At 38.6% G+C, this 57671-nt stretch carries 55 protein-coding genes and 2 rRNA genes (1 of these 57 running past the window's edge); 26 read left to right on the top strand and 31 right to left on the bottom strand.

The window, feature by feature from the left end:
• Positions 1-890, bottom strand: the 5' portion of a protein-coding gene (gene lldP, locus ACINWC141_RS02100) for an L-lactate permease (protein WP_171061949.1). It extends 778 nt beyond the left edge of the window; only the first 890 of its 1668 coding nucleotides appear in the window; the start codon lies at positions 888-890; its stop codon lies off the left edge, out of view.
• Positions 891-1263: 373 nt separating this feature from the next.
• Between lldP and ACINWC141_RS02095 the strand changes: the two genes are divergently transcribed.
• Positions 1264-2634, top strand: a complete 1371-nt coding sequence (locus ACINWC141_RS02095) for a phosphohexomutase domain-containing protein (protein WP_009387637.1) — start codon at positions 1264-1266, stop codon at positions 2632-2634.
• A 42-nt stretch (positions 2635-2676) separates the two neighbouring features.
• On the opposite strand, the gene galE is transcribed toward ACINWC141_RS02095, so the two are convergent.
• From galE to tviB, 16 genes are all read right to left on the bottom strand, one after another.
• Positions 2677-3693 carry a UDP-glucose 4-epimerase GalE gene (gene galE / locus ACINWC141_RS02090; protein WP_009387706.1) on the bottom strand — a complete coding sequence of 339 codons (1017 nt, stop codon included), beginning with the start codon at positions 3691-3693 and terminating at the stop codon, positions 2677-2679.
• Entirely contained in the window at positions 3686-5356 is a 1671-nt protein-coding gene (gene pgi, locus ACINWC141_RS02085) for a glucose-6-phosphate isomerase (RefSeq protein WP_009387457.1), read from the bottom strand. Before pgi ends, galE begins: the two co-directional genes overlap by 8 nt.
• Positions 5353-6615 (bottom strand): nucleotide sugar dehydrogenase, encoded by a 1263-nt coding sequence (locus ACINWC141_RS02080; RefSeq protein WP_009387680.1) that lies wholly within the window; start codon positions 6613-6615, stop codon positions 5353-5355. The genes pgi and ACINWC141_RS02080 overlap by 4 nt, the downstream gene beginning before the upstream one ends.
• 117 nt (positions 6616-6732) lie before the next feature.
• Positions 6733-7608 (bottom strand): UTP--glucose-1-phosphate uridylyltransferase GalU, encoded by an 876-nt coding sequence (galU, locus tag ACINWC141_RS02075; RefSeq protein ID WP_009387436.1) that lies wholly within the window; start codon positions 7606-7608, stop codon positions 6733-6735.
• A gap of 24 nt (positions 7609-7632) precedes the next feature.
• On the bottom strand, positions 7633-8253 hold the full coding sequence (locus tag ACINWC141_RS02070; RefSeq protein ID WP_025470407.1) for a sugar transferase: 621 nt from the start codon (positions 8251-8253) through the stop codon (positions 7633-7635).
• Between the two features lie 12 nt (positions 8254-8265).
• Complete coding sequence (locus ACINWC141_RS02065) at positions 8266-9108, bottom strand: glycosyltransferase family 2 protein (protein ID WP_009387462.1); 843 nt, start codon at positions 9106-9108, stop codon at positions 8266-8268.
• Between the two features lie 3 nt (positions 9109-9111).
• Complete coding sequence (locus tag ACINWC141_RS02060; protein ID WP_009387370.1) at positions 9112-10449, bottom strand: DUF6418 domain-containing protein; 1338 nt, start codon at positions 10447-10449, stop codon at positions 9112-9114.
• Positions 10446-11876 carry a capsular polysaccharide export protein, LipB/KpsS family gene (locus tag ACINWC141_RS02055; RefSeq protein ID WP_009387707.1) on the bottom strand — a complete coding sequence of 477 codons (1431 nt, stop codon included), beginning with the start codon at positions 11874-11876 and terminating at the stop codon, positions 10446-10448. The genes ACINWC141_RS02060 and ACINWC141_RS02055 overlap by 4 nt, the downstream gene beginning before the upstream one ends.
• On the bottom strand, positions 11854-13107 hold the full coding sequence (locus ACINWC141_RS02050) for a lipopolysaccharide biosynthesis protein (protein ID WP_005133450.1): 1254 nt from the start codon (positions 13105-13107) through the stop codon (positions 11854-11856). Before ACINWC141_RS02050 ends, ACINWC141_RS02055 begins: the two co-directional genes overlap by 23 nt.
• Positions 13104-14156: a pseudaminic acid synthase gene (pseI, locus tag ACINWC141_RS02045; RefSeq protein ID WP_009387694.1), complete on the bottom strand. Its 1053-nt coding sequence runs from the start codon at positions 14154-14156 to the stop codon at positions 13104-13106. Before pseI ends, ACINWC141_RS02050 begins: the two co-directional genes overlap by 4 nt.
• A 1-nt stretch (position 14157) precedes the next feature.
• Complete coding sequence (gene pseH / locus ACINWC141_RS02040) at positions 14158-14673, bottom strand: UDP-4-amino-4,6-dideoxy-N-acetyl-beta-L-altrosamine N-acetyltransferase (RefSeq protein ID WP_009387665.1); 516 nt, start codon at positions 14671-14673, stop codon at positions 14158-14160.
• On the bottom strand, positions 14667-15764 hold the full coding sequence (pseG, locus tag ACINWC141_RS02035) for a UDP-2,4-diacetamido-2,4,6-trideoxy-beta-L-altropyranose hydrolase (RefSeq protein ID WP_009387341.1): 1098 nt from the start codon (positions 15762-15764) through the stop codon (positions 14667-14669). The genes pseH and pseG overlap by 7 nt, the downstream gene beginning before the upstream one ends.
• Before the next feature lie 2 nt (positions 15765-15766).
• Complete coding sequence (pseF, locus tag ACINWC141_RS02030; RefSeq protein ID WP_009387674.1) at positions 15767-16459, bottom strand: pseudaminic acid cytidylyltransferase; 693 nt, start codon at positions 16457-16459, stop codon at positions 15767-15769.
• 2 nt (positions 16460-16461) lie between these two features.
• Positions 16462-17622 carry a UDP-4-amino-4,6-dideoxy-N-acetyl-beta-L-altrosamine transaminase gene (gene pseC / locus ACINWC141_RS02025; RefSeq protein WP_009387448.1) on the bottom strand — a complete coding sequence of 387 codons (1161 nt, stop codon included), beginning with the start codon at positions 17620-17622 and terminating at the stop codon, positions 16462-16464.
• Between the two features lies 1 nt (position 17623).
• Positions 17624-18622: a UDP-N-acetylglucosamine 4,6-dehydratase (inverting) gene (gene pseB / locus ACINWC141_RS02020; RefSeq protein ID WP_009387362.1), complete on the bottom strand. Its 999-nt coding sequence runs from the start codon at positions 18620-18622 to the stop codon at positions 17624-17626.
• A 45-nt stretch (positions 18623-18667) separates the two neighbouring features.
• Positions 18668-19942 (bottom strand): Vi polysaccharide biosynthesis UDP-N-acetylglucosamine C-6 dehydrogenase TviB, encoded by a 1275-nt coding sequence (gene tviB, locus ACINWC141_RS02015; protein WP_009387501.1) that lies wholly within the window; start codon positions 19940-19942, stop codon positions 18668-18670.
• Between the two features lie 355 nt (positions 19943-20297).
• On the opposite strand from tviB, the gene ACINWC141_RS02010 reads away from it, so the two are divergent.
• The 5 genes from ACINWC141_RS02010 to bamJ (ACINWC141_RS01990) all read left to right on the top strand — a co-directional run bounded on the left by ACINWC141_RS02010 (position 20298) and on the right by bamJ (ACINWC141_RS01990) (position 25695).
• Entirely contained in the window at positions 20298-21398 is a 1101-nt protein-coding gene (locus ACINWC141_RS02010; RefSeq protein WP_009387464.1) for a polysaccharide biosynthesis/export family protein, read from the top strand.
• Between the two features lie 4 nt (positions 21399-21402).
• Complete coding sequence (locus ACINWC141_RS02005) at positions 21403-21831, top strand: low molecular weight protein-tyrosine-phosphatase (RefSeq protein ID WP_009387645.1); 429 nt, start codon at positions 21403-21405, stop codon at positions 21829-21831.
• Between the two features lie 18 nt (positions 21832-21849).
• Positions 21850-24033 carry a polysaccharide biosynthesis tyrosine autokinase gene (locus ACINWC141_RS02000; RefSeq protein WP_009387667.1) on the top strand — a complete coding sequence of 728 codons (2184 nt, stop codon included), beginning with the start codon at positions 21850-21852 and terminating at the stop codon, positions 24031-24033.
• Positions 24034-24224: 191 nt separating this feature from the next.
• Positions 24225-24950 (top strand): BamJ family beta-barrel-assembly machinery protein, encoded by a 726-nt coding sequence (gene bamJ, locus ACINWC141_RS01995; protein WP_009387700.1) that lies wholly within the window; start codon positions 24225-24227, stop codon positions 24948-24950.
• Positions 24951-24999: 49 nt separating this feature from the next.
• Entirely contained in the window at positions 25000-25695 is a 696-nt protein-coding gene (gene bamJ, locus ACINWC141_RS01990; RefSeq protein ID WP_009387474.1) for a BamJ family beta-barrel-assembly machinery protein, read from the top strand.
• Positions 25696-25742: 47 nt separating this feature from the next.
• Here the strand turns inward: bamJ (ACINWC141_RS01990) and murJ are convergent, their stop codons facing one another.
• Entirely contained in the window at positions 25743-27293 is a 1551-nt protein-coding gene (gene murJ, locus ACINWC141_RS01985) for a murein biosynthesis integral membrane protein MurJ (RefSeq protein ID WP_171061948.1), read from the bottom strand.
• A gap of 72 nt (positions 27294-27365) precedes the next feature.
• On the bottom strand, positions 27366-27935 hold the full coding sequence (gene ampD, locus ACINWC141_RS01980) for a 1,6-anhydro-N-acetylmuramyl-L-alanine amidase AmpD (protein WP_009387697.1): 570 nt from the start codon (positions 27933-27935) through the stop codon (positions 27366-27368).
• A 171-nt stretch (positions 27936-28106) separates the two neighbouring features.
• On the opposite strand from ampD, the gene nadC reads away from it, so the two are divergent.
• Positions 28107-28952, top strand: a complete 846-nt coding sequence (gene nadC, locus ACINWC141_RS01975; RefSeq protein ID WP_009387688.1) for a carboxylating nicotinate-nucleotide diphosphorylase — start codon at positions 28107-28109, stop codon at positions 28950-28952.
• Here the strand turns inward: nadC and ACINWC141_RS19230 are convergent.
• The 6 genes from ACINWC141_RS19230 to ACINWC141_RS01955 all read right to left on the bottom strand — a co-directional run bounded on the left by ACINWC141_RS19230 (position 28949) and on the right by ACINWC141_RS01955 (position 35027).
• Positions 28949-29116 carry an ABZJ_00068 family colistin stress protein gene (locus ACINWC141_RS19230; protein ID WP_009387451.1) on the bottom strand — a complete coding sequence of 56 codons (168 nt, stop codon included), beginning with the start codon at positions 29114-29116 and terminating at the stop codon, positions 28949-28951. The genes nadC and ACINWC141_RS19230 overlap by 4 nt on opposite strands.
• 378 nt (positions 29117-29494) lie before the next feature.
• Entirely contained in the window at positions 29495-31663 is a 2169-nt protein-coding gene (locus tag ACINWC141_RS01970; RefSeq protein ID WP_009387441.1) for a phosphocholine-specific phospholipase C, read from the bottom strand.
• Positions 31664-31684: 21 nt separating this feature from the next.
• On the bottom strand, positions 31685-31819 hold the full coding sequence (locus ACINWC141_RS20610) for a hypothetical protein (RefSeq protein ID WP_254974790.1): 135 nt from the start codon (positions 31817-31819) through the stop codon (positions 31685-31687).
• Between the two features lie 133 nt (positions 31820-31952).
• Positions 31953-32669: a ribonuclease PH gene (gene rph, locus ACINWC141_RS01965; RefSeq protein ID WP_002120794.1), complete on the bottom strand. Its 717-nt coding sequence runs from the start codon at positions 32667-32669 to the stop codon at positions 31953-31955.
• 159 nt (positions 32670-32828) lie between these two features.
• Positions 32829-33971, bottom strand: a complete 1143-nt coding sequence (locus tag ACINWC141_RS01960) for a fatty acid desaturase family protein (RefSeq protein ID WP_081399990.1) — start codon at positions 33969-33971, stop codon at positions 32829-32831.
• A 30-nt stretch (positions 33972-34001) separates the two neighbouring features.
• Entirely contained in the window at positions 34002-35027 is a 1026-nt protein-coding gene (locus ACINWC141_RS01955; RefSeq protein ID WP_009387428.1) for a ferredoxin reductase, read from the bottom strand.
• A gap of 173 nt (positions 35028-35200) precedes the next feature.
• Here ACINWC141_RS01955 and ACINWC141_RS01950 point away from each other — a divergent pair, with 173 nt between their 5' ends.
• Both ACINWC141_RS01950 and ACINWC141_RS01945 read left to right on the top strand, forming a co-directional pair.
• Positions 35201-35839 carry a TetR family transcriptional regulator gene (locus ACINWC141_RS01950; protein WP_009387652.1) on the top strand — a complete coding sequence of 213 codons (639 nt, stop codon included), beginning with the start codon at positions 35201-35203 and terminating at the stop codon, positions 35837-35839.
• 137 nt (positions 35840-35976) lie between these two features.
• Complete coding sequence (locus ACINWC141_RS01945; RefSeq protein ID WP_009387430.1) at positions 35977-36624, top strand: TetR/AcrR family transcriptional regulator; 648 nt, start codon at positions 35977-35979, stop codon at positions 36622-36624.
• A gap of 87 nt (positions 36625-36711) precedes the next feature.
• Here ACINWC141_RS01945 and ACINWC141_RS01940 read toward each other — a convergent pair whose 3' ends face one another.
• Positions 36712-37329: a thiol:disulfide interchange protein DsbA/DsbL gene (locus tag ACINWC141_RS01940; protein ID WP_002120747.1), complete on the bottom strand. Its 618-nt coding sequence runs from the start codon at positions 37327-37329 to the stop codon at positions 36712-36714.
• A 180-nt stretch (positions 37330-37509) separates the two neighbouring features.
• Here ACINWC141_RS01940 and ubiG point away from each other — a divergent pair, with 180 nt between their 5' ends.
• The 12 genes from ubiG (at position 37510) to ACINWC141_RS01880 (ending at position 48460) form a co-directional block, all read left to right on the top strand.
• Positions 37510-38223, top strand: coding sequence for a bifunctional 2-polyprenyl-6-hydroxyphenol methylase/3-demethylubiquinol 3-O-methyltransferase UbiG (gene ubiG / locus ACINWC141_RS01935; protein WP_005804826.1), 714 nt, complete (start codon positions 37510-37512; stop codon positions 38221-38223).
• On the top strand, positions 38220-38921 hold the full coding sequence (locus ACINWC141_RS01930; RefSeq protein WP_081399983.1) for an HAD family hydrolase: 702 nt from the start codon (positions 38220-38222) through the stop codon (positions 38919-38921). Before ubiG ends, ACINWC141_RS01930 begins: the two co-directional genes overlap by 4 nt.
• Positions 38922-38989: 68 nt before the next feature.
• Positions 38990-39736 carry a YciK family oxidoreductase gene (locus ACINWC141_RS01925; protein ID WP_009387635.1) on the top strand — a complete coding sequence of 249 codons (747 nt, stop codon included), beginning with the start codon at positions 38990-38992 and terminating at the stop codon, positions 39734-39736.
• A gap of 217 nt (positions 39737-39953) precedes the next feature.
• A complete protein-coding gene (locus tag ACINWC141_RS01920; RefSeq protein WP_009387402.1) occupies positions 39954-40367 on the top strand; it encodes an RcnB family protein in 414 nt (137 codons plus the stop codon).
• Positions 40368-40607: 240 nt separating this feature from the next.
• The gene (locus ACINWC141_RS01915) at positions 40608-40937 is read left to right on the top strand and encodes an RcnB family protein (protein WP_009387622.1); all 330 of its coding nucleotides are present in this window, start codon (positions 40608-40610) and stop codon (positions 40935-40937) included.
• A 120-nt stretch (positions 40938-41057) separates the two neighbouring features.
• On the top strand, positions 41058-42413 hold the full coding sequence (gene argA / locus ACINWC141_RS01910; RefSeq protein WP_034677326.1) for an amino-acid N-acetyltransferase: 1356 nt from the start codon (positions 41058-41060) through the stop codon (positions 42411-42413).
• A gap of 335 nt (positions 42414-42748) precedes the next feature.
• Complete coding sequence (locus ACINWC141_RS01905; protein ID WP_009387692.1) at positions 42749-43717, top strand: sulfonate ABC transporter substrate-binding protein; 969 nt, start codon at positions 42749-42751, stop codon at positions 43715-43717.
• Between the two features lie 70 nt (positions 43718-43787).
• Positions 43788-44771, top strand: coding sequence for a sulfonate ABC transporter substrate-binding protein (locus ACINWC141_RS01900; protein WP_009387471.1), 984 nt, complete (start codon positions 43788-43790; stop codon positions 44769-44771).
• A gap of 26 nt (positions 44772-44797) precedes the next feature.
• Complete coding sequence (gene ssuD, locus ACINWC141_RS01895; protein ID WP_009387373.1) at positions 44798-45973, top strand: FMNH2-dependent alkanesulfonate monooxygenase; 1176 nt, start codon at positions 44798-44800, stop codon at positions 45971-45973.
• Positions 45970-46767, top strand: a complete 798-nt coding sequence (gene ssuC, locus ACINWC141_RS01890; RefSeq protein ID WP_009387421.1) for an aliphatic sulfonate ABC transporter permease SsuC — start codon at positions 45970-45972, stop codon at positions 46765-46767. The genes ssuD and ssuC overlap by 4 nt, the downstream gene beginning before the upstream one ends.
• A gap of 13 nt (positions 46768-46780) precedes the next feature.
• Positions 46781-47581, top strand: coding sequence for an ABC transporter ATP-binding protein (locus tag ACINWC141_RS01885; protein ID WP_009387488.1), 801 nt, complete (start codon positions 46781-46783; stop codon positions 47579-47581).
• A gap of 258 nt (positions 47582-47839) precedes the next feature.
• Positions 47840-48460: a TetR/AcrR family transcriptional regulator gene (locus ACINWC141_RS01880; protein WP_009387703.1), complete on the top strand. Its 621-nt coding sequence runs from the start codon at positions 47840-47842 to the stop codon at positions 48458-48460.
• A 37-nt stretch (positions 48461-48497) separates the two neighbouring features.
• Here the strand turns inward: ACINWC141_RS01880 and ACINWC141_RS01875 are convergent, their stop codons facing one another.
• Positions 48498-49064 (bottom strand): 5'-methylthioadenosine/S-adenosylhomocysteine nucleosidase family protein, encoded by a 567-nt coding sequence (locus tag ACINWC141_RS01875; RefSeq protein WP_009387658.1) that lies wholly within the window; start codon positions 49062-49064, stop codon positions 48498-48500.
• Positions 49065-49145: 81 nt separating this feature from the next.
• Positions 49146-50279 (bottom strand): TDT family transporter, encoded by a 1134-nt coding sequence (locus ACINWC141_RS01870; RefSeq protein WP_034677321.1) that lies wholly within the window; start codon positions 50277-50279, stop codon positions 49146-49148.
• 207 nt (positions 50280-50486) lie between these two features.
• Between ACINWC141_RS01870 and ribF the strand changes: the two genes are divergently transcribed.
• From ribF to ACINWC141_RS01845, 5 genes are all read left to right on the top strand, one after another.
• Positions 50487-51488, top strand: coding sequence for a bifunctional riboflavin kinase/FAD synthetase (gene ribF, locus ACINWC141_RS01865; RefSeq protein ID WP_009387482.1), 1002 nt, complete (start codon positions 50487-50489; stop codon positions 51486-51488).
• A 62-nt stretch (positions 51489-51550) separates the two neighbouring features.
• The gene (gene ileS, locus ACINWC141_RS01860; protein ID WP_009387691.1) at positions 51551-54388 is read left to right on the top strand and encodes an isoleucine--tRNA ligase; all 2838 of its coding nucleotides are present in this window, start codon (positions 51551-51553) and stop codon (positions 54386-54388) included.
• Entirely contained in the window at positions 54381-54911 is a 531-nt protein-coding gene (lspA, locus tag ACINWC141_RS01855; protein ID WP_009387467.1) for a signal peptidase II, read from the top strand. Before ileS ends, lspA begins: the two co-directional genes overlap by 8 nt.
• Position 54912: 1 nt before the next feature.
• Positions 54913-55395, top strand: coding sequence for an FKBP-type peptidyl-prolyl cis-trans isomerase (locus ACINWC141_RS01850; RefSeq protein ID WP_009387701.1), 483 nt, complete (start codon positions 54913-54915; stop codon positions 55393-55395).
• Positions 55396-55533: 138 nt separating this feature from the next.
• Positions 55534-56076, top strand: coding sequence for an NADPH-dependent FMN reductase (locus ACINWC141_RS01845; protein ID WP_009387643.1), 543 nt, complete (start codon positions 55534-55536; stop codon positions 56074-56076).
• 45 nt (positions 56077-56121) lie between these two features.
• Here ACINWC141_RS01845 and ACINWC141_RS01840 read toward each other — a convergent pair whose 3' ends face one another.
• From ACINWC141_RS01840 to ACINWC141_RS01830, 3 genes are all read right to left on the bottom strand, one after another.
• A complete protein-coding gene (locus ACINWC141_RS01840) occupies positions 56122-56433 on the bottom strand; it encodes an ankyrin repeat domain-containing protein (RefSeq protein ID WP_034677313.1) in 312 nt (103 codons plus the stop codon).
• Positions 56434-56584: 151 nt separating this feature from the next.
• Positions 56585-56699, bottom strand: a 5S ribosomal RNA gene (gene rrf, locus ACINWC141_RS01835).
• A 183-nt stretch (positions 56700-56882) separates the two neighbouring features.
• Positions 56883-57671, bottom strand: a 23S ribosomal RNA gene (locus ACINWC141_RS01830); the annotation flags it as partial.

Here is a 57671-nt window from a genome sequence, read left to right as displayed (position 1 = left end):
GGTTGAACCGTGGTTGGTTGCTGAGTTAAAGTTTGGCCAGCTTCAGGTTCAAAACGGAAAATATGTTTTGGTTTCCAAACACGGAACAGTAAAGTTAAGCTCACCAATGATGCAATTGCTGCGGTAATGTCTGGTAATTCAGGGCCAATAAAGTTAGATGTAAGATACTGAGCAATCGCAAACGAACCACCACCGACAACTACCGCAGGCCAAGTTTCCTTAACACCACGCCAGCCATCCATAATCGCCATAATCCAGAACAGCACAATCAGCGTTAAAAATGGCAACTGACGGCCCACCATCTGGCTAATTTCCATGGTGTCTACACCAGAAACCTGCCCCGCCACAATAATTGGAATACCCATTGCACCAAATGCCACTGGCGCCGTATTTACAATTAAACATAAACCAGCAGCATAAAGTGGCTTAAACCCTAAACCGACAAGGAGTGCAGCGGTAATTGCGACAGGAGCACCAAAACCCGCCGCCCCTTCAAGGAAAGTACCAAATGCAAAACCAACCAATAGCATTTGCAGACGTTGGTCTTCAGTAATCGACAAAATGCTTGAGCGAATAATCTCAAACTGACCTGTTTTTACCGAAATTTTGTATAAAAAAACTGCCCCGATAATGATCCATGAAATTGGCCATAGACCGTAAAAGAAACCGTAAATGATTGACGCAAAGGCCATTTGACCCGGCATTTGATAGAAAAATAATGCAATCAATAATGCAATAATGACTGTGCCTGTGCCCGCGATACTGCCTTTTAAACGAAAAACTGCTAATGCTAAAAAGAAGAAAATAATCGGGATTAACGCAACCGCACTGGACAGCCAAATATTATTTAAAGGGTCATAAAGTTGTTGCCACATATTGAGCATTGTCATCTCCTTGAAATGCCGGGGCGAATTTTTTTACCTTAAATTCTTAAACATTCAACACAATTGGTATGACCAATTAAAAATTAAGTGCAAATGTTATTCCTTAAACCACAGACAGCATCATAAACAGAGATATTGGCAAGATCAATCATTAAATAACCATCAATATTGGTATGACCAATATGGTTGAGTAAAATCAAGATATTTCAAACTTTTGGATTTAATTATTAGACTAAAGTCGTAAAAAACTTTCTTATAAACTTAAATATGACTTACAGAAATGAAGTGCAAAATTTGAATATAAAAACTATAAACGTACCAATTTGATGATCCATGTATAATGTGCACACAACTCAAACCACATGTATTGAATTGAATAATGACTACTTTAACGTGTTTTAAAGCTTATGATATCCGAGGCAAACTCGGCACCGAATTGAATGAAGAAATCGCCTATAAAATTGGCCGCGCTTACGGACAAATCTATAAACCAAAGACTGTAGTTGTAGGTTGTGATATTCGTCTCAGCAGTGAAGATTTAAAACAAGCGACCATCCGCGGGTTAAATGATGCGGGTGTGAATGTGCTTGATTTAGGCATGACAGGAACTGAAGAAGTCTATTTCGCCGCTTTCCATTTAGATGTACAAGGTGGTATCGAAGTTACTGCTAGCCATAATCCAATGGACTATAATGGCATGAAATTAGTACGAGAAAATGCTCGTCCAATTAGTGCTGATACCGGTTTAAAAGAAATTCAGGCTTTAGCAGAGACCAATAACTTTGAAGAAGTTAGCCAAAAAGGTACAACGCAAAGCTATAACATTTTGCCTGAGTTCGTTGACCATCTACTGACTTATATTGAACCTGCAAAAATCCGTCCATTAAAGTTAGTGGCAAACGCGGGTAATGGTGCAGCTGGTCATGTGATTGATGCCATTGAAGAAAAATTTAAAGCGCTTAATGTACCGGTTGAATTTATTAAAATTCACCATGAAGCAGATGGTACTTTCCCAAATGGGATTCCCAACCCAATTTTAATTGAAAACCGTGACAGTACCCGTAATGCTGTAATTGAGCATAAAGCAGATATGGGAATTGCCTGGGACGGCGACTTTGACCGCTGCTTCTTATTTGATGAAAAAGGTCAGTTCATTGAAGGCTACTATATTGTTGGTCTATTGGCTCAAGCTTTCTTGATTAAGCAATCAGGCGAGAAAATTGTGCATGACCCACGTTTAGTGTGGAACACATTTGATATCGTAGATGAATACAAAGGTGTCGCTGTACAGTCAAAATCTGGTCACGCATTCATTAAAGACGTTATGCGTGAACACAATGCGGTATATGGCGGCGAAATGAGTGCACATCACTATTTCCGTGACTTTGCTTACTGCGACAGCGGCATGATTCCTTGGTTACTCACTGTTGCCCTACTCTCTGAAACAGGACAAACACTTTCAACACTCGTTGAAAATATGATTAGCAAATTTCCTTGCAGTGGTGAAATCAACTTTAAAGTGGCTGATACACAGATCACTATTCAAAAGATTTTCGATTTCTATGCTGATCAAAATCCACAAATTGATCGTACCGATGGTGTAAGCCTCGACTTTGGTGCATGGCGTTTTAATGTGCGTGCTTCAAACACTGAGCCTTTATTACGTCTCAATATTGAAAGCCGTGCCGATCGCCAAGCTCAGCCAATGCAATATTATGTAGATGAGTTAACTGGATTGATTCAGAGCTAATCAACAATAAAAAAGGAGCGATTTGCTCCTTTTTTTATTTACTTAGTTATAGCCATTAGGGTTCTGCTTCTGCCAATTCCAACTATCCTTAAGCATATCTTCTAAACCATATTGCGGCTGCCAACCTAGCTCAGCAACTGCGCGAGCGTTATCAGCAAAAGATGTTGCTACATCGCCTGCTCGACGTGGTGCAAACTCAAAAGCAACAGGCACACCATTAACTTGCTCAAATGTATTTTTAACTTGCAAAACTGATGAACCATTACCTGTGCCAATATTCCATGCACGGCAACCTGTAGCTTCTAATCGATTATTTAGAGCACATAAATGTGCATTCGCCAAATCGACGACATGGATATAGTCACGTACCCCAGTCCCATCTACAGTATTGTAGTCGTTACCATAAATAGATAGCTTTTCACGGCGACCTACAGCAACTTGAGTCACATAAGGCATTAAATTATTTGGAATACCTTGTGGGTCTTCACCAATACGACCACTCTTATGTGCACCAACTGGGTTAAAATAGCGTAGTAAAGCTATCGACCATTTAGAATTTGAATTTGACAGTTTTTGCAGCAATTGCTCAACAATCAGTTTAGTATAGCCATAGTTATTACTTGGCATACCTGTTGGCATATCTTCATTTAATGGTGATATATTGGCCTCGTCATATACTGTCGCAGAAGAGCTAAACACAAGCGTATAGACACCTGCTTTTTCCATCGACTTAACGAGTTGAATACTACCAGCAATATTATTATCAAAATAAATCAGCGGTTTTTCCTGACTTTCACCTACTGCCTTTAAACCTGCGAAGTGAATTACAGCATCAATTGAATGATCCTGAAACACGCGATCAAGTTCATTTGCATTACGAATATCACCCTTAACAAAAGCTAAACTCTTTTGTGTGATATCTTGGACTCTCGTTAATGACTCTTCAGAACTGTTTGATAGATTGTCAAAAACAATCACTTCATGACCAGCCTGTAAAAGCTCTACACAGGTATGTGAACCAATATAACCAGCGCCACCAGTAACTAGGATTTTAGCCATCTACTTTTCCTAATAATATTTTAATTAATCCACGTGTTGAGGCATCTAATGATGAAAGATCATTTTGAACCCCATTTAAAATAGGTAATAGCTGATCAGCAATCTGCTTGCCTTTTTCGACACCCCATTGATCAAACGGGTTAATATTCCAAATTACAGACTGCACAAAAACTTTATGCTCATATAAAGCAATTAACATTCCCAAACTATATGGATTCAACTCTTTCAATAACAGGGTTGAACTCGGTTGGTTACCTTCATATTGCTTGTAAATCGGCAATTTTTCTAATTCAGTTGAGTCTAAAGCTTCATTACCAAAGGCCAATAATCTTGATTGGGCCAAACAATTCGATAATGCAAGATGATGCTGCTCGACTAAAGCCTCTGCATTTTCAACATAGGTAAAATGGTCAGCGTTATAGCGTTGGACTGGCGCAATAAAATCACAGCTTACTGCTTGAGTTCCTTGATGTAATAACTGATAGAAGGCGTGTTGAGCATTTGGTCCAACTTCCCCCCATACAATTGGGCACGTATCAAGTTCGACTTTTTGACCGTCACGTTGTACCGATTTACCATTAGACTCCATTTCAAGCTGCTGTAAATAAGCAGCGAAATACTTTAATCGACCATCATAAGGCAATACGGCATGAGTTTGAATATTTAAAAAATTATTGTTCCAAACGCCTAACAACCCCATTAAAACAGGAATATTTTGCTCATAACTTGTATTTTGAAAATGTTCATCTACTGCATGAGCACCAGCTAAGAGTTGCTGAAAACCTTCAACCCCGATACTCAACGCAATAGGTAAACCAATGCATGACCACAATGAATAACGGCCACCTACCCAGTCCCAAAGCAGTAATTGATTTTCTGGGGCAATCCCCCATTCAGTCATTTTATCTGCTTTTGTTGATACTCCAACAAAATGGCTTTTTAAAACTCGGGCATGTGTTCCCAAAGTTTTTTCAAGCCACTGACGTACGGTTTGGGCATTTGATAAAGTATCAATCGTTCCAAAAGATTTTGAAGAAATAATAAATAGTGTCGTTTCTGGACGAAGTTGGTGGAGCAACTCCGACAACTGACTACCATCCATAGTCGATACAAAGTGAACATTTAAAGGTTTAGCCGTTTTCACTTTAAAATCTGACAACGCATGGGTGACCATTTGTGGCCCTAAATCAGAACCACCCACACCGATGTTCACAACATCTTGAATCACTTCACCGGTTGCACCGCGATATTGACCAGCATGAATCTTTTCCACTAAGGCATACATACGTTGTAACTGGCTATGGACTTGAGCCGTTAACTCTGGAAACTTCGAATAGTCAACTGGCAAGCGTAGTGCCCAATGCATTGCTGCACGTTGCTCCGTACAATTTACTTTGTCTTGTGAAAAAAGACACTCTATCCATTGATTTAATTGTTTAGTTTTCGCAAGAGCAGTCAATTGTTCCAAAATGTCTTTAGTAACACGATGCTTACTATAATCAAAAACTAATGGATCAAATTTTATAGAATATTGTTGAAAGCGATCCGGTTCTGAAGCGAACAATTCTTTTATGTGTAACTTTGAATTTTTCTCACCCATTAACTGTAACTTTAGTAAAGGTGAAACCAACTCTTTAGGAAATTTCTCGATAGATTTACTCATAAACGACCTACTCCTTCATAAGCAAAGCCCTTAGCCTTTACATATGCTGGGTCATAAATATTACGCCCATCCAAAATTAAAGGATGTTGCATCAATTGTTGTAACTGCTTAAAGTCAGGACTCCAGTACTGTTTCCATGCAGTAACCAAACATAAGGCATGTGCACCTCGAGCAGCCTCATATTGATCAGTACACAGTACTAAATCCTTACGGTCACCATATATAGCAGCAATTTCATCTAATGCTTGAGGATCATGCAAACGTACTGTTACACCTTGCGCCCACAATGCAGCTAATAAAATATGAATTGGCGAGTTATGTATGCTTGAGGTATTTTCTTTGAAGGATGCACCCCAAATAGCCACGGTTTTACCATTCAAATTACAATGATAATAATTCCACAGCTTACGGAATAAAATTTCTTTTTGTTGTTCGTTAATCGCCCATACCTGCTCTAACAGTCGACTTTTTGCTCCAGTTTCAGAAACAGTACTTGAAAGTGTTAAAATATCATGCGAAAAGTTTTCACCACCAAAACCGACTCCAGCAGACAAGTAAGCCGCACCAATACGTGTATCGGCCGCAATTCCATGCTTCACATTAGCAATATCAATACCGAGTTTCTCTGCCACCATAGCTAAGTCATTCATATAACTAATGCGGGTCGCCAACATGCCAGAAATACTAAGTTTGGTAAACTCAGCGTCCAAGATCGGCATAAATAAGTATTGATAACTAAAGCGGAAAAATGGGCGTAGCAGCTCCTGCATTGTATCCCGTGCATGATTGGACTCAACACCAACAATGACATGTTTTACATTCAATACGCTGTTAATGGCATTTCCTTCTTGAATTACATCAGGGAAATAAACCCACTCGTCTTTTGGTAAATATTGTTTTAACTGATCAGTTCCATGTAAGCCAAATGTAGAACCATTTACCATTAATCTAGGATGAACAATAGGACGTTGGCTTAACTTCTCAACCGTATTTAAAGCAAGTTGAATTTGTGTGGGACTAAAACAGAATAAATAAACCTCAACATCAAGTGGAATAGTAGAAAAAGGACTTTCTTGAAGAAAGCCCGATTTTCTTTGTTTATTCAAATAATTATTAACTTCTTGATCTTGGTAAGAAAGTACAGAAATATTTTCTTCGCAGGTGACACTTGTGCACCAATAAATCTGATTGCCATATTCAGCTAGTAATGCTGCCATTACACCAGCGTGTAAGGTGGTTCCAAACACTGCGATTTTCATTGCACACCTGATTTTTTAATATTCTATAGATTTCTCTTCCCGTTGAGGGAAGAGAATATATTGATTGTTTATTATATTCAGCAGTTTTTACAAATACTTAAGTAGAACTACACAATACTACAACTTAAGCTCTTGAATTAGCTGCTTAAATTCCGACCCTAATTTAGGATGTTGAATTCCATAATGTAATACAGCTTTTAAATATCCAAGCTTACTACCGCAGTCAAACGTTTGGCCTTGCATACGATAGGCTTCAACAATATCTGTTTCTTGTAACATCGCAATCGCATCTGTTAACTGAATTTCATTACCTGCACCTTTTGGCGTGTTTTCCAAAAGGTGCATAATTTTTGCAGGTAATATATAACGGCCAACCACAGAAAGATTAGAAGGTGCAGAGCCAATAGCAGGTTTTTCAACAATGCCTTGCATAGCAATACTTTCACCCTCATTAGGGCTATATGCTACATCTACAATTCCATATTGATCAACAAGATGATCAGGTACGGCTTCTACCATAATTTGGGCGGCTTGAATTGCATCATAGCGTGCGATCATACGGGTTAAATCATTTCGCCCCGAGTCGTCTTTCACCAACACATCTGGTAATAACACTGCAAAATCATCTTGACCAACAATACTCTTTGCACATAAAACTGCATGTCCTAACCCTAAAGGCTGAGGTTGTCTTACACTTACAACGCTCACATGAGGTGGAACAATTTGGGTAATTTCTGCAAGTAAATCAAATTTCTTTTTTTGCTCTAATGTTGTTTCTAATTCAAAGTTTCGATCAAAATAATTTTCAATTGACGCTTTTGAAGAGTGAGTTACCAAAATAATTTGTTCAATTCCTGCTTCAACTGCCTCACGCACTACATATTCAATGGCTGGACGGTCAACAACAGTCACCATTTCCTTTGGAATTGACTTACTTGCTGGTAAAAAACGTGTGCCTAGACCGGCTACCGGTAAAACTGCTTTTTTGATCATAACAAAGATTTCAAGATACAAAATTTACTTTACAGAAGAATCAACATTTTCTGGAGCATCATTACCTTTAAATAAAGATGGTCCAACATGTCCTGGCGCGTTAATGCCTTCACGTTTAGTCATCACTTTGACTGTTTTAAACATAATTTTAAAGTCAACCCAAACGTTGTGGTTATCTACATACCATACATCACACTTAAATCGCTCTTCATAGTCGAGTTCATTACGGCCACTTACCTGAGCAAGGCCTGTCATTCCTGGACGCACTTCTAAACGACGCGCCTGCTCTGGTGAATATAATGCAACAAAGTCTTTAAGCATTGGACGAGGTCCAACTACACTCATGTCACCTTTAAGCACATTGATCAATTGCGGCATTTCATCTAGGCTCGTAGAACGCAATTTTTGACCAAATGGAGTTATACGTGCCTCATCTGGCAACGGGTTTCCTTCTGCATCAAAAGCGTCCTTCATCGAACGGAACTTAATCATTTTAAATAATTTTCCGTCCTTTCCTGGTCTTTCTTGGTAGAAGAATATTGGTGAACCTAAATTTTTACGGACTTTATAAGCAACTATCAGAAATATTGGCGACAGAACAGTTAAAGCTATTAAAGAAATGACTATGTCTACTAAACGCTTCATATTTTCATTCACTCATTTTTTAATATCTTTACGAAGAAAGGTATTATAAATTGTACCTAATAAATTCGCTGGTAACAGTCTAAACGCAGACCGTACCAGAAACAGCATGTTAGCATATAGAGGATTTTGTAACTTTAGTTGTTTTTTTAAATCTAGTAACTGTTTTTCACTTTTAATATATTCGAAACCTTTACGACGTGCATGCATGCCATTACCAACACGAGCATATAAAAGTACATCTGGAAGATTTGCAACTTGGTAGCCATTGCCAATCACACGTAGCCACAAATTGTAGTCTTCCATGAATAAATGGTGCTGGTAACCACCTAACTCTAAGATTATATCTCGCTTATAAGCTACTGTCATATGATTAAAAGGACAACGCTTTTGTGCAAATTCTTTAATTTCTTCATGTGTCACTGGCACAGATTTAAGAACATTCGCATCAGAAATGTCTTGATCAAACTCCATCACTTGCCCACTAAATAAAACAACCTCAGGATTCTGCTTTATAAAAGTAAGCTGCTTTTCAAAACGATCAGGAGTACAGATATCATCCGTATCCATACGGAAAACCCATTCATAACTGCACTGTTTCAAACCTTCATTTAATGCTTTTCCAAGACCAACATTTTGAGGTAGTGCAACTACTTTTAAATAATCTCCAATCTTTAACTGCCACTTTTGTACACATGCGTTAAGCACATCGCCAACTGGACCATCTAAAACTAATACAATTTCGCTAGGTTTTAAGTTTTGCTTATTCCAAATACTTTCAAAACATTTTTCCAGATATTCAGGCTTTTCTTTATGATATAAAGACATCAATACTGAAAAGTAAAAATCATTAACCATATATCACACCTTATGATGTTTTTCCCGCATAGATAGGACTATTAAGAATAGTATTATGAGTAGAAATAAAAGATATTTAAAAGTAAATAATTGATAGTTAGTAGCGGATACAATAATAATTTGCATAGTATACATTAATCTAAAAACAAGCAGGACAACAATTAGATTATTAGATTTAATAGAACTAACAAATAGCCAAGTAAAAATAGCTAAAACAAACCCATATATAAAGTTTAATAATCCACCAAAAAAATACCCAAAAAAATATACATGATTAAAAATTCCAATCGATGTAAAAGTACTCCCTGTTTCAAACAAACTTTCAGCAATATATGTAGGTGCAAACTGATACATGAAGAAATATGGACCTACGGACTTAGAATCAGCCCCAAAACCGAAGTAATGGATTAAGGTTGTGTATATGTCACGTGGGAAAACAGATGAATTTATGTCAATAATCCACCACATTTGTGGCTGTAAACTAACCCTTGTAAAAAAGCGCTCAGAAGTTGAAATATCATCTAAACTTTGGAAACCTAGAAATATTCCCACTACAACGAAGGTAAAAATAAAACCCAAACCAACTATAACTTTTTTATTAAGAAGTTTAACAGAATCCTTATTAAGAACAATTAGAGGAGTAAAGAATAAAAATAATGTTGTTATTATCCCAGTAAACCGTACCCCTGCGCAAAAAAGTACAAAAATAGAAAAAAGCATTAAATTCAAATAAAATTTTGATTTATTCTTATAAAATAAATAACCTAATCCAAGATTAAATTGTATTATAGCATTCACTATTGTAGCTCCCCAACTAGGTGCATAAGAAGCCCAATAATTCTGCCTGTGTAAACTCATTGAAAAAGGAAAGCCATAAATCAAAAAAATACCTAACAATATTAAAAAGCTTATAAAAACTATAGCTATGAATGATCGTTCTATCAGAAAATTAGAATAAGGATCAAACTTAAAAAAACTAACTTTTTTAATATATTTATCTAGATAAGAATAGCCATAAAAGAGCCCGCTAAATAACAGAAATACTTGCATCGAAGCTCGAGTTGGCAAACCAGTTTTGTAAGTAACCTCTTGAATTTCAGTCAAAAAAATCCCATGCTCTAAAATTATAGAAATACAAACAGTGGTTAAAACAGTTAAGGAAAAATAAATATTAGATAAGAAAGGAACTTTAAATCTTTTAACAGCAATAATAAACCAAAAAACTAGAATAATTATTGATATATAATCAATATAGATACGCCCTATTGGCATCTCATTAGAAATAACAATATTAATTCCTAATAAAATAAAAGTTAGAATGGATATGATTAGCAGATTCATATTGTCATCTTTTCTTCAATGTTTAATGCAAGCTGATCAAAAAAATATTTGTTATCTTCATAATCAACTATATTAAAATTAAGTAATCCTTCATAAGTTATGCGTCTATAAGCAACAATATCTGCCGCATTTTCTATAAACTCAGTAGGTTTTCCTAAATAAGATCTAAGGCTATCAAAATTTTCTAGACGGATAACATTAGAAAAATTCTGATAAAAAACATTACCCAATAGATATACTGGCTTACCCAAGATAAGAGCCTCATAACCAGCAGTACTATTAACCGTTATCACACCAGCAGAGTATTTTATTAAATCTTTAATATTATATTCTGCGGGAATTAACCTGACTGCAGGTAATGCTGAAATTTTTCTATAAAATTCATCTGAGTTTAAACCGATTGCACTTCTATGATCTTTTACATACAAATATTGCCCAAATGGCAAATTATTAGAAATATTTAATATATTGTGATATTCATTTGTATATTGCGGAGCCAATACCGACGTTGATGATTCAGGATGATAGTGCATAGGATAAACATAGAACTTATGCTGCTGTTTAACCTCATTAACCTCATCTATTTTCAGAAAGTATTTTTTTGTTTTTTTATGATTTAATCTTCTATTTACAGCAACTTTCACGGCGGACAAAACCCTCAAAAATAGAAGCCCACTAGCATAATCTGATTTTGCTCCATATTTAATATCAGCTTTTATAGACCTAATGATTTTATAAAAAATATTAGAACTCAGCTTATTCAACAAAGAAACATTATCTAACCCATTTTGTTTCATATAATCGGGTTCAATTTTGTTAATATTAGATTTATAATCTTCATACCAATTTATTTCTTCTTCTGTAAGCGGCTTTTCCTTCACCAATTCTAAATCTACCAATAAATCATCAATAATAGAAGTTTGAATTTCATAGCGCCCAGGTATACGTGATGCAATTAAACCAAAATACTTTTTCCCTAATGTTTGAGCTACTCTATATGCTGAGTACTCAAAACTATTGGAAATATTTTCATACAACACGAGATCAATATTTCTTTCTGTTATAATCTTATAAAAAAAACTATCCATCTTTTTACGGATTTTTACCCACTCTTCAGCATCTTTTTCTAAATTATAACCATGAGTTAAAAATCGATCAAAATCTGAATAAAAATATTCCCCCCAAGTACAATCAAAAAGAAATTCATCATTAGACTGCAAATTTTCTTCTTGATTAGTTTTAAAAAAAACATCAAAAAAATAGCTCTTAGATGACTCATCTATTTCAGGGATAGGAAATAAAATTTTATTTTTTTCAGTGTCATACGCATAATATACACTATGACCTAAATCTACCAATGATTTAGCAACATTATAGAAAAAATATTTATAATTTTTCGCTGGGTTAACTAGAATAAGAATGTTCATATTTCTTTAACAATCTCCAAGAATAGATATATTTCGACAAAAACAAGAAAGAGAATGAAACTAATAATGCAATAAATATCCCATAATCTTCCTGCAATAATCCAATCAGACTAAAACAAAGTAAAAGAAAGATAACCAAACTAGATATTTGAGTTACAATAATAGGTTTATCTGCATCCAAGGCATATAGAATATAATGAGGGATCATGCTAAAAGCATATAAAACCTGCACTAACATTAATAAATAAAAGTAATTTAGATAAGAATTAAAAATGTCTTTTCCAATTAATCTTAACAACAAATCAATAAAGACATATGCGCTCAGATTAATCAAAATCAGTAAAGAAGCTACTTTTTTATATAGTTTTTTTATAAGCTCTCTATGCTTATTATTTCGTGTATTCATTGACCTCACCAGCTCAGGGTAATCAAATGAAAAAACCGCTGCATCCATAAAACTCATTGTTGCAGCAGCTAACGAAGCAAAAAAGACATATGCCGCTAAAATATTAGCATCATAAAAATATTCTAGTATGTAACGATCACCAGTAAATATTGCACGTACAGCCAAAGTACCGAGCATAAAAGGCAAACAAATTTTTAGCCCCTTCCAGATCCAACTCCAATTCACTTGTTGAAATAGATAAAGACGAACCTGCTCTCTATAAAGTAGAATTATGCTCAATAAGAAACATAATATTTCAGCCACTATCCAGACATTCAAAACATCCATTAAGGTTAAATGGACATGTAAAAAATGCAGGAGAACTATAATAAAACTCCAACCACCAGAACGTACAAATAGCAACAAATTAGAACTAATTGGTTTTTTCAACACAATTAGCAAACGTGTAAACTCTTGATTTAAATGCTCTAGTATAATTAGCCCATAAAATGGAATAAGGTATTCCAGTGACAAAAAATCTTTAAAGAAAATAATAGACAAAGTAGGTAAAGCAAATAGATAAGCAAAACATAATAGTTGTGCATGACTACTCACAATTTTATTTCTTTGAATATCTGAGCTTTTCAGTAATTCCCGATTGCTGTAAACATAAAAATCAAGCCCGATAAAATACATAGCAAAATTAATTGTCGCAGCAATCAGCCCATATAACCCTAGCTCTGCAACTGTTAGAAATTTAGCCAGAAAAACAATTAAAATAAATTTACTGGCTAAATTTAACCCTCGTACTGCTAGATTAAATATGGATAACAAATGTTTTTTCATCTATCAATGCAATCAAAACTTGTAGCTATATTTTTTGAAATATCTTGATTGACTCTTTTTCCTATAAGCTCATCATAAAATTTAGGTGGTAGACCATAGCCAGGACGGACACTACGGATGCTAGACTCATCAATCACATCCCCCGCTTTTAAGTCTTTTACAAAGTAAAGCGAACGTCTAAATTGAGCATTACCTTGTTCACTAGACTTTCTTCCATAGTCAACACCACCAAGAGCTTGCCATGCGGTTTTTGCAGATTGACATAAGTGTTGCAACTCTTTTGGTTCTAAAGAGAAACTATCATCTGGTCCGCCACCATTACGATCAAGAGTAAAGTGTTTTTCAATTAAACATGCACCTAATGCTACAGCAGTAATTGCAGTTGTGTTATCTAAAGTATGATCAGACAATCCAATTGGAACATCAAATGATTTCGCCATATCAACCATAGTGAGCAAATTATAATCTTCTGCAGGTGCAGGATAGCCACTCACACAATGTAAAACCACAAGCTCTTTACATCCACCATCGTAAGCAGCTTGAATTGCCTCACCAATTTCTTCTTTATCTGCCATGCCTGTAGAGATAATCATTGGTTTACCGGTTGAAGCTACATATTTAATGAGTGGTAAGTCAACCGCCTCAAAAGAAGCAATTTTATATGCGGGAGCATTAAGATCTTCAAGTAAATCTACTGCTGTCCGGTCAAATGGAGAACTAAAAATGGTAATGTCTAAAGCACGAGCATGTTCAAAAAGAGGTTTATGCCATTCCCATGGCATCTGAGCTTTTTGATAGAGTTCATATAAAGATTGACCATCCCATAAACCACCACGAATCATAAACTCTTCATTTTGGCTATTAAGCGTAATAGTATCTGCACTATATGTTTGCAGTTTGATCGCATCTGCACCACAACGCTTTGCTTCTTCGATAATTTTTAGGGCTGTTTCTAAACGTCCGTTATGGTTTGCTGAAAGCTCAGCAATTATATAGGGTGGAAAGTCTGTACCAATATTACGGTTATTAATTGTAATTTTTTTGCTCATCTCATTTTTCCTCTAGCCATTCTTTTCGTAGCAAACCGAACTGATGTATATCAAATTCGCCACGTTCATCTTTAAAATGTTTTCTCAATAAACCTTCTTGCAAAAAGCCCATTTTTTTGTGAAAACTCAATGATTTTTCATTGAAATCTAAAACTTGACCAAAAACTTTTTCAATTTTAAGTTGCTCAAATGCAAAATCTAGTGCAGTACTGCCCAATAAATGCCCCATTCCTTTTTCAGCTTGAGGTTTTATATAAAACCCCCACTCATAAACTGAACTGTTGGGAACTGCAATAAATGAAATATAACCTTGGGGCTGCTGCTGATATTCAAAGATGAAAAATAATCGATCAGTTCTTTCTTTGTTACGCTCAAACCAAGCAAGGTGATCACTTAAAGCAATGACATCTGAATTGATCATCCATTTACGAATTTCATCATGATTACGCCATTGCAAAACCATTTCCAGATCATTTGCATTTAACGCTCTAAGCTGCGCATTCTTCTTATCTAACATGCATTAAACTCTTCGGAAAAAATAGTTTTCAATAACAAATCTGTACCTAAACCTTCTGTAATAGATAAAGCCTTTTGATGCATTGTGCTTAAGTGCATTTGATTAAACTGCTGCAATGTCATTAACAATTTCTCGTTAAGCTCTGTTTGATCGAGAGAGACCGCCCCCCCTAAATCATGCAAATATTTTGCAATCATTTTTTGGTTATCTGCCATACAGACCATTATTGTAGGTAGTCCCAAACAACATCTTTCCCAAGCTGTACTTCCTGCAGCACCAATTGCCAAATCATGTTCAGCCATTAAATCAGCCATATTATTGGCATTAATGAGAACCGTACTATGAAACGGGAGTTTTTTTGACAATTCCACAACCGACTCTTTCCATGGCGCATTAATCCCCATCACAACCGTAACAGATAAATGCTGTCGTAATTGATTATGAGATAGAAGTTCTAACACAGTTCCTGTTAAGTTATCTTTATCTATTCCGCCTAAATTTACTAAAACACGTAAATTTTCGTGATTATAAGATTTTGGATGTTGTTCTAACCATAATCTTTTTGTACGAAACTCTGGGCGTAATAAAGCATAGCTTGGACCCGTTAAATAAAGCCCTTTCCGTTTATTTAGTTTCGCATAGTCTTCAGGTGTATTGGCTAAACCACAATCTAAAATAATATTGGCATCATGTTGTCGGTTCGCCAAATCATCAATTGCAACAATCCAATTAATCTGTTGGCGCACAATTTGTTGCCATACAATTGAAAGACCGTAGTGATCTACGATCATCCAGTCTACAGGGTGTTCTTTTAAAATATCTAATGTTTCTTGGGCATCTTGTTGCTCAGTCACACCCAACCAACGTTGATATTCTGACAAACTATCGGAATTGTTTAGAGCTGGTTCAGGTAAAACATAGACCATATAACCACGTTGGCGCACAAACTCAATCAGATTACCGTGATGTTGCCGACAAATAAAATAACTTTCATGTCCTTGTTTCACCAAGGCATCAGCAATAGTTAAACAACGAACTACATGGCCTGAGCCTATATGTAAAGAAGCATCAGCTCTAAAACAAAACTTCATCTTTATACATCTAGTAATAACTGTGCCATCAACTCTGCACGATGCCAATCTTCTGGAGTATCAATATCTTGCACTCGCGTTCTAGGTAGTTCTACAATCCGTGACTTATTTGAAAAAATTACAGATTTATTTAACCAAGCTTTTGCCGTTCCCCAATAAAACTGCCCAGCATCATGCCAAGCTTCTTCTAAATCTTGTGAACGTTTACCAAAGTTTTCGGGCTGGAACATTTCAACGTTTCCATCCTGATTAAGCTTAATCGCCCTTTGAATTGGAAAAGCAAATGTTGTTGCACTAAAAGCATAATCTAGTGGGTTATTTTTTAATAATTGTAAACCTGCTTGTAAATCACTAGCTTGTACAAAAGGTGCTGTCGCATATAAACAGCAGATATAGTCTGGCGATTGTCCCTGCAATTGAGAAAAAGCTTGAGTAGCATGCTGCATTACATCTGCGGTGGTTGCATAATCATCAGACAAATGTGCAGGACGCATAAAAGGTACTTTAGCCCCATACTCTATTGCAATATCTGCAATTTCTTTATCATCGGTGGAAACCCATACTTCATCAAAACAACTACTTTTAAGTGCGGCCTCAATTGACCACGCAATCATTGGCTTACCATAAAAGTCTTTAATGTTTTTCCGAGGAATTCTTTTACTTCCGCCCCGCGCAGGAATAACCGCCAGTTGCATTGTTATACCAACACCTCTTTTAATGTTTGGTAAACATACTGAATTTGCTCATCAGTCAAATCAGGGAACATTGGTAAGCTAATAGCCGCTTCGTAATAAGCCTCAGCTTCAGGGAAGTCCCCTTGCTTAAAACCAAGCTGCTCATAATAAGGTTGAGTATGTACTGGAATATAATGTACGTTGACACCAATACCTTTCTCTCGCAACGTTTCAAAGATTTCTTTACGGCCTTTGCTCAATGCATCAAGTTTTAAACGGATAACGTATAAATGCAATCCAGAGTATGTTTCTGGCAATTGATAAGGTGTAATTAAGGGTAAATCTTTTAATAATTCATTATATTTTTTTGCAATTTCATGTCGTTTAGCCACAAAAGCTTCTAGACGAGTCAATTGTGTAACACCCAGAGCTGCTTGTAACTCAGTCATACGGTAGTTATAACCCAACTCTACCTGCTGGTAATACCATGGACCTTCTGACGGTTTAGTCATAAACTCAGGGTTACGAGTTACGCCATGGCTACGTAACAAATCAATTTTCTTGGCTAACTCTTCATTATTCGTAAGTGCCATTCCACCTTCAGCAGTCGTAATAATTTTGACAGGATGAAAGCTGAAGATCGTAATATCAGAATACTGATTAGAACCAATATAATTTTCTTTATATTTGCCACCAATTGCATGGGATGCATCTTCAATAATGCTAAAACCATACTCTTGAGAAAGTGCATGAATTTGTTCCATGTCACATGGCTGCCCACATAAATGTACAGGAACAACAATCTTCGGTAATTTATTATTTCGTTTTGCAACCTCTAATTTTGCCTTCAGAGCCTCAACTGAAAGGTTATACGTATCTGGATCAATATCAACAAAATCAACATCAGCTTCACAATATAAAGCACAGTTCGCTGAAGCAACAAAGGTAATAGGAGACGTCCAAAGAACATCTCCTTTTTTCAATCCCAATGCCAAACAAGCTACATGTAAAGCTGACGTCGCACTATTCATAGCAAAGGCATATTTAGCCCCTACCAGGTCTGCAACTGATTTTTCAAACAATGGGACTTGCGGCCCTTGCGTCAAAAAGTCAGATTGAAGAACCTGAATAACTGCATCAATATCTGCTTGATTTATATTTTGTTTGCCATATGGGATGAACATTTTAGATATTTCCTACTTTCTCAGCGTTTTCAGTTAACCATTTTTGTAAATCTTCTGGACTCATCCATTCAGTATTATTATCACTAGAATAGTGGAAACCTTCTGGGACTCTTTTACCGTCTTTAATACGTTCTGCCGTCTCTGCCCAATCATTAATTACAGGCAAGATTTTATAATGCTCTGGATATTCATAAGTATAATAAGCATCTTCGACACTAATCATTTGCTCATGTAATTTCTCACCAGGTCGAATCCCAACGACTTCTTGTTTTGCTTCTGGTGCAACAACGTTAGCAAGCTCTGTTACTTTCATTGAAGGGATTTTTTTCACATAAATCTCGCCTCCAACCATGTCTTCAAATGCATGCCAAACGAGCTCTACACCTTGCTCTAAAGAGATCATGAAACGAGTCATGCGGTCATCAGTGATTGGTAAAATACCTTTATCTTTAATTGACATAAAGAAAGGAATAACCGAACCACGAGAACCCATTACATTACCGTAACGAACAACCGAAAATTTCGTACCATGCTCACCAGAATAGGCATTACCCGCAACAAACAATTTATCAGAAGCAAGTTTTGTTGCACCGTATAGGTTAATTGGACTACTTGCTTTGTCTGTTGAAAGAGCAACTACACCTTTTACATTTTTATCAATACAAGCATCAATTAGATTCATTGCGCCATTAATATTTGTTTTGATACATTCAAATGGGTTGTACTCGGCAGTTGGTACAATCTTTGTTGCTGCCGCATGTACTACATAATCAACACCATCTAAAGCACGATATAAACGTTCTTTATCACGTACATCACCAATGAAAAAACGAACACGGCTATCGTCTTTAAACTTCTTTGCCATCTCCCATTGTTTCATTTCATCACGAGAAAAAATAATTATTTTTTTAGGATTATATTTTTCCAATGTCATAGGAACAAATGTATTACCAAAAGAACCTGTTCCACCTGTTACTAATATTGTTGAGCCTTGTAACATCTCTTCCTCATTTTTTAAACAAATTAAATTATTAATTAAATAAAATCAAAGCCTAATATTGGTCTCTGATTTATCTAAAACATACTTCAAGTCATAGAGTACATGTTTCTCTTTGCCTAAGGCATGAAACTCTTGTGCACTCATAGATTTAAACTGATTATGTGCTACGGCAATGACGATCGCATCATACAAGCCTTGTTGTAATTCTTTAATTGGCGCTAAACCATATTCGTGTTGTACTTCTGTATCATCAACCCATGGATCATAGATATCTAAATCTAGATCATACTCTTTAAGAGCTTTAATAAAGTCGACAATTTTTGTATTACGAATATCTGGGCAGTTTTCTTTAAAACTGAGACCCATTACTAAAATACGTGCACCAACCACTTGTATACGTTGCTTCACCATTTCCTTAATGAGCTGGGTTGCCACATGCTCACCCATACGGTCATTTAAACGGCGAGCCGCTAAAATAATTTCCGGATGCAATCCGATAGATTGGGCTTTATGTGTTAAATAGTACGGGTCTACACCAATACAATGTCCCCCTACTAACCCAGGACGAAATGGTAAAAAGTTCCACTTCGTTCCCGCTGCTCTAAGTACTTCTTCAGTATCAATGTCTAACTTATTAAAAATAAGAGCTAACTCATTAATAAGAGCAATGTTAACATCACGCTGAGTGTTTTCAATCACTTTAGCAGCTTCTGCAACCTTAATACTGGGTGCTTTATGTGTGCCCGCTTCAATAATCAGCTTATAAACGTCATCAACATAATCAGCCACCTCAGGATTTGAACCAGAGGTAATTTTTAAAATATTAGTTACACGATGAAGCTTATCACCAGGGTTAATTCGTTCAGGACTATAACCTGCGAAAAAGTCCTGATTAAACTTCAAACCTGACACTTTTTCTAAAACAGGAATACATACTTCTTCTGTTGCACCTGGGTAGACAGTAGATTCATAAACCACTACATCCCCTTTTTTAAGCACTTGACCAATACTAGTTGAAGCTTTAATTAAGGGAGTTAAATCAGGTTGTTTAAAGTCATCAATAGGTGTTGGAACGGTTACAATGAAAAAGTTATAGTCTTTTAATTCATTTAGGTCCGCGGTATAGCTTAACTGAACTGCTTGTTGTAATTCTTGTGTAGACACTTCTAAGGTATGGTCTTTACCGCTTTTAAGCTCATCAATACGTTTTTGATAAATATCAAAACCAACAACGGGTACTTTTTTCCCAAACTCAACTGCCAATGGCAAGCCTACATAGCCCAACCCAATAATTGCTATTTTTAAATTGGCAATTTGCATATAAACGAGCCTTTTTCCTTAGAGTTTATATCTAATAAATCATGCTTTTGGCACTTACAATGCAGCGTACTATATCAGATTTTTAGTTAACCCCGTACAGCAATTGTATAAATGTGTTTACAGTCTTTATAAGTAGAACTGATGAGTTTAGCTAAAATAATACATTTTTAATATTTCTGGTAAATGACTATAGCCTAGATGCCACTATCGGATAAACTAAACATACAAACCACTACGATTTTTCGGTGTTTTTTCATTTCTTTTCAGCTAGAATCTGTTCATCCTGCGTTTAATAGACACTTATTAGTATGCAGTGAACAATATCAATTAAAGATAAATACTCAAAGGGTTGCATGTGAAGTATTGCCAGTTTTTCTCTGTTCTTGCCTTAAGTTTGAGTGCCGCCAGCTGTGCAGTCACTTCGGGTTTACAAACTTACGATATTCCAAATGAAGGCGCTTATAGAACCGATCTTGGAACTACCGTTAATGTTGTTAAAATTTCTCAAGAAACACTTCCAGCAATACAACCTGCCCAAGTCGACTACCAACGCGACTATGCAAGCTTATTTAAAAATCAGCAAACTATTTACCGCCTAAGCCCAGGAGATATTCTCTCTATTCAGCTTTGGGCCTACCCTGAAATTACACCACCTGTAAACAACATTACTAGTGAACAATCTATTCAGGCCAATGGTTACCCTATTGACCAAAGTGGTTATATTCAGTTCCCATTAGTGGGTCGTTATAAAGCTGCCGGCAAGTCACTCGCTCAAGTTAACCGTGAACTTCACAACCAACTTTCTCGTTTCTTAAAAAACCCTGATGTAGTTGTCCGCGTACTATCTTATGAAGGTCAACGCTTCTCTGTGCAAGGCAGTGTCACTAAGGGTGGTCAGTTTTATTTAAGTGATCAACCTGTCAGTATTTATACTGCATTAGGTCTGGCAGGTGGCGTTACTACCACTGGTGATAACACTTATATTCAACTCATTCGAAATGGCCGGACTTATAATTTAAATACAATCGATCTAGAAAAAGCTGGGTATTCACTACATAAACTATTGGTTCAACCCAATGATACGATTTATGTGAGCACACGCGAAAACCAGAAAATTTATGTCATGGGTGAGTCAGGTAAAAACCAAGCTTTACCTATGCGTGACCAAGGCATGACCCTAACGGATGCTTTAGGTGAAAGTTTAGGGATTAACCCGAACTCGGCAAGTGCAAGCCGCATTTATGTAGTACGCACTAACCCAAATGATCACACAACAGAAATTTATCATCTAAATTTAATGAGTATTGGTGACTTTGGTTTAGCCAATCAGTTTAGACTACGTAGTAATGATATTGTCTATGTTGATGCGACTGGCTTGACCCGTTGGCAGCGTGTGATTAACCAAATTATTCCATTCTCAAATGCTTTATATAATATAGACCGCTTGGGCCAATAATATTATGCAAATTAAAAATATTTTGGTGGTTTGCATTGGAAATATCTGCCGTAGCCCTATGGCAGAATATTTCTTAAAGCAGCAATATCCCCAATTAAATATTGAGTCTGCTGGCATTTCAGGGCTCGTGGGGCATCAGGCAGACAATAAAGCACAACTTTGTATGCAGCGCTTAGGGATTGACATGCAACCACATGTGGCACGTAAGCTTAGTGCTGAACATATAAAAAAAGCTGACCTTATTTTGGTCATGAGTAACAACCAGCAAAAGCATATTGAGCAAACTTGGCCCTTTGCAAAAGGTAAAACCTACCGCTTAGGGCATTGGCAAAACAAAAACGTGCCAGATCCATATCAGCATGATCAAGCTGTTTTTGATGAAACCTGCCAACTCATACAGCAATGTGTTGCTGACTGGAAACCTTATATTTAACGCCAAGATTTTAAGCTTATGAACCAAAATACAAACACCGAAGATACAATTGATTTAAAAGAATTGTTTTTTTCACTCATTGCTCAGTGGAAGCTGATCGCGCTCTGTATTATTTTGAGCCTTGTGTGTGCCCTGCTCTATTTACGTGTAACACCGGATACCTATTCGGTTGATGCTTTGGTTCAGGTTGAAGATAGTAAAGGGGCCTCTGCAGCACTTTTAGGCGATTTGTCACAAATGATTGAGCAAAAATCACCAGCTCAAGCAGAAATTGAAATTTTAAAATCACGTCTGGTTTTAGGTTCAGTCATTAAAGATTTACATCTGAATATACAAGTTTCCAGCACAGAAAATACCCTTACTCATCGTTTATTAAGCGATACTGAATATAAAACTGAATACACCCAAAAATCGGTTTTATTTAAAGACGACTTAAAAAGTTTTGAAATTCGTGAATTTGAAGTACCAGCATACTATTTAGATAAAAATTTACTTCTTAATTTTGATAAACAATCTTTACGTTTAACTGATCCAAAAACAGAAGAGGTCCTATTAACCGTTCCTCTAAATCATGCTAACCGTGTTGCTGGTCCTCACGGAGTTTGGAAAGTTGCCGTCTTTACTAAAGATCAGCTTGATGCAACTTATAACATTACTAATTCATCTTTACCTGCAACTGTAGATGCTATTACTGCTAACTACTCAGTAGGAGAACGCGGTAAGCTTACTGGAGTGCTAGGTTTAAATTATCAGGGTCAAGATAAAGAGCATATCACCAAAGTACTTAATGCAATTTTAGCGACTTATAGTGCACAAAATATTGAACGTCGTTCGGCTGAATCTGCTCAAACATTAAAGTTTTTGGATGAGCAGCTTCCTGACCTAAAAAAACAACTGGATGATGCAGAACGCCAATTTAATAAATTCCGTCAACAATACAATACGGTTGATGTGACCAAAGAATCTGAGCTATATTTAACTCAAAGTATTACTTTAGAGACTAAAAAAGCTGAGCTTGAACAAAAGCAAGCTGAAATGGTCGCAAAGTATACTGCGGAACACCCTGCTATGCGTGAAATTAATGGACAGCTTGCAGCCATTAATAAACAAATTGGTGAACTCAACAGCACACTAAAACAATTACCTGATGTTCAACGTCAATATTTACAGCTTTATCGTGAAGTAGAAGTGAAAACTCAGCTCTATACAGCGCTTCTCAACTCTTACCAACAACTTCGCATTGCCAAAGCTGGCGAAATTGGTAATGTCCGTATTGTTGATACAGCAGTTGAACCAGTAGAACCAATTAAGCCGAAGAAACTGCTTGTTCTAGTTTTATCACTTTTTGTTGGTAGTTTTATTGGAGCTTTAATTGCTCTATTACGCAATATGTTGCGTAGTGGTGTGAAAGACTCTGGTCAAATTGAGAATGAACTGGATTTACCAGTTTATGCGACAGTTCCACGTTCTCCAATTCAAGAAACTCGAATGAATATCTTGAAGAAGAAGAAGAGCATTCCTATTCTTGCTGTTAAAAATAGTGATGATATTGCTATCGAAAGCCTACGTAGCATTCGTACAGCCATTCACTTTGCTTTAACAAATGCTAAGAATAATATCATCATGATTGCCGGCCCTTCTCCAGAAGTGGGCAAATCATTTATTTCGACTAACCTTGCAACGATTTTTGCGCAAGGCAATAAACGCGTCTTGCTCATTGATGCTGACATGCGCCGCGGTTATATGCATAAATACTTCGATGTAAATGTAAAACCTGGTCTTTCTGAACTACTAAGCGGACAGGCAGACTTTCAACAGGTTCTTCACAAAACTCAAGTTGCTAACTTAGATGTGATTACTCGTGGTAAGAGCCCAACGAACCCTTCGGAAATCTTAAGCTCTAATCAGTTTAAAGATTTACTAGAAAAAGTTCAAAGTGAATATGACCACATCATTATCGATACTCCACCTGTCCTTGCAGTAACCGATGGTATTATCATTTCACAATATACAGGCGTGAACTTAATTGTTGCGCGTTATGCTAAGTCGCAAATGAAAGAGCTTGAATTAACGCTTAATCGCTTTGAACAAGCAGGTGTTAAAGTCAACGGCTTTATCCTTAACGATATTCAACGTGCGAGCGCGGGTTATGGTTATGGCTATAACTATGCCTATGCTTATAAAGCACAAAAAGAAGATTAACTGAAAAGTGATAAGAGAACCGGATCAAATGATCCGGTTTTTTTATTTAAGATTTTTTAAGTCTATCCCTACTAAAACTAACTAAAATATATAAAAAACCACTCGTTTTTTTTCTTAAACATTCTATGCTTAAGCATGCTAAGATCAAAAGCAGCCTTTTTAGACTCAAATGATTATTTTTGGAACCTTTTATGAGTAAAGCCTTACCCATTGCTGTCGCTGTAGTTTTAGGCGGTGCTGCACTTGTACCAGTTTATTATGCAAGCCAACATCCGACCACAGAAGTCGGAAGCAAAGCAAATAAAAATGCCTCTCCAATTGAAAAAATCAGTTATGTTCTTGGGTACGAAGTTGCTCAGCAAACTCCACCTGAACTTGACACAAAATCTTTTGTGAAAGGGATTCATGATGCTCGTAATAAGCAACCAAGTGCTTATACTCAAGAAGAGTTAAAAGCTGCTGTTGCTGCTTATGAAAAAGAATTGCAGCAAAAAATGCAACAACAAGATAAACCACAGCAAGCCGCTGGTGCAGCGTCTGAATCTGCAGATGTTCAATTCCTTGCAGAAAATAAAACAAAAGCTGGTGTAAAAACTACAGCGTCTGGCTTGCAATACATCATTACTAAAGAAGGCACAGGTAAACAACCAACTGCGCAATCTATGGTTAAAGTACATTACGAAGGCCGACTAATTAATGGTCAAGTTTTTGATAGTTCTTATAAGCGCGGTGAGCCTGTTGAGTTTCCTCTCAATCAAGTTATTCCAGGCTGGACTGAAGGGCTTCAGCTCATGAAAGAAGGTGGTAAAGCAACGTTCTTTATCCCATCTAATCTTGCTTATGGCCCTCAGGAACTTCCTGGTATTCCAGCAAACAGTACACTGATTTTTGATGTAGAACTCATTTCAGTGAAATAAAAACATTCAGGAGAGTAAAACAGTACTCTCCTTTTTTTTGGAAAACAGCATGAAAAAAATTGGTTTAATTATTGCAACATCAACAATGAGTTTATCTGTTTTTGCTGCTGCACCTATTACAAATAAAAGCCCAGCAAAAGAACAATTTAGCTATAGTTATGGCTATTTAATGGGTCGTAATAATACTGAAGCATTAACAGATTTAAATCTTGATATTTTTTACCAAGGCTTACAAGAAGGTGCTCAGAACAAAACCGCACGCTTAACTGACGAAGAAATGGCGAAAGCGATTAATGATTATAAAAAAACTTTAGAAGCTAAGCAGCTTGTTGAATTTCAAAAAGTAGGTCAACAAAATGCTCAAGCAGGTGCTGCATTTCTTGCTGATAATGCAAAAAAATCGGGTGTAATCACGACTAAATCAGGCCTCCAATACCAAGTATTAAAAGAAGGTACAGGTAAAAAACCGAAAGCTGTATCACGTGTTAAGGTGAATTATGAAGGTCGTTTACTCGACGGAACTGTATTTGACAGCTCAATCGCACGTAATCATCCAGTTGAATTTCAGCTTAGCCAAGTGATTGCAGGCTGGACTGAAGGTCTACAAACCATGAAAGAAGGCGGTAAAACACGTTTCTTTATCCCTGCAAATCTCGCTTACGGTGAAGTCGGTGCAGGGGAGACGATTGGTCCAAATAGCACTTTAATTTTCGATATCGAATTGCTACAAGTTTTGCCAAAATAAATGTATTAGTATAAAAAAGCGATCATTTAAGATCGCTTTTTTTATTTTTAGTGTTTTAAATCTCTAGGTCGAAAACCCGTAAGGATTAAACCGATCAGGTAAGCAATTATCCCAACTACGCATAGTCCTACGACTTCGGCAACACGTAACCACTGTGAAAGCTCTCCGTTATACCAATTGAGCCCAAACCAAAGCGCTGCAATCATAGCGAGGTTTGCTAAACCATATTGAAGTCCTAATTTTTTCCAATGTGAACCAAATCGGAAAATATTACGCTTATGCAAATAGAAGTAGAGTAAACCGGCATTTACTAACGCTGAACCTGAAGATGCTAGTGCAAGTGCCATATGTTCTGCATGCCAATCAATAAGCTTAAAGAAACCAATAAATACAACGTTTAAAATCGCATTAGCTGCAACTGACATTAAACCTACACGCACTGGTGTTTTTGTGTCTTGTTGTGCATAGAAACCAGGTGCAAATACTTTAATAAGCATGAAAGAAATTACTCCAGCACTCATACATTGCAATGCTAGAGCTGTCATTTGTGTATCACGTAGATCAAACTCACCACGCTGGAATAATGCTTGAATAATCGGTGTTGAAAGCATAAATAAAGCAATACTTGCCGGTAATCCTACCAATACAATGACTTTTGCAGCCCAGTCGATCATACCGCGGAACTTTGCTTGATCCTGCTCTGCATGACGGGCAGAAAGCGAAGGCAAAATTACTGTACCAATCGCAACACCAATTAAACCTAAAGGTAGCTCAGTCATGCGTTCGGCACTATAGAGCCAAGACACTGAACCATCTTGCATGAAAGATGCCCAAATCGTATTTAGCAATAGGTTAATCTGAGTCACAGATACACCAAATAATGCTGGAAGCATTAATTTTAAAATACGCTCTACACCCTCATGTTTAAAATCAACTTTAGGTGGAATCAGTAAGTTTTTACGCCACAATTCAGGAATTTGTATCGCTAACTGTAATACCCCAGCTGCAACAACTGACCAGCCTAATGCTTTGATTGGCTCAGCCATATACGGCGTAAGCCACCACGCTCCTGCAATCATCGCTACATTGAGTAAAACTGGCGAAAAAGCTGGTGAGGCAAATGAGCCATAACTATTTAAGATGCTGCTGGCAAAAGCCGTTAGCGACATGAACATTAAATAAGGAATGGTCAAACGGAACATACTGACAGCTAAATCGAACTTTTCCGGATCGCTGTGGAAGCCCGGTGCGTACATATAAATGATTGCAGGTGCTAAAACCATAGCCACAAAAGTGAGTAAGGTCATAACTGTTAGTAAACAGCCAAATACCCGACTAATTAAGATCTGTACTTCAGCGTGTGCTCGACCCGTTTTATATTCAGTTAAGACTGGGATAAAGGCCTGAGAAAAGGCGCCTTCGGCAAACAATCGTCGAAAGAAGTTGGGAATACGAAAAGCAACGACGAAGGTATCAAAATCTTTACCTGCACCAAACACGTTGAGCAATACTACGTCACGCACGAGCCCTAACACTCGTGACAACATCGTCATTGCACTGACAATAAAAGTCGATCGCCACAATGCCATCGCACTCACCTACAGCTATATTCGAAAGTCGCTATTGTAATGAAACTAAAAAATCTTTTCGTTGTGAAATGATGAATGAACTCAAGTTTTTTTCTGAGCAAGTAATTGTTTAAAGTGCTGCCATTTAAAATGAGGGCCCGGATCGGTTTTTCGGCCAGGGGCAATGTCTGAATGACCTGCAATATGGTTTTTAATTTCTGGATAAGCTTGGCGGATAGCGGTAACAACGTCAGTTAGCACTTCATATTGTACATCTTCAAAAGGTAAATCATCACTTCCTTCAAGTTCTATACCAATTGAATAATCATTGCATTCTACTTTAGCTAAATAGCTCGAACGTCCTGCATGCCATGCACGATCATTAAAATTAACAAACTGTAGGACTTCACCTGTACGTAAAATTAACAGATGTGTAGAAACCTGCATGCCTTCAATAGTCTGAAAATAAGGATGAACTGACCAATCTAGCTGGTTTTGAAAAAACTGCTCAATATAGCCACCTCCAAATTGAGACGGCGGCAAACTAATATTATGAACCACAATCATTTGAATTTCGGTGCCAGTCGGACGCTGGTTAAAATTTGGAGAAGGGATTTGTCTCGCCCCTTTTAATTGTCCATCTATAACTTCATACGCTGTGATTTGCTTCATTGAGACGCCAATAAATTGCTTACCAATTGTTTTAGTTTAAAACAGTTATGAGCTTTTCAAAGTAGTAAATGCGATTGTTTATCGCGATTAATCTCATAAAACAGCTTATTTTTCAGGTCGACGATGCTAATATATCGCAAGTTTTAGGGTCATCGACAAAATGGAAACCGTATGAGCATACCTCAGTCTTTGCTTGAACAATCAATTCAAATCAATATTCAACAAGCATTACAAGAAGATATTGGGGACGGTGACATTACCGCTATGCTCACACCTGGAGATGAGCAAGCCACTGCAACCATTATTAGTCGCGAAGATATGGTCTTAGCTGGACAACCGTGGGTTAATGCGCTCATCTCAGCTTATGACAATACTGTTCAAGTGACTTGGCTAAAACAAGAAGGTGAACGTGTTGCTGCAAACGAAGCCTTTTTAAAGCTTGCTGGTTCTGCACGTAGCTTACTGACTGTAGAGCGCCCTGCTTTAAACTTTATTCAAACTTTGTCTGCTGTTGCAACAAAAACTGCTGAATATGTTCAACATCTTGAAGGTTTAAATACAAAACTTCTCGATACACGTAAAACTCTACCGGGCTTACGTATTGCACAAAAATATGCGGTTGCTATTGGCGGCGGACAAAACCATCGTCTTGGTTTATTTGATGCGTTCTTAATTAAAGAAAACCATATTATGGCAGCAGGAGGTATTGCTCAGGCAATTGCCAAAGCACATCAAATCGCGCCGGGCAAACCTGTTGAAGTCGAAGTTGAAACTTGGGATGAGCTAAACCAAGCGCTTGAAGCTGGGGCGGACATTGTCATGCTCGACAATTTTAGCCAACAGCAAATGATTGATGCCGTAAAACATGTGGCGGGCCGCTGTAAACTCGAAGCATCTGGCAATATCACTATTGAAAATTTGCGCGAAGTTGCCACCACTGGTGTTGACTACATTTCTATGGGTGTACTGACTAAAGACGTTAGAGCTGTTGATTTATCTATGCGTTTTAATGCTTAGATATAATCTGCGTCATTATTGGTATTTTTTTGCGACTTGGTCATGTCTGCCGCTTGTGTTTTTTGCCACGCTGACTGAGTCGCTTGTGCCCCACTATCACGTGGATCGGCAGCCATTAAAACAAATGTAACTACTGCCAATAATACAATAAAACCTTGTAGCATAAATTTTCCCCATTACTTTAAAAAAATCAGGGTTTCAAGGTAAAAGATAAATATGACCAGGCTTAGGAGATTCTGTTACAAAAGGTAAGTCTTTATTTTTATTATTCATCTATACGACAGCATCTTCCCACATAGTATTTTATATAAACACCCTATTCCCTTTATTTACTATCGTGACAGGTGACATGGATGTCACCGTTTCTCTGTGTTACATGGAGGTAACATCAGAGAAACAGAGGTTTTTGTCACTTTTGACCTTTCAAAAGTGAGGAAGCCTATACAACATCTATTTGAATTTCATATGATATAAGGCCGTGCTTTTTTATCAAAGTCATCTAAATCGGCTTTAAATAACAATTCCAATTCAGACTATATAACTTAAGACTCTAAATAACCCATATATGGATCAGAAATTGAATCTTCTTGAGTTTCTAGACGTCCTGCGAAACGGCGACTAAATGTCGCATCATCCGCTAATGTCACCGTAAAGTCATACCAACCACCAAATTCAGACATATCCCAGACCAGTTCTTTTTCAGAACTATTCGTTTCTATATTCCAAGTCTTATTTGGAAGATAAGCATTTGCTTTGACTGTGAGCTTAACTGAATTATTACCATCATGACGCACTTTTAAATACAAATTCGCATCACATTCTTCCACACATACTCTAATTTCCGGTAAAGCTTGAGTCTGGTTAACTTGACTCAAATTACCTTTAAATGCACGGTGGAAACCATTTGGTCCAAGTACCCATAAATCATACTGTCCATTTATAGTAGTCCATACGTCATCAAGCTGTTTACCTGCCTCGACCATATAACGACGGGGAATTCCCGTAAGATCTAATCGGTTATAGACATGGAAAACGGCCGCCTGTTTACCTGTATTAGAGAACATCAGCTTGATCGTTTTTTGAGTGACATCGACTTTGGCACTGGTGTGCAAAATATAGGGCAAAGCACGTGATGGCCGAATTCCTATTTCTTGCTGAGGAAATTGTTGCTGGCTCGGAACAGAAACTTGCGGCAATAGTTCTTGAGCGATACGAATCGCATCGGCTTCGGCTTTGGTTTTCTTGCCGTCTAGTTCAGCAACAGGCAGAACGTTCGGTGTTTTAAAATTAAATGCTGTCGTTAAATCACCACATACAGCACGGCGGTACGGACTAATGTTAAGTTCTTGCACACCAAAGCGTTTTTCCAAAAACTGTAAAATAGAGGTATGGTCAAAGACTTGAGAATTTACCCATCCTCCACGGCTCCACGGCGAAATCACATACATTGGAACGCGTACACCTGGGCCATATACCCGCCCGTCTGTTTCGGGTTGAGATTTTGAAGTCGCTACAGCTGGATGGTCAAAATATTCATAAGATAATTGCTGATCCGTTAAAGTGGTTTTTCCATATACAACACCGTTTGTATCTTTAGAAGGTGCACTTGGTGAAGGAACATGGTCAAAGAAACCGTCATTTTCATCGAAGTTCACCAATAAAACGGTTTGGCTCCATAACTCAGGGTTTTCAGTTAATGCATTTAATACTTCCTGAATATACCAAGCACCTTGCACAGGACTAGATGGCCCCGGATGTTCACTGTAAGTTGCAGGAGCGACCAACCAACTCACCTGCGGTAATTTACCTTGTGCGATATCAGCTTTAAAAGTTCCTAGAAAACCACCGTCCGGCATGGTATTGGCAATACCTTTGTAAAGTGGTTGAGTCGCATCAATCTTTTCATCATATGCTGGGCATATTGGTGTATCGTTGCTGACAGGCTGACCAGATTGCTCATTTGCACGGCGATATTGCTTGAAACCAGCTAAAGGGTTATCAGTAAAGTTATCCGGCATGTTTTGATAAACTTTCCATGTCACGCCAGCCTGCTGTAAACGCTCAGGATATGTCGTCCATTCATAACCTTCTGTTGATGGTCCAATCCCATCAAATTCATTTACCACACTCGCAACACCTGCACCTGTAGGGCCATTGGTTCCCGTCCAGATAAATTTACGGTTCGGGTTAGTTCCCGCGTGCATGGCACAGTGGTAGGCATCACAAATCGTAAAAGCATTCGCTAAGGCAAATTGATATTCAACTTCTTGTTTTTTGTAATAGCCCATCGACTGCGGTTGTTTATGCGCTACCCAATCACTCATACGCCCATTATCCCAAGCACCTTGACCATCTGACCATGAATGATTTGTACCTGAAACACGCTGAGCATTTCCTAAACGGCTGTCGAGATGGTAAGGCAATACTTTCTTTTTATTCGCATCGTATTGCTCCCAAACCTTTCGGCCTTCCGTCATAGGAATAGTAAAGCGGTCACCAAAACCACGTACACCTTTTAGTGTTCCAAAGTAATTATCAAATGAACGGTTTTCCTGAGTCAAAATCACGATGTGTTTAACATCTTGAATAGTTCCATTTTCAACTTTGGCGTCAATTGCTAACGCTTTTTGAATACTCAGCGGGAAACTCGCTAGAGCAGCAGTCCCAAACATTGTTTTTGTAGAATTTAAAAGAAATTCGCGACGATTCATTAGTTCTATCCTGAGTTCTTATTATGGTGCACAGTGCATTTTGCAATTACTGGTAGGCGGTGTTGTTGGCGATGAATTATCTGAGTCATTATCATCGTTACAAGCACTGAGCATGAGTGCTAAAGATGTAATTAATAAAATTGAAAGTTTTCGCATTGGTTTTTTCCAAACGGTTTAAATGCGAACTACTAATAAAGCGTTAAAGTGACAGGCAAGTGATGTTTTTATGTCGATTTGATGAAGGCATAAAAAAACACATCCGAAGATGCGTTTTTTAGAAAACTTAAACTTACCAGCCTAAAGCTTCTTGTTGCTTTTTAATGAGCTCGGCAATTCCTTTTTCGGCCATTTCTAACATGGCATTGCTTTGAGCACGGGTAAAAGGTTTGTCTTCCGCTGTACCTTGAATTTCAATAAACTCACCTGCTTGTGTCATCACCACGTTTAAGTCAGTTTGACAGTTCGAATCTTCTTCATAGCAAAGATCAAGCAATACTTCGTCTTGATACATGCCTACAGAAATTGCAGCAACTAAGCCTTTAAGCGGATCATGCTTAATTTTCTTTTGAGACAATAAAACATTCATCGCATCAACTAATGCTACAGCCGCACCAGTGATTGAAGCAGTACGCGTACCACCATCAGCCTGAATTACATCGCAATCGATGGTAATCGTGTTTTCACCAAGCTTTTTCAAATCAACCATCGCACGTAAGCTACGGCCAATCAAACGTTGGATTTCTTGAGTACGACCAGTTTGTTTACCACGAGCAGCTTCACGGTCACAACGTGAATGTGTTGAACGCGGTAACATGCCATATTCTGCTGTTACCCAGCCTTGGCCTTGGCCTTTTAAAAAGCGTGGCACTGAGTTATCAATGCTTGCAGTACAAAGGACTTTGGTGTGACCAAATTCGACCAGTACAGAACCTTCAGCATAACGGGTGTAGTTTCGTGTAATTTTCACTTCACGTAATTGGTCTAATGCACGTTGGTCAATACGCATAATCCTTCCTAACTTCTCTTAAATACAAACTTGGGCATAGTATAGCAAAGGATTTTGACAGGTTGAGTTTATTCCCTACTTTGAAGTGTAAGTCTGCAATTTTCACACATCAAAAATTAAAATAGCCCCTAAGAAGGAGCTATTTTGGATTAACTGAGATTACGCAAATTTGAATTTTGCTTTTAACTTTTCCAATGTCTGCATTACTTTTCCTGTGGTATGGTTTGGCAGTGAACATTTTGCTAAACGTACCCATACACTCCAGAACTGGCGCATAAAGTTCGCCTCGTTGTAGTTAATACCATATTCAGCGCAAAGTGCCTTAATTTTCGGGGCTACTTCTTTATAGCGGTTGGCAGGCATATCTGGGAATAAATGGTGTTCAATTTGATGGCTTAAGTTACCACTCAGAAAATGAAGCCATTCTGTCCCACTAAAATTACTTGAACCACGAATCTGACGTAAATACCACTCTGCCTTAGTTTCAGTATCTGTATTGTCTGGTTCAAACGTTTCTGCATCTTCAGTAAAGTGGCCATTAAAGATCACAGCAGATGACCACAAGTTACGAATAATATTGGCAACTATATTTCCTGCAAAAACTGGTAAAAACATAGGGCCAGAGATTACAGGGAAAAACACATAATCTTTTAAAACTTGGCGTGTTGCTTTTTTACGCACTTTAGCCGAATCTTTCCAAACCTGTTTCCAGCTCTTGGTTTTATAAACTAATGCATCTTCAAGATGTAAGTTTTGTACACCTACATACCATTCAAAGAAAAACATTAACTGTAGGCCGAGTGGAATATTAAACAGATGGCGAGGTTCCCACTTTTGTTGGTCACTTACTCGTAAAAGGCCATAACCTACATCATGGTCTTTACCTACAATATTGGTATAAGTATGGTGCACATAGTTATGTGTTTCACGCCAGTCATCACCCGAGGCAATGGTATCCCAATCGTAAGTATTACCGTTCAGGCTTGGTTCATTTAACCAATCAAACTGGCCATGCATAACGTTATGACCAAGTTCCATGTTTTCTACAATTTTAGAAATACCCAGTAAACCTGTACCCAATAACCAGACAGGTGGAATCCAGCCACCAAACATCAACATGCCACGCGATGCGATTTCGGTATAGCGAACAAAATTACGCACTTTGTAGATATATTTTGCGTCTTGTTCACCAAGACTTTGCATTACGTCTTGACGAATCTGCTCAACACGGCGACCAAACTCTGCAGTTTGTTCCGGTGTTAAATGAGCAGATTTAGAAATGGTAGAAAATTCTAATGCCATATTCATAGGGTTAATCCTCTGTAATTCTTTTTATAGATCAATCGTGACTGGGCTTAATGCCTGGGTCACGCATAGTTTAATTGGACGGTTAGGTTGGTCTTCAATTTCACCTGTTAACAGGTTTTGAGTGACCCCGCTCACTTTGGTACAACTGCATTTATTGCAGACCCCCATACGGCAGCCATGTTGCGGACGTAGTCCCGCCTGCTCTGCACTGCTCAGTAAATTTGTTTCAGCTAAAAATTCATGTTGAGCACGGCGGAAAATAATAGGCTGTGCTGCATGTGTACCAGTCACTTGAAGTGGTTGGAAATATTCTTGATGAAGCTGCGACTGAGCACCTTTTTGTGCATAAATTTCATTCGCCTGCTGCATCATGCCGTGATGACCACAAACATAAGTTGCTGTCCGCTCGAAATCTGGAACCAGCTTTTGCAGTAAGCTTTCAGTTAAATGCTGCTTTTGCGAGGTGGTATTAAAAAAGTGATATTGAAGCTGTGGGTGCTGTTCTGCCAAAGCTTTTAATTCAGCATGAAAAATTTCCGCACGATTAAAATAAATGACATGAATTTGTTCAAGCTGCTGTTTCAAAGCTTGCTGCAAGAGTGAATAAATTGCAGTAATGCCACTTCCTGACGCAATTAAGATGGCAGGCTGCTGGCCTTGATGCAAAATAAAATCACCTTGTGGCTGTGAAATCTCAACACACTCACCCACATGTAATAGTTGAGCTGCACGAGACACCAAACCTTGTACTTTAATACCTAAAGCGATTTCACCCTGAGTAGTCACTTCAATAATCGAGTAACTACGCTGTTGGTAAACGCCATCGATGAGCAAAGTCAGCAGAATACTTTGACCTGCGCGGACCTGATCGAAATTAAAATTACGATTCGGTTTAAGTTTGATAAGCACCATATCGGTATGAAGTGGCTGAACTGCAGTAATTTCTGCAAGTATCCTTTTCCACGCCCAAGTCACGTTAATTTTCTGCAAGACAAAATCAACGAAATCTTCTCGAACCCAATGTGGCTGATAGCTAAGTGTTGCGTTCATACGTTCCTCTTTTGTTTCTGGCTATTTATTTGAGTGAACACATGTTCGTATAGTGAACATATGTACACTATATTTATAACTGTTCACTCAGTCAACACTTGTTCACTATTTTTTTTATGAAAGTTTGCTCTTTTTTGTTAGACTTTGGCTCACGGTTTAAATAGGTTCTTTTAATGTCGATACGGGATGAACGAAAACAGCAAAGTCGTCAGGCACTTCTCGATGCAGCCTTGCATCTGAGCACGTCTGGGCGTTCGTTCAGTAGTATTAGTTTGCGTGAAGTTGCACGTGAAGTAGGTTTAGTACCGACAGCGTTCTATCGTCATTTTCAAGACATGGATGAACTCGGGAAAGAATTGGTTGACCAAGTTGCCCTACATTTAAAAAGCGTTTTACATCAACTAGGGCAAAGTTATTTACAACATAAATCTGCTAAAACCCAAACCAGTATTGAGCTATTTGTGCAGGCAGTAAATCATAGCCCTAAACAGTGGCAATTTATGATTTCAGAGCGTTGGGGAGGCTCAGAAACAGTTCGTGCAGCCATTGCCCGAGAAATCGAATTTTTGATCGAAGATCTCACAACTGATCTGACTAAACTCGAAAATTTTAAACATATTCAAGAGCCTCAAGACTTAAATGTCTTATCTACCATTTTGACCAATATGTCATTTACATGGGCAATGACGTGGCTCAACCTATCGAAACAATATCAAGGTGAACAGCTCAAGCTGCAACAAACTGCCTTTATTGAAAATGCTTCTACACAAGTTCGCCTACTCTTTAGAGGGATTGCAAACTGGGAACGGTAAAAGCGGCAAATGACAAAAAACAGGTTATGTGGTAATACGTAAAGAGAGAAAGAAAAAGGCTAAAAATTTCGAGAAAAGTCTTTTTCTTTTTACAGGAAGTAAATTATTAGTTAGGCCAAACTGGTGTGGGAATACCTATGAATCTTGATCGTCATACACAGTTTTTGATGCGTAAAGAAAAAATTCTGAGCGTGGCAGAAAAATTGTTACTAGAAAACAATCAGGAAATTACTCTAGATGAGTTAGTGGCCGAGCTAGATATTGCTAAAGGCACACTTTATAAGCATTTTAGAAGTAAAAATGAGCTTCTACTTGAGCTAATTATTCAAAATGAAAAGCAAATTTTAGAAATTTCTAAAAAATATAATACAGATTTCAAAGAGTATGCTCCTCATTACATGCTTCACCATTTGCTTACACCTGGAAAAACCATTTTATTGCATCAACTTGAAGAAAATCTGACGATGACAGAGTCTAAGTTGAAGCATCTTTTCGAAGAGCTTTATGAAATCCGCCAACAGCGTATTTTAGCAATTAAAGATATTACTGAAAATTATTTAAAATCATTGAATTATGATATGTCAATTCGTGACTATTTGTCTTATATCTGGTCACTGACTTATGGTGCATCACTGCTTTTAAATTCTACTTATTACCAGCGTTCGATTGGTTCTCGCCAAAAATTAATTAATTTATATATTAATCAGGCATTATCACTGCCGACTCAAACAGCTAATTTTGATGTTTTAAATTTTCAGATTGAAGATGAAAATCAGCAAAATTAATTGAAATATTTCGTGATAATTAACGATAAATTAAATATAAAAATGGGCTTCATATGAAGCCCATTTTTGAAGTAAAGCCTAAACAACTTATTTTGCTTTACGTTCTTTCTCAATTAAATAATTAAGAACTTGAGTGACTTTACCATCTTCACCCTGCACGACATATTTACCATTCACGACAACTGCAGGTACGCCTGTTAATTGGTACTGTTGAGCAAGTTTATTTGACTCGGCAACTTTTGCCGTCACAGCAAATGAGTTGTAAGTACTATTAAATTTCTGCTCAGGGACACCATAACGAGTAAAGAATTTCGCAGCAGAAGCCTGATCAAAAATTTGTTGACCGTTCACCTGAATCGCATGGAATAGTGGTAAATGCGTGCGTTTACGTACACCTAATGCCTCAGATGTATAATATGTACGCGCCCCTTGTTCCCACATTTTATTCATTGCAGCTGGTGTACGCACAAAACGTACATCTTTAGGAATCTGCTTTAACCACGTTTGCATATGCGGTTCAAGTTTAAAACAGTGTGGACATCCATACCAAAAGAACTCTCGAACTTCGATTTTCCCCGGAACTTCCACTTTGCCTGGATTGGCAATCACGGTGTAGTCTTTACCAGCAACAAAATCTGCTGCCATTGCACTACCCGATACGGCCATAATTGCTGCACTCAAACCACCCAAAACCAATTTTTTCATTGTTACAGCTTTTCCTCTAAGTTGTTATGCATTAGCTTATGCCCTAAATATAAAACAAATATGCTAAATTCGTTTTGCTTCTGTGAAGTTTTTTATTGGGTTTATCGCTTTTTTCCCAATAATCGCTACACTAACGGCGAACTACATCCAAAAAGATAACTCAAGTTTAGAGGTAGCACCATGTCGCAATTGAATGTTGATTTACAAGAAATCGCAAAGTTTGAAGCACTTGCTGCCAAATGGTGGGATCAACATTCTGAATTTCGCCCACTTCATCAAATTAATCCACTACGTCTAAACTGGATTGATGAACGTGCAGGCGGTTTAGCTGGTAAAAAAGTACTTGATGTCGGCTGCGGCGGCGGTATTTTGGCCGAAAGCATGGCACGTCGTGGTGCAGATGTATTAGGCATTGATATGGGTGAAGCACCTCTAGCTGTTGGCCGTTTACATGCTCAGCAAGAAAATGTTCAAAATATTGAATATCGTCAAATTCCTGTTGAAGAATTAGCACAAGAACAAGCAGGTCAATACGATGTGGTGACTTGTATGGAAATGATGGAACACGTTCCAGATCCGGCATCTATTGTAAAAGCTTGTCAGGCTCTGGTTAAACCGGGCGGCCATGTGTTCTTCTCGACCATTAACCGTAACCCGAAATCTTATTTATTTGCCATTATTGGTGCAGAGTACGTCCTACGCATGTTGCCAAAAGGTACGCATGATTATCATAAATTTATTCGACCATCTGAAATGGCACATGATATTCGTAATGCTGGCCTTACCTTAAAAGAAATGACTGGACTGCATTACAACCCTCTGACCAAGCATTATTGGTTAGCGCCAAATGTGGACGTTAACTATATGGTTCATACGATTAATACAGGTGCATGATGAAAGCTGTTTTATTTGATTTAGACGGTACGCTTATCGATACAGCTGCGGATTTCATTCGTATTATTCAGCAAATGTGCCGTGATGAAAGACGCCCTGTTGTAGAGGCCGATCTTATTCGCACTCAGGTATCTGAAGGTGCGCGTGCGATGGTGAAATTGGTCTATCCAGAGCTGGATGTGGCCAACCCAATTTTCTTGGCCCATCGTCAAAACTTTTTAGATATTTACGGCAATAATATTGTGGTTGATACAGATCTGTTTGAAGGCATGTACCCACTTCTAGAAGAGTTAGAAGCTGCGCAAATTCCGTGGGGTATTGTGACCAATAAACCACGTGGTTTAAGTGAAGCTCTTTTAGAAAAGTTAAATCTGACAGAACGCTGTGCAGTTTTGGTATGTCCTGAAGATGTCAGTAAAACCAAACCAGACCCTGAACCAATGTATTTGGCCGCTAAACAGTTAAACATCCCAGCAGATGAAATTATTTATGTAGGCGACCACCCACGTGATATTGATGCTGGTCGCAATGCCAATATGTACACTATTTTAGCTGCGTACGGTTATTTGCCTATTGAGCACCGTGATGATCTCGCTGCATGGCAGGCTGATTCGATTGTAAATACGGTGACAGAATTACACGATATGTTACGTCAAAAGCTTCCTGCTCTACAGGAAAATCAGCGTATGATAAGTTAACATCAGAGTTTTATAGACTTTTTTAACAGTTAATCGTTTTATCAATATAAAAAGAAGGAGGTTTACCAATGAAATATTCAGAATATCAACCTCGTCCGGATCTACTTAAAGATCGTGTTATTTTAATCACCGGTGCTGGTGATGGAATTGGGCGAGCTGCGGCTCTAAGTTATGCCCTCCATGGTGCAACCGTTGTCCTGCATGGTAGAACCTTAAACAAACTTGAAGTTATTTATGATGAAATTGAAAGTCTCGGTGCACCGCAACCCGCGATTTTACCGCTACAACTTTCAAGTGCCTCTGACCGTGATTACGACTTTTTAGTCGATACGCTCGAAAAGCAGTTTGGACGTCTAGACGGTATTTTGCATAATGCGGGTATTTTAGGTGAGCGTGTAGAGCTAGCACATTATCCTACAGAAGTGTGGGATGACGTGATGGCAGTTAACTTACGTGCTCCGTTTGCCCTCACTCAAGCCTTATTACCACTTTTGCAAAAATCAGAAAATGCCTCTGTCGTATTTACCAGTTCTGGTGTAGGCCGTGAAGCACGTGCTTTGTGGGGCGCATATTCTGTCTCCAAAATTGCAATTGAAGCAGTGAGTAAAATTTTTGCAGCGGAAAATACTTATCCAAATATCCGCTTTAACTGCATTAACCCAGGCGCAACACGTACTGCAATGCGTGCTAAAGCCTACCCACAAGAAGATCCGAAGACACTACCTACACCTGAGTCAATCTTGCCTGCTTACCTCTATTTAATGGGTGAAGACAGCTTGGCGCTCAATGGTCAAAGTATTGATGCACAGGATTAAAAAGTTAAAGATGAAAAGCTAAATTAAATTACGGCCAATCATCAAATCTGGCTTGCCTATACCTGAAAAGATATATACAAGCCTTTTTTACGATTGATAAAAACTCTTGATCTATCCGTAATTTTAATTGAACCATTAAATGATCTTCACAGTTTCTCTGCATTTTGCGCGTAGAGTATTCAACATGAGAGACATCAGATGTAAACGAGGATGCATCATGAAAAAGTTGTTCACCATCTTAGCCCTATGCATAACCGTACTGACCACCAGTATGGCGAGCTTTGCTGATCCCCCTTTTGACCGAGGCCATGGCCCTAAAGGTCCTAAAGGCGGAGGACCACGCGGTGAGTGGAATGATCGTGGGCCAGGATTTGGACGTGATCATGATGAAGATCGTATCCGTGACGAACGTCGTATGCGTGAAGAACGTGGTTTTGAACGGTTGAAACAGCATCGCTGGCAACCGGGTTATGTTATGCCACAGCACTATCGTGGCAATGGTTATAAAGTCGACTATAAAGACAGCAACCTACCTAAACCGGGCCGTAATCAACAATGGTACAAAATCAATAATGACTATATTTTAGTCGATACAGATTCTAATAGCATTGTCAGTATTCGTGGTTTTTAAAGCGATAGAGCCTCGCTATCGCTGAATAAAAAGGATAAAGCCTTAGGGTTTTATCCTTTTTTATTGCTTATCTAACTTAAAAATAAAAAGATTTTTTATATTTTCACTTTAGATATTTTCTTAATTTCTTCTTATTTCATATTGGGTTTTCACATTTATTCTTCTTGGTCTCCACGATTTATCTGCAATTGTTCACTAATCTTTAGTTATTGAAATTTAACTCATGATTCGAGGTTCATAATGAAAAAATTAACAACAGCAATTGTTCTTTCACTTACTGGTTTAGTTGCAACAACAGCAATGGCAGCGCCTAACGATCATAATCACCATGGCAACTATCAAAACCATGAAGTAAAAACAGTTAAAGTGATTAAAAAAGTTGACCATCGTAATGCTTGGCGAGTGGGTCAAGTTGTACCTCATGAATACCAACACTCACGTTATGTGATTGACTATCGCCAACATCAAAAATTGACTAAACCGGGTCGCTACCAAAAATGGTACAAAGTGAACGGAAATTATGTACTGGTGAATGAACAGAGCCATAAAATCATTAAAGTTGTTCACTAATTTAAAACTTTTTAAACACCCAAACTTAGATTTGGGTGTTTTTTTATCTAAAACATGCGGCTTTAATCTTTTTTGTTTAGAATCATCTTTATATCTTTTTGCTGTTGATTCGAGATCGGTATGTCAAGTAAGCCTGTAAGTAAGTCGCATAATAACACCCAGCATTATGTACACTGGTTTCGACATTCAGCACCCTACATTAATGCGCATCGCGATAAAACGTTTGTCTTGATGTTTGGTGGCGAAGCAGTTCGCCATCCTAATTTCCAGCATATTATCCACGACATTGCTTTATTGCATTCTCTTGGTATTCGATTAATTCTCGTACACGGCGCACGTCCGCAAATTAATCACAACCTTAAAGAAAAAGGAATAGAAACCCCTTTTTATGACAATAGCCGAATTACCACACGTGAATCTTTAGGCTGTGTCATGAATGCTGTAGGCTCTATTCGCTTAGAAATTGAAGCATTACTTTCTATGGGTTTAGCGAACTCTCCAATGTATGGCGCTCGCATAGACGTGATATCAGGTAATTTTGTGACTGCGAAGCCTTATGGTATTCGTGACGGGATGGATTTCCAGCTCACAGGTGAAGTTCGTTCTATCGATACCGATGCGATTGATCGACACCTCGATAATCATAATATTGTGTTATTGGGGCCAACAGGTTATTCCACTACAGGCGAAGTATTTAATTTGCGAGCAGAAGAAGTTGCGACAAAAACTGCAACTTATTTAAAAGCAGATAAACTCATTTTTCTAGGTGAGCAACAAGGCCTGCTGAATGAAGATGAGCAAATATTACGTGAATTAAGCCCACATCAACTGGACTACTACATTCAGCAATACCAAACCATCAGTCCAACACTCACCTTGCATTTGCAACAAGCAAAAAAAGCGTCTTTGTCAGGCGTACACCGCGTTCATCTTATTTCTTATGCCTATGATGGTGCCCTCCTCGAAGAGTTATTTACCCGAGATGGTATAGGGACCATGATTACCGATGCGCATTATGAAGAAGTGCGTACAGCCCACATTCAAGATGTAGGTGGTTTAATGAATTTATTACGTCCGCTAGAAGAAGAAGGTATTCTGGTTTATCGTTCACGTGAACGTTTAGAACAAGAAATTAGCCAGTTCGCTGTCATTGAGCGCGACGGTACTATTCTAGCGTGCGCTGCACTTTATCCAATTCCAACAGAGTTTAATGAAACACGTTCAGCAGAAATTGCCTGCGTCGCAGTACACCCAAGTTATCGTAAATCAAACCGCGGTAGCCAGATTTTGCAATTCCTTGAAGAAAAGGCAAAAGAGCAAGGTATTCGTCAATTATTTGTTTTAACGACTCGAACAGCTCACTGGTTCTTAGAACACGGTTTCCATCAGGTGAGTGTTGATGATTTACCAAATGCTCGTCAGGCGCTTTATAACTATCAAAGGAATTCTTTAGTCTTTAAGAAACTGCTTCCTTAGCCTTTGCTCTTTTTAAGATATTCTTATTTCAGATAAGCTTAGTTCAAAAAGTACAACCGTAAACACGATTAATTTATGGTTGTACTTTTTTTAAATCTAAATTTTTTAAGGTTTTAATATTTTTTATTTTATTTACATCAACTTACTCACAATTCATTAAATATATTTCTATTAGATAAATCATTTTTTCGCATAAGTTTATAGCCTATTGTGTTTAGCTTTTTTTTGCATAAATAAAGACCGAATACTTATTTTTTCTGAAATAAAAATCCATTTAGGGTATCTGCTCATCCAATTATTTTTTTCTTTTTCTCTTTCGGAGAGTACGAAATCTCATGGCACTTTTCAACACCACTTCATGGGCAAAATATTCAGTCATCGCGGCCAGCCTTGCAGGAGTGATGATGTTAAGTGGTTGTGCCAAAAAAGAGGAACAAGCTACCACAACATTAAATATCGGCTATCAAAAATATGGGATTCTTCCTATTTTAAAGGCTCGTGGTGACTTAGAAAAAGCATTAAAAGAACAAGGCGTGCAAGTGAAATGGGTTGAGTTTCCTGCTGGCCCTCAATTGCTTGAAGGTTTAAACGTAGGAAGTGTTTCACTCGGTGAAGCAGGTGAAGCGCCACCGATCTTTGCTCAGGCTGCCAATCCAAATTTAGTCTATGTCGCAAACCAACCTGCTGCGCCAAAAGCTGAAGCACTATTGGTACAAAAAGACTCTCCAATCCAGTCTATTAAAGACTTAAAAGGCAAACGTGTTGCTCTTAACAAAGGCTCAAATGTTCATTACCTATTGTTAAAGGTTCTAGAAGCCAACAACTTAAGCTTAAGTGATATTCAACCTGTTTATTTACCGCCATCAGACGCACGTGCTGCTTTTGAAAAAGGTGCTGTGGATGCATGGGTGATCTGGGATCCGTTCTTTGCAGCAGCTGAACATCAAATTCAGGCACGAGTTTTAGCAACAGGTGAAAACTTGGTAAGCAATCATCAGTTCTATCTAGCTGACCGTAAATTTGCAGAAAATAATCCGAAAGTTCTCAATACAGTTGTGCAAACCCTTAATCAAACAACTGAATGGGTGAGTTTACATCAGGATGAAGCGGCCAAGCTACTCGAAAAACCTACAGCACTTGAGTTTGATGTACTCAAAACTTCCATTTCACGTATGGGTTTTGGAGTTCAGCCAATATCTGACAAAGTGGCACAAGAACAACAACAAGTAGCTGATGCCTTTTATACACAAAAGCTCATTCCAAACAAACTCACCATTCAAGATGCCATTTTAAAACTGAAATAAACCCAGCTTAGGCACGGCAAATAACCATATAAATGCTGTGCCTTGCCTCAAGGGGAACAAGGATATCAATATGCAACATCAGTCATTATTTAATAAGAGTCAGTGGGCACAACTAGCTAAACGCATCAGTGCAGTCACTGTATTAGGTTTAACAATTGCCGCACCCGCTTGGGCGATTGATCCAACTGTAAAAGAACTTCGTATTGGTTTTCAAAAAAGTTCGATTAACTTTGCAATTGCCAAACAGCAAAAATTATTTGAACAAGAATTTCCAAATGCCAAAGTTACTTGGAACGAGTTCCCTGCTGGTCCACAAATTTTAGAAGCTTTAGCTGTCGGTTCACTTGATGTAGGCGTTACTGGAGATACACCTCCTGTCTACGCACAAGCGGCTGGCAAGCCTTTGTATTACATTGCCTATGAAGCAGCTAAACCACTAGCATCGGCAATCTTAGTTCCTAAAAACTCGCAACTCAAACAGCTGAAAGACCTTAAAGGTAAACGTATTGCGCTACAAAAAGGTTCGAGTTCACATTACTTACTTGTGCAAGCTGTACGTAAAGCAGGCCTAAACTGGAGTGACATTACTCCGATCTGGCTTACACCTGCCGATGCTCGCGCAGCATTTCAAAAAGGTGCTGTTGATGCATGGGCAATTTGGGACCCTTACTTCGCTTCAGCACAACTAGAAGACCAAGCTCGTGTTCTTGCATCGGGTAAAGGCTTAAGCCCGAACTATACATTTTATTTAGCAGCTCCAAATTTTGTTAAACAACATCCGAAAGCTGTTTCAGGGCTCATCAAACAAATCAATCAAGCCGATAAATGGGTTCAAAGTCATCAAGCAGAAACGGCAGGTGCGATTGGTCAAAGTACAGGTCTTAAACCTGCAACCAGTGATTTATTTATTAAACGCCGTCCGCGTCCTTCATCAGCCGCTCCTCTTAACAGCAAAGTGATTGCTGAGCAGCAGCAACTCGCAGACATCTTTACTCAACAAGGGATCATCCCAAAACCAATCAGCATTAAACAAGCTGTTTGGGGCGCCAAGTAATTTCAATAGATATATAGGTAATGCACATGAAAATTTTCTGGTTTATTCCTACCCACGGTGATAGTCGCTATTTAGGTACAAGTAAAGGCGCTCGTCAGGTTGACCATGCCTATATGAAGCAAATTGCTGTGGCAGTAGATAACTTGGGTTACGAAGGAGTACTTATTCCAACAGGTCGTTCATGTGAAGATCCTTGGATTACGGCGGCTAGCCTCATTGACGCAACTCAACACCTTAAGTTTTTAGTCGCGTTACGTCCGGGTGTAACAACACCAGCTTTGGCTGCGCGTATGGCTGCAACATTTGACCGCTTGTCGAATGGTCGAGTGTTACTCAACTTAGTGACTGGTGGCGATGAAGCTGAACTACGCGGCGATGGGTTATATGAAGACCATGAAACCCGTTATCAAACTGCCAATGAATATGTAAAAATCTGGCGTGAAATTTTGACGCGTTCACATACGGGTGAAGCTTTTACATTCCATGGTGAACGCTTACAAGTCGATGATGCAAAACTACTTTACCCACCTGTTCAAAAGCCTTACCCCCCACTTTGGTTCGGCGGCTCTTCAGACGTCGCTGTCGATTTGGCTGCTGAGCAAGTTGATACTTACCTTACGTGGGGCGAGCCACCAGCAGCAGTCAAACAAAAGATCGAACATGTTCGCGCCAAAGCTGAGGCTAAAGGCCGTAAATTAACTTATGGCATTCGCTTGCATGTGATTGTTCGTGAAACCAACGAACAAGCTTGGGCTGCGGCAAACGAACTGATTCAATATCTAGATGATGCAACTATTGCTGCTGCACAGAAAAAATTTGCACAAATGGACTCGGTAGGCCAACAACGTATGGCAGCTCTTCACGGCGGTAACCGAGACAAGCTTGAAGTATCTCCAAACCTTTGGGCAGGAATTGGTTTAGTCCGTGGTGGCGCTGGTACAGCACTTGTAGGTGACCCTGAAACCGTTGCTGCTCGTATTCAGGAATATGCTGATTTAGGTATTGATACCTTCATTTTCTCGGGCTATCCACACCTTGAAGAATCAATTCGTTTTGCAGAGTTAGTATTCCCGTTATTACCAATTGAGACCCGAGCTAAACTTGCTCAGCCAAATTTGACCGGTCCATTCGGTGAAATTATTGCCAATAATTATGTTCCAGACGAGAAGAAGCAAAATAGTTCCGTCAAGGAGCCTGCATGATCAAAGCTGAAAGTATTGTTTCACGTGGAACAAAACAAGTCGGGCAGCGTTTGCTGCCTTGGATTTTCCCTATTGTTCTATTGATTGTTTGGCAAATTGCCTCAAGCTCGGGTCTTTTAGAGAACCGTATTTTGCCTGCACCCACTGCTGTAGTTTCCGCTTTTTGGCATCTACTGGTGAGTGGCGAACTTTGGCAGCACGTTAAAGTCAGTGCAGGGCGTGCTTTACTGGGGTTACTGATTGGCGGTGGCTTAGGTTTGTTATTGGGTCTACTCAACGGATCTTCACGATTCGCCTCTACCCTGCTCGATACGACCTTACAAATGATTCGTAACATCCCAGCTTTAGCCCTCATTCCACTCGTCATCTTATGGTTCGGTATTGATGAAACAGCGAAATTATTTTTAGTCGCAGTAGGTGTTTTCTTCCCTATCTATATCAACACTTATCACGGTATTCGGTCAGTTGATCCTCAATTAATTGAGATGGGTAAAAGCTACGGACTTTCGCGTTGGCAGCTCTATAAAGAAATTATCCTACCGGGTGCCATGCCTTCTATTTTAGTAGGTTTACGCTTTGCATTAGGTTTGGTTTGGGTATTGCTCATTGTTGCTGAAACCATTTCAGCTCAAGCAGGTATTGGTTATATGACTATGAATGCACGTGAGTTTTTACAAACGGATGTCGTTCTGGTCGGTATTCTTCTTTACGCCTTATTAGGCAAACTAGCAGATGTTTTAGCACAGCTTTTAGAACGCTATTTACTACGTTGGCACTCTGGATATCAGAAATAAGGGAGCTTAGAACATGACAAATCTGAATTTAAATATTAATCAGAATGAAGTACAGCTCATTCCGGAAGAACCAACAGAATCTCAAGAACCTGTATTAGGTGCAGAGATTCTGATTGAGCAACTTTATAAATTCTATGGTGAGGTAAAGGTTCTCGAAGATCTTGACCTACACATCCAGCCAGGTGAGTTTTTAGCTATTGTTGGCCGAAGTGGTTGTGGCAAAAGTACGTTATTACGTTTAATCGCTCAACTTGAAAAAGCCAGTTTTGGGGAAATCAAATTCAAATCTGCCCGACATTTGCGTGAAGGTATTACCAGCGATGACATACGGGTTATGTTCCAAGACCCACGCCTATTGCCTTGGAGAAATATTCTTCAAAATGTGCAACTGGGTTTATCTAAAGCGCAACATGCTTTAGCAGAAGAATTACTAGAAAAAGTCGGCTTAAAAGAAAAATCTGGGCAATGGCCTTCACAGCTTTCAGGTGGTCAACTTCAGCGTACAGCCTTAGCACGTGCGTTATCTCATACTCCGCGTATTTTGCTGTTAGATGAGCCATTAGGGGCATTAGACGCGTTAACTCGCCTTGAGATGCAAAGCTTGATTGAGCACTTGTGGAAAGAGCAAGGCTTCACTGCAATTTTAGTCACCCACGATGTAAGTGAAGCCGTACAATTGGCTGACCGTATTATATTATTAGATAAGGGCCAGATTGCTCAAAGCTTCCAAGTTAATTTACCGCGTCCCCGTAAAAAGAGTATTTCTTTTGCTCAGCTTGAACAGCAAGTACTCGATGCAGTTTTAGCAACCTAAGGTTGCGATGAGTAATGAGAATCTCACAGCCGAAAATGCACAATTTATGAGCAATAAAATTGCTGTTTTATTGCTCTTTTTTAGGGCGAAATTTAAAAAATATTTTTAAGAATAACAATAAACTAGTGAATCTCTCTATTTTTTGCACAATAGTATATCTATTACGCAAATAACTAGCCGTTTTTTGATTAAAAAAGCAAGACACCTGTGCACAAATCAAACAATTTCCCTTACAATGGGAGTATTATTTTTTTAATTATGCAGCAGATGGAACAAAAAAAGAGTACCCAAAAGCGCAATCAGCTCCTTGCTGCCGCCCTTGATGTATTTTCAGTCTATGGGTTCAGTGGTGCAAGTCTGGATGAAATTGCCCAACTCGCCGACATGCATAAGTCGAATATTTTCTATTACTATGAAAATAAAGAGTCTTTATATGTAGAAGTGCTCACAACCGTTTTACAAAAATGGTTGGCTCCCTTACAAACTTTAGAAGCTGAATTAGAACCAGCCGAAGCCTTATCGCACTATTTAATTCAAAAAATCGAACTATCTCGTAGCCAACCGAAAGCCTCTAGATTGTTTGCATTAGAAATTATTCAAGGTGCTCCGCATATTTTACCTATTCTCAAAGGACCATTAAAAAAACTATTTAAAAGGAAAGCTAAAGTCATTCAGACCTGGCAAGAAGAAGGGAAAATTTCCCCAGATATCGACCCAGAATTATTAATCTTAAATATTTGGGGCCTTACGCAAAACTATGCAGATTTTGCAACTCAAATGGAAATGGTGACCGGAAAAACTCTGCGTAACCGCAGTATGTTCCAGCGTTCAATTGAACATACAGTCCACCTAATGCTTTACGGCGTATTACCTCGTTAAAACCAGAAAAAGATCGGCAAATTTGCCGATCTTTTTTTTAGAAATGATTTTGATAAAGTGCTAAGAGCTTTTGTGCACCTAATAATAAATTTTCTTCCCAATCTAGATGAGCCGTGTCATCTGCCCCATCAGTAATATACTTTACCGAAATCAGACGTACGCCTAATTTATGGCAGACTTTGGCTAAAGCATATCCTTCCATATCCACCACATCACAAGCTACTTTTGGCTGACCCGTTTCAAATGAATCACCAGTTCCACATACTGCTTTTGGTAAATCAACAAAATGCGGTTGAAGGTGAATCTCGGCAGCTAAATGATTATCTAACGGCGTTACACCGACTTTAAACCCTAACGGTGAAACGTCCATATCTCGTTGTACAAACGTTTTTATTTCAACTAAATCGTGTCGATTAAATGCAGAGCTTCCAGCTGTACCTAGGTTAATTAAAGTTTTGCATCCTGTTTTTTGAATAACTTCAAATGCTTTAAAGGCAGCATTAATCTTACCAATACCACTGTAATGGACTTCAACACCTGCTTGTTCAAATAAACCTTTAGATTCATTAGGAAGTGCCATAATTAAAGCAATATCAGCGTTCATTCAAAAAGCTCAGATCAAAATTAAATAAATTAGAAAATAAGTATAAATCAGGTGCAAAAGCTTTTTTGCACCTTTTTACCACTACTGCATTTTTTGTTGTAAGGCGATTAAACACGGAGAAAAGAACAGTTGGCCGCTATATGCCCCTGCTAGCGTTTTCTTCATTACCACACCCCACATTGTCAGTAATAAAAGACTCAATGCCACAGCAACGTATTGTAAAAATACAATTTCAACCTGATGTCCTAAGTTAAATAATGCCAGAATAAATACGCCTAATGGAAAGGTTAAGCCCCACCAGCCTAAATTAAATGGAATACCTGTTTTTGCATGACGAAGTGTTGTTAAAATCGCAAGACCGAGCCACCATAAACCGAAGCCTAAAAGCACGAGACTACCTACAACTCCTAAAGCTTGAAAGACATGCGCAAATTGATGAAATCCTACATGTGGAGCCACTCTTTCCGCTTGCTCACCTAGCAACAAGAGACCTAAAGCACCTGTACCGATAGGACCTAAAGACAACCAGCTAGAAATTGCGACTTCTTTTTCAGGTAGCTGATGTAAAGCCATACGCAGCATTAAAATTGTCAAAATAGCGAATGCAGGTAGAACAGAAATTCCCCAAAGTACGTAGCCCCCCATTAATAAATGAAAGCTATGCAAATCTGCTGGTAAATGCCCGACTAACATGCCCGCAGAACTTGCGGCTACTTCACATGCAACCACTGGTAATAGCCAGATTGCAGTCATGGTATGTAATTGATGGTTCTGACGACTAAACATACAAAATGGTACAATCCACGCAATTGCTAGCGCTAAAAAGACATCGATGTACCATAAAGCTTGGGCGATATGGATTGCGACTTCACCGTAAAGCCCGATACCAAAGCTTAAAAAGCCATTTAGTATGGTAGCGAGCCCCATCGGAATAGCGCCTAAAAACAAGCTCATATTTGGATGATCAAAAATTTGCTTCGCCTCATGAGGGAAAAGAAACCACCGCAATAAATAAAGAACTGAAAAAACACTGAATAAGACAATATTAAATTGCCATAACCAAGTTGCTAACGTGAATAAAAATGATTGAGCAAATGGCAGCTGGATTAAAATCATACTCACCACGCCAGTACCCATAGTCGTTGTAAACCAATTTGGAGTAAAATGTCGTATAACATCTTTGCTTTGATTTAATTGATAAAAGGGTTTTTTCATCTTAGTTCTCTAATCAAAGAGTGGATAAAGACATAGTAGAGCAAACCATTAATAAGAAAAATTGCTTTATTTTTATTTAATTCATCAGTATTTTAGATATAAAGATATTCATTTTGAAAAATAACTGAGTAAAAACACAACAACAAGACGAATCTGTGAGATTATGGCAATATATAGCCCTTGCAAAAATAGCCATATTTTAAGTTCATGAAACTGCTTCGTCTTAATGCGTTATCGCCCAACTTTCAGTTACCTCAAACAGCGGTAACTATTGGTAATTTTGATGGTGTCCATTTAGGCCACCAAGCGATGATTGCTCAACTCAAAAAAATTGCTGCAGCACAAGGCTTAAAAACTTTGGTCATGATTTTTGAGCCACAACCGCTTGAGTTCTTCAAAGGTTACGATGCACCTCCTCGTATTAATTCACTACGGGAAAAAGTTGAATACCTAGCTGAGCTTGGCGTTGACTATATTGCGGTTGCTAAATTTGATGAACATTTTCGTAGCATGAGCGCATCTGCCTTCGCAGATTTATTAAAAGACAAATTAAATGCTCAAGCTTTGGTTTTAGGAGATGACTTTCATTTCGGCAAAGACCGCCAAGGCAACAGTGAATTTTTAAAAGATTATGGCTTCCAAGTCACAAATTTACATACCATTGAACTTGAAGGTGAACGCGTCAGTTCAACCCGTATTCGCCAAGTACTTCAAGTGGGTAATCTCGCTTTAGCAGCTAAATTATTAGGCCGTCCGTACAGTATTACTGGACGTGTCCAATATGGCGATCAAATTGGTCGAACTCTTGATTTTCCAACCATTAATGTTCGACTCAACCGCCACAAACCTTGTTTAAACGGTATTTATGGCGTTGAAGTCATTTGCGAAACGACTTCTCTCACTGAAAAAGTGCGCCAAGAAACACCAGAGAAACTGGGAATTGCCGGATATCATGAAAATAGCCTCTATGGTGCAGGTCATGTCGGTACACGTCCCGCCATTCAGCAAGAACATCCAGAATGGAGATTAGAAGTACATTTCCCTGATGTTTCTGCTAATCTGTATGGCTTATTTATGCGGGTGACTTTTCTTCACTATCTTCATGGTGAATTGAACTACCCTTCGCTTGAAGCACTTAAGGCTGGAATTGATAATGACGTGCAACAGTTACGACAATACCGTAACGACACGACACAATTTCCTTTTTAATTCGAATTTTGATTGTAAAACATGTCAGCACCCAAGCTGATTAAAACTGGATGAAAACTTGCATGAGCGATAAGCAAACTCCTGAGAATGCAGTGGACTACAAAGCCACGCTAAACCTGCCGGATACTCAATTTGCAATGAAAGCAAATTTGGCAGTACGTGAAGTGAAATGGTTAGAAGAGTGGTATACCGACAACATTTATCAGCAGATTCGTGCATCGCGTATTGGCAAGAAAAAATATATTTTGCATGATGGCCCTCCATATGCGAACGGTACAATTCACTTGGGTCATGCGGTCAATAAAGTACTCAAAGACGTTATTGTAAAAAGCCGTACACTTTCAGGTTTTGATGCACCATATGTTCCAGGTTGGGACTGTCATGGCTTGCCAATCGAACTAAAAGTCGAAGAGAAAGTAGGTAAAGTGGGTGAAAAAGTTGACGCAGCAACTTTCCGTAAACTTTGCCGTGAATACGCGCTAAAACAAATTGATTTACAACGTACTGACTTTAAACGTCTTGGTATTTTAGGTGATTGGGATAATCCTTACCTCACCATGAATTACAAACAAGAAGCCGATATCGTTCGTGCTCTAGGTCTCATCCAGAAAAATGGCCATATCCAACCAGGTTTAAAGCCAGTGAACTGGTGTATGGACTGTGGTTCAGCACTTGCTGAAGCAGAAGTTGAATATGAAGATAAAAAATCTGACGCAATTGACGTTGGCTTTGGCGTTGTAGATTTAAAAGATTTAAGTGCCCGCTTAAACGTAGAAATTCAAGACCCAACAGATATTGTGATCTGGACGACTACACCGTGGACATTACCAGCTAACCAAGCCGTTGCGTTGCATGCCGAAATTGAATATCAATTGGTACAAGTATCTACTGAGCGCGGTAAGCAAAACTTCATTCTTGCTAAAGACTTAGTTGCTTCAGCAATCGAACGCTATAAGCTTGAAAACCCAGTTGTTTTAGCTGACTTTACAGGTTCAGCTCTTGAAAACCTTACCCTGCAACACCCTTTACTTACTGATCGTCAAGTTCCAGTTATTTTGGGTGAACACGTTATTGCAACAAGCGGTACAGGTGCAGTACACACAGCGCCTGGCCATGGTGCAGACGACTATAAGGTAGGTCTTCAATATAACCTTAAAGTAGACAATCCAGTCGGTGGTAACGGTGTTTATTTACCAACTGCTCCAATCTACGCTGGTGAACACATCTATAAAGCTAATCCAAAGATTATTGAAGCTTTAGGTGCTGTAGGCCGTTTATGGGCTCATCAGCCAATTAAACATAGCTACCCACACTGCTGGCGCCATAAGACTCCAATTATTTTCCGTGCTACACCACAATGGTTCATTAGCATGGATCAAAAAGGGTTACGTGAAGGTGCGCTTAATGCCATTGAAAATGATATCGAGTTTGTACCGAACTGGGGCAAAAATCGCATTGAATCAATGATCGAAGGTCGTCCGGACTGGTGTATCTCACGTCAACGTACTTGGGGTGTTCCAATTCCTTTCTTCGTTCATAAAGATACGAATGAATTACATCCTCGTACACCTGAACTCATCGAAGAAGTTGCTCAACTGATCGAACAAGAAGGTATTGAAGCATGGTTCAAACGTGAAGCAAAAGACTTCATAGGTGAAGATGCTGAACAATACAACGCCGTTCGCGATACGCTTGATGTATGGTTCGACTCTGGTACAACACATTACGCTGTACTTGAGCAACGTGAAGAATTAGAAAGCCCTGCTGATTTATATTTAGAGGGCTCAGACCAACACCGTGGTTGGTTCCAATCTTCTTTATTAACGTCTATGGCAATTCACAATCGTGCGCCATATAAAGCCTTGTTAACTCATGGTTTTACAGTTGATGAAAATGGCCGTAAATTGTCGAAGTCTTTAGGCAACTATATCCCGCTTGAAGAAATCATCAAACAGCTTGGTGCCGATGGTTTACGTCTATATGTAGCTTCTAGTGACTACCGTTATGAAATCGCAGCATCGAAAGAAATCTTTAGCCGTGTAAGTGATAGCTATCGTCGTATTCGTAATACTCTACGCTTCTTACTTGCCAACCTAAATGGTTTCAAACCAAGCACAGATGCTTTACCAGTAGATGACTTAATTGCGCTAGATCAATACATCTTGCAGCGTGCAAATGAAGTACAACAAACTATTATCATTGCTTATGAAGAAATGAACTTCCATGTGGTGTGTAGTGCGTTAACAAGCTTCTGTATTAATGACTTAGGTGGTTTCTACCTAGACATTATCAAAGACCGCCAATATACAACGAAGGCTGACTCACAAGCACGTCGCTCTGCACAAACAGCGCTTTACCATATAGTCCAAGCATTTATCCGTTGGATGAGCCCGATTTTAAGCTTTACCGCTCAAGAAGCTTGGCCATTGATTCCAGAACAAACTGAAAAGTATGTATTTACATCAGAATGGTATGACTTGCCTGTTTCATCAAAAGCAAATTTGCTTTCTGAAGAAGATTGGCAAACATTGATTAGCGTAAAATCTGCAGTAAATAAACAGATTGAAGCAGCGCGTAACGCTAAACTTGTCGGCAGTAATCTTTCAGCCAAAGTTGAACTTTGGGCCAATGAATCATTACAAACAGTTTTAAACCGACTGGCTGATGAACTCCGTTTTGTTCTTATTACTTCACAAGTAGTAGTACATCCATTTGCTGAGCAAGGCGAAGCAACTGAAATGGAAGGCTTACGTGTACAAATATCTGCGGCTGAAGGTGAAAAATGTGCACGTTGCTGGCACGTCCTTCCAGATGTAAATACACATGCCGATCATCCTGGTTTATGTGGTCGTTGTATTGTGAACGTCACTGGTCGTGGCGAAGTGAGAAAATATGCCTAATTCACAAGCTAAAAAAGGCTTATTCCAGTTTTATCCACACAACCTGATTTGGCTTGGACTTTCTGTCCTTGCCATTGTATTGGATCAATGGACAAAATGGATTGCAAGTACACATCTCAACTATGCAGATCCTGTACCGGTACTTCCATTTTTAAACTGGACACTATTACATAACTATGGTGCAGCTTTTAGCTTTTTATCAGATGCTGGAGGATGGCAACGCTATTTCTTCACATCTCTGGCAGGCTTAGTTTCAATCCTTTTTGTATTTTGGTTAATGCGTATGCCTAAAAAAATGGTGGTGCTACCTGTAGCTATCGCTTTAATTTTAGGTGGAGCATTAGGTAATTTAATTGACCGTATTACTCTAGGATATGTGGTCGATTTCATTCATGTTTATTACCAAAATCATCACTTTCCAGCTTTTAATATTGCGGACAGTGCCATTACTCTAGGTACAATTTTGCTACTCATCGATACATTCTTCCTTGAGAAGCAACGTAATCAAAATTCGGATGCATAATATGACCGAAATTATTCAACCTAACGAAGAAATTCGTATCCAAGAAGGTTCTAAAGTCGACCTACACTTTTCTGTTGCTCTTGAAAATGGGGTAGAAATTGACAATACACGTAGCCGTGAAGAACCTGTTAGCTTAACTATTGGAGACGGTAACTTATTACCAGGTTTTGAGAAAGCCCTTCTTGGCTTACGTGCGGGTGATCGACGTACTGTACATCTACCACCAGAAGATGCTTTTGGTCCATGGAATCCGGAAAATATTCAAACTTTTGATACGGTTAAATTCGAACAACGACCTATTCCTGGTCACATGATCGAGTTTGAAGATAAAGCAAAAGCAACTTTATTTGGTGTCGTGAAATCAGTGAATGATGATATTACTGAAATTGATTTCAACCACCCTTTAGCTGGCAAAAATATTACTTTTGAAGTAGAGATATTCAAAGTAACTCCAGCTGGCCAGCAAGGCATTAAACTCATGTAAATAAAAAAAGCCCTCTGAATGAGGGCTTTTTTATAATTTAATTTTTATTAGTGATATAAAAATCCTTACAAATTCTATATTCTCTCCTACCTATATAATGAATTAAGTTATAAAGATAAAAACTCTTAGGAAAAATACATGCTGGTCTATATCATCGTAGGAAGTGTTCGTGAAGGACGTACAGCAATTAAAGTTGCCAATTGGCTAGAATCCACAATTCCATCATTTAATCTAGAAGATTTTCAGACAGAAGTAATTGATTTAAAAGAGTGGAATTTACCGTTATTTTCAGGCTCTCACCCACCCGCTACCGGGATTTATGATCAACCTAAACAACAAGAATGGGCAGACAAAATTGCTCAAGCAGACGCATTTATCTTTATTAGCCCAGAATACAACCATGGTTACAGCCCAGCTTTAAAAAATGCACTTGATTATGTCGGTAAGGAATGGGGAGGTAAACCTGCTGCATTTATTGGCTATGGTTCAACAAATGGCTCTCGATCTATTAGCCAAATACGTCAAGTCACCTCAAGTTTAAGTATCATTGACCCAAACGCTGTAATAGAAATTCGGGATATATTTAAGCGCAATAAAGATGAAAAATTCGAAGCTAATGAGTTTGAAGTAAAAGGACTTCAATCCATTGTTGAGAAACTACAGAAATATCATTTGTCTTAAATTGAACAAAAGGCCTCTTTTCCAAACAAAAGAGGCCTTTTAATTTTATAAACTTTTTAAATAATTCACTACGTCAGTATTACTAGCCATTTCTGCAAGCTCTAATGCGGTATATTCACTCTTATAAGCGACATGTGCACCTTTCTCAACTAAGAGTTGAACTATCTCTAAATGGTCATTTTCAGCAGCCGCTTGTAGAGCACTATATCCCTCATCATCTGTCTGATTAGGTTCTTCTCCATCTATTAATAATTGTTTTACTTGATCGATATCACCTAAAGATGCCCAATAAATCAATGCAGGCAAAGATAGCTCCTCATCATCTTCAGGTATTGGAGAGAAAGAATTGATTTTCATGGACGTACCCAAAAATAATAGAGTTCATCATTATATTCATAGAATGCAGCCAGAATACAAATCTAATTTTAGATCTATCTTTTATTAAAAATTAAATTCCCCCAATAAAAAAACACCCCCATTCATTGGAACGGGGGTGTTTAGAATAATGAGCTGGCGATGACTTACTCTCACATGGGTAACCCCACACTACCATCAGCGCTAAGAGGTTTCACTTCTGAGTTCGGGAAGGGATCAGGTGGTTCACTCTTGCTATGGTCGCCAGCACAACTGTTTATGGATACTTGCTTCGTTTTATTCACTGTGTGATACGTTGCGTTTTCCAAATCTTTACAGATGGGCTGATTGAATCTGATTTTGTTCATTTTAGCTAAGTGTTTAACTAAATCAAGTTGCTTTGCATGTTTATGAATCGATTGATGCTTCATATACAACTGCTTGGGTGTTGTATAGTCAAGCCTCACGAGCAATTAGTATTGGTCAGCTTCACATATCACTATGCTTCCACATCCAACCTATCAACGTCCTAGTCTCGAACGGCTCTTTAGAGGAATAAATTCCTAGGGAAATCTTATCTTGAGGTAGGCTTCCCGCTTAGATGCTTTCAGCGGTTATCCCTTCCGAACATAGCTACCCGGCGATGCGACTGGCGTCACAACCGGTACACCAGAGGTTCGTCCACTCTGGTCCTCTCGTACTAGGAGCAGATCCTCTCAAATTTCCAGCGCCCACGGTAGATAGGGACCGAACTGTCTCACGACGTTCTAAACCCAGCTCGCGTACCTCTTTAAATGGCGAACAGCCATACCCTTGGGACCTGCTTCAGCCCCAGGATGAGATGAGCCGACATCGAGGTGCCAAACACCGCCGTCGATATGAACTCTTGGGCGGTATCAGCCTGTTATCCCCAGAGTACCTTTTATCCGTTGAGCGATGGCCCTTCCATACAGAACCACCGGATCACTAAGACCTACTTTCGTACCTGCTCGACTTGTGGGTCTCGCAGTTAAGCGCGCTTTTGCCTTTATACTCTACGCGTGATTTCCGACCACGCTGAGCGCACCTTCGTACTCCTCCGTTACTCTTTAGGAGGAGACCGCCCCAGTCAAACTACCCACCAGACATGGTCCTCGCCCCGGATTACGGGGCAGAGTTAGAACCTCAACATTACCAGGGTGGTATTTCAAGGACGGCTCCATTGGAACTAGCGTTCCAACTTCAAAGCCTCCCACCTATCC

It is taken from the genome of Acinetobacter sp. WC-141 (genome assembly GCF_000313935.1).
GTDB lineage: Bacteria > Pseudomonadota > Gammaproteobacteria > Pseudomonadales > Moraxellaceae > Acinetobacter.
Note: the sequence above shows the minus strand (reverse complement) of the source record. Positions and strands in the feature narration are given on the sequence as shown.

Bases quoted from the DNA above. Each gene is read 5' to 3' on its own strand.
- ACINWC141_RS02050 (WP_005133450.1), bottom strand. From the start codon at position 13,107: ATGAAAAAACATTTGTTATCCATATTTAATCTAGCAGTACGAGGGTTA.
- ACINWC141_RS01905 (WP_009387692.1), top strand. From the start codon at position 42,749: ATGGCACTTTTCAACACCACTTCATGGGCAAAATATTCAGTCATCGCG.
- ACINWC141_RS01845 (WP_009387643.1), top strand. From the start codon at position 55,534: ATGCTGGTCTATATCATCGTAGGAAGTGTTCGTGAAGGACGTACAGCA.
- ACINWC141_RS02055 (WP_009387707.1), bottom strand. From the start codon at position 11,876: ATGAACATTCTTATTCTAGTTAACCCAGCGAAAAATTATAAATATTTT.
- ACINWC141_RS01850 (WP_009387701.1), top strand. From the start codon at position 54,913: ATGACCGAAATTATTCAACCTAACGAAGAAATTCGTATCCAAGAAGGT.
- argA (WP_034677326.1), top strand. From the start codon at position 41,058: ATGTCAAGTAAGCCTGTAAGTAAGTCGCATAATAACACCCAGCATTAT.
- ACINWC141_RS01915 (WP_009387622.1), top strand. From the start codon at position 40,608: ATGAAAAAATTAACAACAGCAATTGTTCTTTCACTTACTGGTTTAGTT.
- pseB (WP_009387362.1), bottom strand. From the start codon at position 18,622: ATGTTACAAGGCTCAACAATATTAGTAACAGGTGGAACAGGTTCTTTT.
- ACINWC141_RS02080 (WP_009387680.1), bottom strand. From the start codon at position 6,615: ATGAAAATCGCAGTGTTTGGAACCACCTTACACGCTGGTGTAATGGCA.
- ACINWC141_RS01940 (WP_002120747.1), bottom strand. From the start codon at position 37,329: ATGAAAAAATTGGTTTTGGGTGGTTTGAGTGCAGCAATTATGGCCGTA.
- ssuC (WP_009387421.1), top strand. From the start codon at position 45,970: ATGATCAAAGCTGAAAGTATTGTTTCACGTGGAACAAAACAAGTCGGG.
- galE (WP_009387706.1), bottom strand. From the start codon at position 3,693: ATGGCTAAAATCCTAGTTACTGGTGGCGCTGGTTATATTGGTTCACAT.
- pseH (WP_009387665.1), bottom strand. From the start codon at position 14,673: ATGTTAGATAAGAAGAATGCGCAGCTTAGAGCGTTAAATGCAAATGAT.
- ACINWC141_RS01840 (WP_034677313.1), bottom strand. From the start codon at position 56,433: ATGAAAATCAATTCTTTCTCTCCAATACCTGAAGATGATGAGGAGCTA.
- ACINWC141_RS02060 (WP_009387370.1), bottom strand. From the start codon at position 10,449: ATGAATCTGCTAATCATATCCATTCTAACTTTTATTTTATTAGGAATT.
- tviB (WP_009387501.1), bottom strand. From the start codon at position 19,942: ATGCAAATTGCCAATTTAAAAATAGCAATTATTGGGTTGGGCTATGTA.
- ACINWC141_RS02005 (WP_009387645.1), top strand. From the start codon at position 21,403: ATGCAAATTAAAAATATTTTGGTGGTTTGCATTGGAAATATCTGCCGT.
- ACINWC141_RS01945 (WP_009387430.1), top strand. From the start codon at position 35,977: ATGAATCTTGATCGTCATACACAGTTTTTGATGCGTAAAGAAAAAATT.
- pgi (WP_009387457.1), bottom strand. From the start codon at position 5,356: ATGAGTAAATCTATCGAGAAATTTCCTAAAGAGTTGGTTTCACCTTTA.
- ACINWC141_RS02070 (WP_025470407.1), bottom strand. From the start codon at position 8,253: ATGAAGCGTTTAGTAGACATAGTCATTTCTTTAATAGCTTTAACTGTT.
- ACINWC141_RS01920 (WP_009387402.1), top strand. From the start codon at position 39,954: ATGAAAAAGTTGTTCACCATCTTAGCCCTATGCATAACCGTACTGACC.
- ACINWC141_RS01970 (WP_009387441.1), bottom strand. From the start codon at position 31,663: ATGAATCGTCGCGAATTTCTTTTAAATTCTACAAAAACAATGTTTGGG.
- ACINWC141_RS01870 (WP_034677321.1), bottom strand. From the start codon at position 50,279: ATGAAAAAACCCTTTTATCAATTAAATCAAAGCAAAGATGTTATACGA.
- ACINWC141_RS02065 (WP_009387462.1), bottom strand. From the start codon at position 9,108: ATGGTTAATGATTTTTACTTTTCAGTATTGATGTCTTTATATCATAAA.
- ubiG (WP_005804826.1), top strand. From the start codon at position 37,510: ATGTCGCAATTGAATGTTGATTTACAAGAAATCGCAAAGTTTGAAGCA.
- pseG (WP_009387341.1), bottom strand. From the start codon at position 15,764: ATGAAGTTTTGTTTTAGAGCTGATGCTTCTTTACATATAGGCTCAGGC.
- ACINWC141_RS01925 (WP_009387635.1), top strand. From the start codon at position 38,990: ATGAAATATTCAGAATATCAACCTCGTCCGGATCTACTTAAAGATCGT.
- ACINWC141_RS20610 (WP_254974790.1), bottom strand. From the start codon at position 31,819: ATGCGAAAACTTTCAATTTTATTAATTACATCTTTAGCACTCATGCTC.
- ACINWC141_RS01960 (WP_081399990.1), bottom strand. From the start codon at position 33,971: ATGGCATTAGAATTTTCTACCATTTCTAAATCTGCTCATTTAACACCG.
- pseC (WP_009387448.1), bottom strand. From the start codon at position 17,622: ATGTTCATCCCATATGGCAAACAAAATATAAATCAAGCAGATATTGAT.
- bamJ (WP_009387700.1), top strand. From the start codon at position 24,225: ATGAGTAAAGCCTTACCCATTGCTGTCGCTGTAGTTTTAGGCGGTGCT.
- ribF (WP_009387482.1), top strand. From the start codon at position 50,487: ATGAAACTGCTTCGTCTTAATGCGTTATCGCCCAACTTTCAGTTACCT.
- lspA (WP_009387467.1), top strand. From the start codon at position 54,381: ATGCCTAATTCACAAGCTAAAAAAGGCTTATTCCAGTTTTATCCACAC.
- ACINWC141_RS01955 (WP_009387428.1), bottom strand. From the start codon at position 35,027: ATGAACGCAACACTTAGCTATCAGCCACATTGGGTTCGAGAAGATTTC.
- ACINWC141_RS01880 (WP_009387703.1), top strand. From the start codon at position 47,840: ATGCAGCAGATGGAACAAAAAAAGAGTACCCAAAAGCGCAATCAGCTC.
- galU (WP_009387436.1), bottom strand. From the start codon at position 7,608: ATGATCAAAAAAGCAGTTTTACCGGTAGCCGGTCTAGGCACACGTTTT.
- ACINWC141_RS02095 (WP_009387637.1), top strand. From the start codon at position 1,264: ATGACTACTTTAACGTGTTTTAAAGCTTATGATATCCGAGGCAAACTC.
- nadC (WP_009387688.1), top strand. From the start codon at position 28,107: ATGAGCATACCTCAGTCTTTGCTTGAACAATCAATTCAAATCAATATT.
- rph (WP_002120794.1), bottom strand. From the start codon at position 32,669: ATGCGTATTGACCAACGTGCATTAGACCAATTACGTGAAGTGAAAATT.
- ACINWC141_RS02000 (WP_009387667.1), top strand. From the start codon at position 21,850: ATGAACCAAAATACAAACACCGAAGATACAATTGATTTAAAAGAATTG.
- pseF (WP_009387674.1), bottom strand. From the start codon at position 16,459: ATGCAACTGGCGGTTATTCCTGCGCGGGGCGGAAGTAAAAGAATTCCT.
- ampD (WP_009387697.1), bottom strand. From the start codon at position 27,935: ATGAAGCAAATCACAGCGTATGAAGTTATAGATGGACAATTAAAAGGG.
- ACINWC141_RS19230 (WP_009387451.1), bottom strand. From the start codon at position 29,116: ATGCTACAAGGTTTTATTGTATTATTGGCAGTAGTTACATTTGTTTTA.
- ACINWC141_RS01875 (WP_009387658.1), bottom strand. From the start codon at position 49,064: ATGAACGCTGATATTGCTTTAATTATGGCACTTCCTAATGAATCTAAA.
- ileS (WP_009387691.1), top strand. From the start codon at position 51,551: ATGAGCGATAAGCAAACTCCTGAGAATGCAGTGGACTACAAAGCCACG.
- ACINWC141_RS01930 (WP_081399983.1), top strand. From the start codon at position 38,220: ATGATGAAAGCTGTTTTATTTGATTTAGACGGTACGCTTATCGATACA.
- pseI (WP_009387694.1), bottom strand. From the start codon at position 14,156: ATGAGCAAAAAAATTACAATTAATAACCGTAATATTGGTACAGACTTT.
- ACINWC141_RS01950 (WP_009387652.1), top strand. From the start codon at position 35,201: ATGTCGATACGGGATGAACGAAAACAGCAAAGTCGTCAGGCACTTCTC.
- ssuD (WP_009387373.1), top strand. From the start codon at position 44,798: ATGAAAATTTTCTGGTTTATTCCTACCCACGGTGATAGTCGCTATTTA.
- bamJ (WP_009387474.1), top strand. From the start codon at position 25,000: ATGAAAAAAATTGGTTTAATTATTGCAACATCAACAATGAGTTTATCT.
- ACINWC141_RS01885 (WP_009387488.1), top strand. From the start codon at position 46,781: ATGACAAATCTGAATTTAAATATTAATCAGAATGAAGTACAGCTCATT.
- ACINWC141_RS01900 (WP_009387471.1), top strand. From the start codon at position 43,788: ATGCAACATCAGTCATTATTTAATAAGAGTCAGTGGGCACAACTAGCT.